Raw genomic sequence first — 57,671 nt, forward strand, 5'->3', positions numbered from 1 at the left:
TCATTAGAAGTGCAATATAGAGACTTAACTTTCTTATTTGTAGCTAGTATTACACCATTTTGATCAAAAATCTTTCCTCTTTCAGCTGAAGAAGTTGCGATAGTAATTGAAATGAAGTTGATTTTTAATAAAATTAGTAAAATCAAACCTACGATAGAAAAAACCGCAAAAAATCTCCATCTTTTTATATGTAACATATAACCCTCCCTTATGTAGCCTATTTCATCTTATATTTAATTATTTTTTTTGTAAATGTGGAACAACTTTATTGTTTAGGTTGTCTATTAAGTATTACAGCATGAAGAAAGGAATAATTAGCATGAAAATTTACTAGCAAGTTTATATGTGAGTTTAATAAGAGTCATTATACAGTTTAGCACTTCTCATGCAAGTGGCAAAAAAATAGAGAGAAAACAGGAAGGGAGAGTTATTAATTCCGTATCTAAACGAAAAGAAATGGTTGCTTACAAGGATTAAGCAAAAAATTGAGGCAATATTTATAACCGATTATCGGTATCTAATATATAAGGAATGCTTTTAGTATTTGTAGCAATTTCTGAAAGGATTAAATGGAGGATTTATGAAAGAACAAAAAGGCAACAAGCAGAAGACAGATATATCTATTCGATTAAATATAATGTTCCTTTGCATATTTGTACTATTCTCAGCTATTATTATGCAGCTAGGAAAGGTACAAATCGTTGAGGGAGAGGCTTATAAGAACCAAGTGGAAAGTAGTCAAAATGCAATAACTAGTATTCCAGTTCCACGTGGACAAATTTTAGATCGAGAAGGGAAAACAGTTGTTAATAATAAATCTCTTCGCACAATTACGTATACAAGGGTGAAGGGAATTACGAGTGAAGATATTTTAAAAACAGCAAAAGACTTGGCGAAAGTACTTGAAATGCCTGAACAAGATATAAATAAATTAACAGATATCGATAAAAAAGATTTTTGGATGCAGTTGAATTCGAAACGTGCGGAGACAAAGATTACTAAGAAAGATATAGAAAAGTTTAAAGAAAAGGGTATAGAGGGAAAAGAGTTAGATAAAAAAATAGAAGACTTAAGACGAGGTCGTGTTACAGAGGTAGAATTAGCAGAATTAACAGCACAAGATTTAAAGGTGTTAGCTATTAAAAGTAAAATGAGTTCAGGTTATCAACTAACACCACAAATCATTAAAAAAGATGTAACAGATGAAGAGTATGCGCGGATAAGCGAAAATCTTGCGAATTTTCCAGGAGTAGATGCAACTGTTGATTGGGAACGTAATTATGTAAACGGTAATTTATTTCGTTCTGTATTAGGAAATATTACGAGTAGTGAAGAAGGATTACCGAAAGAAAATTTAGATTCTTATTTAGTACGTGGATATAACCGTAATGATCGTGTTGGAAAAAGTTATATTGAACAACGATATGAAGATGTATTACACGGCACAAAAGAAGAAGTGAAAAATATTACTGATAAATCAGGAAACATTGTTAGCACAGAAATAATCTCTAAAGGAAAAAGTGGTAATAGTTTAACATTAACGATTGATATGGAATTACAAAAGAAAGTGGAAGAAAGTATAGAGAAAAACTTGAGAGCTTTTAAGAGTTCAGAGCCACTGCTCGATCGAGCTTTTGTTGTCATGACGAATCCAAATAACGGACAAATTTTATCAATGGCAGGCAAAAAGATTGTAGAAAAAGAAGGGAAAATAGAAGTTGAGGATTTGGCATTAGGAAACATGACAACTTCGTATGAGCTAGGGTCAGCTGTAAAAGGTGCTACTTTATTAACTGGATATGAGACAGGCGCAATACATCCAGGAGATCAATTTTATGACGCGCCGATGAAATTTAAAGGTACACAAGCTAAGAAATCGTGGAATGTATCCGGATTTGGTAATATTAATGATTTACGGGCTTTACAAGTATCTTCGAATGTATACATGTTCCAGACAGCTTTAAAAATTGCGGGAGTTAATTACGTACCAAATGGCTCATTGGATATTAAACAAGGAGCATTTGATACGATGCGCTATTATTTCAAGCAATTTGGTTTAGGTGTCCCAACAGGTATTGATTTACCGAATGAAATAATTGGACAAACGAGAAAAGTAGATAGTCAACCTGGGTTTTTACTAGATTTTTCTATCGGTCAGTATGATACGTATACGCCGTTGCAATTAGCGCAATATATTTCAACGATTGCGAATGGTGGTTATAGAATGCAACCTCAAATTGTACAAGAAATACGAGAACAATCAATAAAAGAAGAGGTTGGCAAAGTTATACGTTCCATAGAGCCTGTCGTATTAAATCGAATTGATATGAAGAAAGAACATATTGATCGGATAAAAGAAGGGTTTAGATGGGTATTCCAAGAAGGTGATGGAACTGGCGTGAAATATTTCAAAAACGCGCCATATAAACCAGCAGGAAAGACAGGAACAGCCCAAACTGTATATGGTGGAGATGACCCGATTGGTAGAAATGCAAAAGGAGAACGTATGGAATGTTACAACTTAACGTTAGTTGGATATGCTCCATATGATAATCCAGAAGTAGCATTTTCCGTAGTAGTTCCATGGCTTCATGATGATAAAAATGGAATTAATTCTATAATCGGAAAGGAAGTATTAGATGTATACTTTGATTTGAAACAGCAACGTATACATGGTGAAGCTACTAGTACAGGTAGTTCTAAGCAAAATTAGAGTACTTTTCTCAGGGAAAGAACCTGTTCATATAAAGCCATTTATAAGTAAAAAAATGAAATATGAAATAGGAGATAGAGGCGTCGTAGCTACTATCTCTTATTTTGTTAATAACTCTCATACTAGCTATAATTTTTTTAGTTTATGGAACAAATTTGGTTCGGTGATTGTCTATTATGTGTACGTATAAAAAGGTGCTAAAAATTTGGAAGGAATGATGATTTTGAAGAATAAGAGGATGCTAAAAATAGGAATATGCGTTGGTATATTAGGTTTAAGTATTACAAGCCTAGAAGCTTTTACAGGAGGGGCACTGCAAGTTGAAGCGAAAGAAAAGACTGGACAAGTGAAACATAAAAATCAGGCGACGCATAAAGAGTTCTCTCAACTTGAGAAAAAATTTGATGCTCGAGTAGGTGTATATGCGATTGATACTGGTACAAATCAAACAATTTCTTATCGATCTAACGAAAGATTTGCCTTCGCATCAACCTACAAGGCTTTAGCAGCAGGAGTATTACTACAGCAAAACTCAATTGATACATTAAATGAAGTAATCACATTTACGAAAGAAGACTTAGTGGATTATTCACCTGTTACAGAGAAACATGTAGATACTGGAATGAAACTAGGAGAAATTGCTGAGGCTGCTGTTCGTTCAAGTGATAATACTGCAGGGAACATTTTATTTAATAAAATAGGCGGACCTAAAGGATATGAAAAAGCGCTTAGAAAGATGGGGGATCGGGTTACTATGTCTGATCGCTTTGAAACAGAATTAAACGAAGCTATTCCAGGAGACATTCGTGACACTAGTACAGCGAAAGCAACTGCTACGAATCTTAAAGCTTTTACGGTCGGAAATGCACTTCCAGCTGAAAAACGTAAAATTCTTACAGAGTGGATGAAAGGAAATGCTACAGGGGACAAACTTATTCGTGCAGGCGTACCAACTGACTGGGTAGTTGGAGATAAATCAGGTGCTGGCAGTTACGGAACAAGAAATGATATTGCTATCGTTTGGCCTCCAAATAGAGCACCAATTATCATCGCAATTTTATCTAGTAAAGATGAGAAAGAGGCTAGCTATGATAATCAACTCATTGCAGAGGCAACGGAAGTTATAGTTAAGGCTCTTAAGTAATAATCTTTCAATTCTTTATGTAATATAATTAAAAATAAGAACTTGGAAAGCGATTCTTTTTAATGTGAAAAGAATCGCTTTTTTATAAGCATGTAAACTATTTATACCTATGTATTATAAAGATATAATTAATGTAGAAAAGAGGGTGAATAGTTATGGAGAATGACAATCAAGTCTTTTGGAGAACAGATTGTCTTGTTTTGAGAAGGTTTAGTATGGATGACACTAACTACTTTCATTTTTATCGTTCTAATCCAGAAGTGGCTAGATTTCAGTCATGGGTTAATTATCAATATCATGAGGCTAAAACGTTTGTAAATGAACAAGTTAAAAATAATCCTAATCTACCAGGTACTTGGTTCCAGTTCGCAATTGCTTTGGCTGAAAATAACAAAATAATTGGAGATTGTGCACTTCACACACTTGTAAATGAACCTCGCATCGTAGAAATTGGATTTACTCTTTCTCCAGAATATCAGGGGAAAGGCTATGCAACTGAAGCTGTTTGTGCCTTACTGAATTACATATTTCATTCATTACGGAAACATAAAGTGATTGCATTTTCGGACGTTCGAAATAATAAGTCTATTTCTGTACTAGAACGAGTGGGGTTGAGGAGAGAAGGTCATTTATTACAGAATTACATGCTAAAAGGGCAGTGGATTGATGAATATCAATATTCAATATTGAAGTCTGAATGGAATGACGCTACATAATTTTAAAATTTAGAAACAATGAAGGAACTTATTCATGAAATTGATGAAAATGCCTTTGTCACTGTATATGATGTTGCGGAAGTACAAGGCGGAAACTTTAAAAAGCATGATATTCATTAAGGGTATTAACTAAGTTAAATGTTTTATACATAGTTGATTATTGAAAAAGATAAAAAACTCACCACATATAGAGAGACAACTGGTATGTACTATGATGTACAACGGCAAGATACATAGAACTAAAACTAAGATATTCATACGAACTCAAAAAGCTGAAATTCCTTAACTTGGGAATTTCGGCTTTAATGTTATATGATAGAGTTACGATTAGAACAGAACCGGGCATGTTTACTTCAACAGAGTGATATAAGTTCTTCAGTTCCTAAAATTAGAAACTTGTACTTGATTATCGTAGTTAAATCGATTTCACTTTAAAAGAGAACCGTTAGATAAAAAGAATAATCTATTGAAATGTTTTTGAGAATTGTAGTATTGATGAAGATTTTAGGAGGGAATATGAGCAAGAAGATTAAAAGAAGTATATTACTTATTGCTACATTAGTAGGTTGTAGTATCTTTTTATATTTACAGAACAATTTAATAAGTATAACTGAGGTTAAAATAACCTCTAGTAAAATACCATCCTCTTTTAAAGGGTATAAAATTCTACAAATTTCAGACTTACACAATAAAAAATTTGGCGATAATCAAGATGTGTTAATTCAAAAAATAAAAAGTATAGACCCAGATATTATTGCGATTACGGGTGATTTAATTGACAGTAAATCATGCGATGCAGAAGTTAGTATGCAATTAATACGAGAAATTGTAAAGAAATATCCTGTATATTTTGTGACAGGAAACCATGAACAATGGTCTGGAAAGTATAACAATTTAGAAAAAGAGTTGAAGAAATATGATGTCAATGTTTTAAGGAATGAACATGTAGGCATTCGAAAGGGTGAGCAAGAAATAAACTTGCTCGGTATTGATGATCCAGAGTTTGTTACTGGAAACCGTGATGAAGGAAATATTATAATAGATGAAATTAAAAAAGCGAAAATTGAAATGCAGCCAGATAAATATAATGTATTATTATCCCATCGGCCTGAATTTATAAAGGAATATACGAATGAGAGGTTGGATTTGGTTTTATCGGGACATGCTCATGGAGGGCAAGTTAGATTGCCATTTATCGGAGGATTAGTTGCGCCAAATCAAGGTGTTTTACCTAAATATACAGCGGGTTTATATGTAGAACAAAATACATCAATGGTAGTGAGTAGAGGATTAGGAAATAGTATCATTCCGCAAAGGATTTTGAATAGGCCAGAAATTGTAGTCGTGCAGCTAAATTAAGCTGTACGATTTTTTTTATACAAAAATGAGTAAAGGGGCTTTCTGTATTTTGCAGGAGTAAACATTACAATTTTGTTAAAAATTTTCTACGTTACATAAAGTAACAAAATTTGACCCTCAGTGTTTGTTATAGTGTAAATAATCAAAAAACTTAAAATTTGTCGAGTGAAAATTGTGATAAGTAATTCATATAAAAACTTAAAGGGGTGTACACATGCATAAAGAATATGAAATTGAAGAATACACGGCGATTGAGGAACAAATCCATTATTATTGTAAATGTTTATTAGTAAGTCATCCTGATCAAATAATAAAGTATTTAGAAAAAAGGTTAGAAAAATATGCAGAAACATTACAATATGCACATTTATATCCTGACACAGTTATTTTACCGTTACAGCAATTAGTTATCGAATATTCTTTAGACGTTGCTAGAATTCGGAAGTATATGAATTTAAAAACGTAAAGTGAAATTTATAGTTTAAATGAAACAGAGTCGACTTTAGGAAATGAAATTCTAATGTCGACTCTGTTTCATTTTTTAATATCGGTGATTGAACATACATACTAATCAACGAAGTTTGACATATAATTAAGCAAGAGTAAAATAAAAGTGAGTACTCACTCATTTTTATTGGAAAAGGAGGATGAAACGTGCAACAACCTTCAATTATTTTACGGACTGTATCAAAAAGTTTTGGAAAAAAAGAAGTGTTACACAATCTTTCATTGCAAGTTGAAAAAGCAGAGATTTTTGGTTTTGTTGGACCTTCTGGATCGGGGAAAACAACGCTCATTAAAATGATTGCAGGTATTAATGAGGCAACGAAAGGTGAAGTACTTGTTAATAATACTAATATGCCTAATTTAAATGAAATGAAACGAATTGGTTATATGGCCCAGGCGGATGCATTATATGAAGAATTATCAGCATATGAAAATGCAGATTTTATAGCAACGATGTATGGATTAAAGGGAAAAAGTAAAAAGACAAGAATTGCAGAGGTTTTTGAACTTGTACAATTGTCACAGTATATGAAAAAGCAAGTACAACAATTTTCAGGTGGAATGAAAAAACGCTTATCATTAGCAATAGCACTCCTCCATGAACCAGAAATATTAATTTTAGATGAGCCTACAGTGGGGATAGATCCGCTTCTTAGGAAAACGATTTGGGAAAAATTTTATGATCTTAAAAAGAAAGGCACAACGATTATTGTAACGACGCACATTATGGATGAAGCTGAATTTTGTGAGCGTCTAGGATTAATTAGAGAAGGGAAACTAGTTGCGGTTGGAACAACTGAAGAATTGAAAAAACGCGTGTCATCTGGACGGATTGAAGATGTCTTTTTGTTGGAAGAGGTGGTGTCATCATGAGAGTTACTGGTGTAATCATTCGTATTATTCGCCAATTTTTTCGAGATAAGCGTTCGTTAGCGATGATGTTTGGGGCACCAATGTTATTACTTTGGCTATTATCGCTAGTGTTTACACAAAAAGACTATATACCGCAAATTGCTGTTGTTGATATGCCCGCTCAAATAGTAAAAGTGATGAAAAATCAAGAAGCGTCAATTTATGAATACAGTAAAGAAAACGCGATTTCTGAGTTAGAAAAACAAAAGGTAGATGCAATACTTCGAATAGAGAATGGAAAAATGAAACTTCTGTTGGAAGGTAGTGATTCGTCAAAAAATCGTGCTGTACTTCAAGTATTGCAAAAAAGCACAGAGAAGAATGATGTATCGATTATGAAACCTGAAGTAAATTTTTTACATGGCTCTAAAGACTTTACGATGTTTGATGGGCTTGGTCCTGTATTAATTGGTTTCTTTACATTTTTCTTTGTATTTATATTATCAGGTGTATCCTTCGTAAGAGAACGTTTAAGTGGTACGCTAGAAAGGTTATTATCCACCCCAATAAGAAGATGGGAAATAGTCGCAGGTTATATTATTGGTTTTGGAATCTTTGCCTTTATACAATCCATTATTATCGTAAGTTTTTCCGTTTATATTTTAGATTTATACGTAGCTGGCTCTATATGGCTAACGCTACTTATTACATGTATGCTCTCTTTAACTGCACTAACATTAGGTACGTTTTTATCGGCATACGCAAATAATGAATTTCAAATGATTCAATTTATACCGCTTGTTATTGTGCCACAAATCTTCTTTTCTGGATTGTTTCCAATGGAATCTATGAACAAGTGGCTACAAATGTTAGGGAAAGTATTTCCACTCACATACGGCGCTGACGCAATGAGACAAGTGATGATTCGGAATCAAGGGTTTACAGAGATTGCATTAGATCTTACTGTATTATTACTTTTTTCAATATTATTTGCAGTAGGAAATGTATTTGCTTTAAAGAAACATCGCAAAATATAATAATGACAAAAAGGAGCTTTATAAATGCAGAAGGATTGGCTGGAGGAATTAATAGCTGCAACTAATACGGATAAAAGAAATGAACGTCAAATGCGAATATTAGAGGCGGCTGTTGATATGTTTGGAGAAAAAGGATACGCTTCAACTTCAACAAGTGAAATTGCAAAACGGGCTGGTGTAGCGGAAGGAACAATCTTCCGCTACTATAAGACGAAAAAAGATTTATTACTAGCGGTCGTAATGCCAACTTTAACTAAGTTCGCTGCACCATTTTTCTTACAAACCTTTGCAAAAGAAATATTTAAATCGGAGTATGAATCATATGAAAGACTTTTAAGGGTTGTAATTCATAATAGGTTTAAATTTGCTCAAAAACACTTTCCTATGATAAAAATATTAATTCAAGAGGTGCCATTCCAACCAGAACTGAAAAATGAAATACAGCAATTAGTAGAAACAGAACTGTTTTCACATTTCAAAAAGTTGATTGTGAAATTTCAAGAAGAAGGGGAAATTATTGAGATACCACCATCTTCCGTACTACGTCTTACTTTATCAGCTGTATTAGGTTTATTATTAACACGATTTTTATTATTGCCTGAAGAAAAATGGAATGATGAAGCGGAAATTGAAAATACGATTCAATTTATATTGTATGGATTAACTCCACGATTTTAATCGTTGAAGTGTGAATTACATACATTACTTTTAAGTAAAAATAAATCGCCTTTAAAAAGGCGATTTATTTTCATTATATATTTTTGATAAATAAGTGCTTGTTTACTAAAAACATTCTAAATCAGCGTGTTTCTTTGTCTCTTCTTCTAAGACCTAATAATCCTGCTAGTCCTAATAAACCAAGCCAAGCCCAATTATTATTTTTATCACGATTATCATTTAAATCATTTGTTGTATTTATATTTCGAGTTCTTACATCATTATTAACTCTGTCTAAGTTATTGTCATTTACTCGAGTTGAAATATCAGTGTTATTAACTCTATTCATATTATTTCCATCGTATTCAGCTTGCGTAGATGTACCTAAAAACATAATAGATAGTGTTAAAACACTCAAAATAGATGATAATTTCTTTTTCATAACAATCCCTCCTTTCTTAATCATTAATTTCTCCGAAGCATGTGTGTATTATTCATTTCACAATATCTAAACCCTCATTAATAGGGCGCACATTTATAGAAAATAGAGTTGAATGATTGTTAATGTATCATTGGATTTATATTTCTCATAAAAATAACTGAATCAAACTTTGCTTAAAATGTTAATCTTAGTACAATTTATATTATACGGACTAGTAATAAGGAGGTAATAAGATGCGACAATTTGCAAAACCTACAATCGTCGTAAGTAAATGTTTAGAATTTGATGCTTGTCGTTATAATGGAGAGATGATTCCAGATGTAACAATACGAAATTTGCAGCCATTTGTTACATTTATACCTGTTTGTCCAGAAGTCGAGATTGGATTGGGGACTCCTCGTGAAACGATACGAATTGTAGAAGAAAATGGTGAGAATAGACTTGTGCAACCGTCGACACGAGAAGATGTAACTGAAAAAATGGAACAGTTTTCAAATGACTTTTTACAAACGATATCGGATGTGGATGGTTTTATTTTAAAGAATCGTTCACCAAGTTGTGGTACGCGTGATGTGAAAATTTATTCTGGTTTTGAAAAAGCGCCAGCAAAGGGAAAAGGAGCTGGCTTATTTGGCGGAGCAGTAGTAAAAAATTTTTCGTATCTTCCTATTGAAGAGGAAGGTAGATTGTCGAATTTTATTATTAGAGAGCATTTCTTTACAAGGCTATTTACAATCGCATATTACAAAATGATTAAACACAATAAAAATATGAAAGAACTTGTATCGTTTCAGTCGGATAATAAATATTTATTTATGGCATATAATCAGGTGAAACAAAAGGAATTAGGTCGTATAATTGCAAATCAAAAAAATGAAAAGATTGAAGTGGTATTTGAAAACTATGAGAAGACTTTATATGAATTATTTATGCGTGCACCCCGTTATACATCGAATGTAAATGTATGCGAGCACATTTTTGGATATTTTAAAACAAAGTTAAAAAAACAAGAAAAAGATCATTTTATAGAACTGTTACAAAAGTATGCAGAAAAGAAAATACCACTTAGTAGTTTACTTACAATTTTAAAATCATGGGCTATTCGATTTGATGAAAAGTATTTATTAAGACAAACATATTTCGAACCATATCCTGAAGCATTAGTAGAAATTTCTGATTCCGGAAAAGGTAGAGATTATTAAACAATAAATTACATAATTCGACACAAAACCTCCTATGTTGTTGTAGAACAATGTAGGAATTTTTTTGTGCATTAGTACAGAATCTGTTTTAAAATTAAGTTATGACAGAATTATAGCAATTGTCTAACTAATATTCTTGTCTTTTAAGTTGTTATGTTTGTAGTAGAAACTCGCACGCTGTCGAAACTCAATATTCGATAAGGGGTGTGTAGCGGAATGGAATTTACTCTAACTCGCGAAAAACAAATGATTAAAGAAATGGTACGTGACTTTGCTGAAAAGGAAATCGCACCGAAAGCTGTATATTATGACAAAACTGCAGAGTTTCCATATGAAACATTTCAAAAAATGGGCGAACTAGGATTACTAGGCATCCCATTCCCAGAAGAGTATGGAGGTTCAGGTGGCGATACAGTATCGTATGCTTTAGCAGTTGAAGAAATTGGTCGCGCTTGTGGTGGCACCGGTTTAAGCTATGCTGCAACAATTTCATTAGGTGCTTCTCCAATTTATTATTTCGGTACAGAAGAACAAAAACAAAAGTATTTAGTTCCAATGGCGTCAGGTAAAACATTAGGTGCCTTCGGATTAACGGAGCCGAATGCTGGATCAGATGCAGGTGGTACTCAAACGAAAGCGGTATTAGATGGTGATGAGTATGTAATCAGTGGTGAGAAGTGTTGGATTACAAACGCAGAGTATGCAAATACAATTATTGTAACCGCTGTCAACGGTATTGAAGAGAATGGTAGAAAACGTATTTCTGCATTTATCGTGCCTACTACGAGTGAAGGATTAACGATTTCAAGTCCTTACGATAAGATGGGTGTTCGCGCTTCTAATACTTGTGAAATCGTACTTGATGGTGTTCGTGTACCGAAAGAAAATATTCTTGGTGATGTAAATAAAGGCTTTAAACAATTTTTATATACACTTGATGGAGGGCGTATTTCAATCGCTGCATTGGCAGTTGGTATTGCGCAATCAGCCTTTGAACGTGCATTACAATATGCGAAAGAACGTCAACAATTTGGAAAGTCAATCTCTAATTTCCAAGCGATTCAATTTAAATTAGCTGATATGGCGACTGAAGTAGAGCTAGCACGCAATTTAGTACATAAAGCAGCTTGGTTAAAAGATAACGATAAACCTTTCGGCAAAGAAGCGGCAATGGCAAAACTATTTGCATCGGAAGCAGCAAGCCGTATTGCGAATCAAGCAGTACAGATTCATGGTGGATATGGTTATATGCGTGAATATGAAGTTGAACGACATATTCGTGATGCGAAACTATTAGAAATTGGTGAAGGAACTTCTGAAATTCAACGTCTCGTAATTGCTAGACATTTAGGATGTAGATAAAAGGGAGGAATCACTATGTTTCAAAAAATATTAATTGCGAATCGCGGGGAAATTGCTGTTCGTATTATGAAAACTTGTCAAAAACTTGGCATACGCACTGTTGCTATTTATTCTGAAGCAGATGAAAATGCCCTTCATGTGAAGATGGCAAATGAAGCTTACTTAGTAGGTGGACCGCGTGTTCAAGAAAGTTATTTAAACCTTGAAAAAATTATTGAAATAGCTAAGAAGACAAATGCAGAAGCGATTCATCCGGGTTATGGTTTATTATCAGAGAATCCGTCTTTTCCGGTTCGTTGCAAAGAAGAAGGAATCGTATTTATCGGTCCTTCAGAAGAAATCATTACGAAGATGGGAAGTAAAATCGAATCACGTATCGCAATGCAAGCAGCAGATGTCCCAGTAGTCCCAGGTATTACTACAAATATTGAAACTGCTGAAGAAGCAATTGAAATTGCAAAACAAATTGGTTATCCCTTAATGCTTAAGGCATCCGCAGGCGGCGGAGGCATTGGTATGCAGTTGATGGAAACTGAGCAAACGCTCACCAAAGCGTTTGAAAGTAATAAAACAAGAGCGCAAAACTTCTTTGGTAACGGAGAAATGTATTTAGAGCGATATATAGCAGATGCGCATCATATTGAAATTCAGCTTTTAGCAGATACACATGGTAACACAGTGTATTTATGGGAGCGTGAATGTTCGGTACAGCGCCGAAATCAAAAAGTAATCGAAGAAGCACCTTCACCATTTTTAGATGAAGGTACACGAAAGGCGATGGGAGAAGTTGCTGTACAAGCTGCCAAAGCACTTGGCTATACAAATGCAGGTACAGTTGAGTTTCTTGTAGATGATCAGAAGAACTTCTATTTCTTAGAGATGAATACGAGATTACAAGTAGAGCATCCAGTGACAGAAGAAATTACGGGATTAGACCTTGTAGAACAGCAACTCCTTATCGCAAGTGGAGAGAAACTATCATTTACTCAGGATGATGTAAAACGTAGTGGTCATGCCATTGAAGCTCGTATTTATGCAGAGGATCCGAAAACATTCTTCCCATCACCTGGGAAAATTACAGATTTAACATTACCGTCAAATGTACGGATTGATCACTTCTTAGAAAATCATGTAACGATTACACCTTTCTATGATCCAATGATTGCGAAAGTCATTGCACATGGCGAGACTCGTGAAGAAGCAATTTCGAAATTACATGATGCTCTAGAAGAATTAAAAGTAGAAGGTATTAAAACGAACACGCCAATGCTACTGCAAGTTTTGGAAGACGAAGTGTTCAAAGAGGGTATTTATACAACGGGGTTTGTAACGAAACAACTCGTTAAAAAATAAGATTTAACAATATTAAGGGGGAAAAAATGATGACGAAAGTATACGCATCGATGGCAGGAAACGTTTGGAAGATTGTTGTAGGAGTAGGAGATACAGTAGAGGAAGAGCAGGATGTCGTCATTTTGGAATCTATGAAAATGGAAATTCCAATCATTTCAGAAGAAGCTGGCACAGTTATGAAAATTAATGTGCAAGAAGGCGATTTTGTAAATGAAGGAGATGTATTATTAGAAATTGAATAGGGAGATATAGGGGGGAAGCGAATTGAAACTACCTAATTTTGCTGTCATTAAAGAAGTCGGGCCACGTGATGGCTTACAAAATGAAAAAAAGATTGTTGGCACAAAAGATAAAGTAAAATGGATTCAACTACTTACAGAAGCAGGATTGTCGTATGTTGAAGTTTCCTCATTCGTTCACCCAAAATGGGTCCCTGCATTAGCAGATGCAAATGATGTATTTTCTGAGCTGAAAAGGGATCCAAATGTTACATATGCTGCGCTTGTTCCGAATCAAAATGGTTTGGAACGAGCTTTTTTGCAAAATGTAGATGAGGTGAATGTTTTTTTATCAGCAAGTGAATCTCATAATAAAAGTAATATTAATAAATCGATTAAAGAAGCATTAGTTGTAATTGAAGATATAACAAAACAGGCATTATTCGAAGGGAAAAAGGTAAGAGGCTATGTTTCTACTGTATTTGGATGTCCTTATGAAGGGGATATAAGTGTCACAGCAGTTGACGAATTATGTAATCAACTATTTTCATACGGCATTTATGAAGTTTCTCTTGGGGATACAATCGGTGTAGCGAATCCATTACAAGTAGAACAAGTATTAGAACATCTATTAAAGAAGTATGATGCTTCGCAGTTTGCAATGCATTTTCATAATACGTATGGAATGGCTCTAGCAAATGTAGTTAAATCATTAGAATACGGTATTAAAACGTTTGATAGTTCTTGTGGTGGACTCGGGGGCTGCCCTTATGCACCAGGAGCATCAGGTAATGTTGCTACTGATGACCTAGTACATATGCTCCATAAGTTAGGAGTCCAAACGAATATTGATGAAGAGAAGTTATTGAGAGCAAGTCAATTTATTCAAAGTAAATTAAATATCCAATTACCGAGTCATGTGTATAGAGCGCTTCAACATAAAACGATAAGTAGGTGAGAAGATGCTACAATTACAAAACATTTCAGTTGATTATGTAACACCTCACGTTGTAAAGATTTCGTTATATCGTGAAAGACAAGCAAACTCATTATCTTTAGCATTATTAGATGAATTACAAACTATATTAACTCAAATAAGTGAAGATTCAAACGTGCGTGTAGTTATTTTGACTGGTGCTGGTGAAAAAGCATTTTGTGCTGGTGCAGATTTAAAAGAGCGTGCCGATATGAATGAAGAACAAGTTCGCCATGCTGTTAGTATGATTCGCACTACTATGGAGATGGTTGAACAATTACCACAGCCAGTTATTGCTGCTATAAATGGAATTGCACTTGGTGGTGGTACGGAATTAAGTTTAGCTTGTGATTTTAGAATTGCTGCTGAATCTGCAAGTCTTGGTCTTACTGAAACGACACTTGCAATTATACCAGGAGCAGGTGGTACACAGCGCTTACCGAGATTAATTGGTGTTGGTAGAGCGAAAGAATTAATTTATACAGGTAGACGTATTTCAGCGCAAGAAGCAAAAGAATACGGTTTAGTAGAATTTGTTGTACCAGCTAATTTACTTGAAGAGAAAGCGATTGAAATAGCAGAGAAAATTGCTAGTAATGGACCGATTGCTGTTCGATTAGCAAAAGAGGCAATTTCAAATGGTATTCAAGTTGATTTACATACCGGATTACAAATGGAAAAACAAGCGTATGAAGGTGTAATCCATACGAAAGATCGAATAGAAGGATTACAGGCATTCAAAGAAAAACGCAAACCGATGTATAAGGGGGAGTAAATATGTTAGACCAAAAACAACAATCTAATTCATTTGAAGAACGAGTTGAAACAATTAAACAAGGCGGGGCACCGAAATATCATGAGCAAAATAAAGCAAAAGGAAAATTATTTGTTCGAGATCGTTTAGCGCTTCTATTTGATAATGGCGAATATGTAGAAGATGCATTATTTGCTAACTGTGAACAAACAGGCTTACCTGCGGATGGCGTTGTAACGGCAACGGGTAAAATACATGGTCGTACTGCGTGTGTAATGGCCAATGATTCTACTGTAAAAGCTGGATCATGGGGATCACGCACAGTTGAAAAGATTTTACGTATTCAAGAAACAGCTGAAAAACTACGTGTTCCGTTATTTTATTTAGTCGACTCTGCTGGAGCACGTATTACAGATCAAGTAGAAATGTTCCCAGGGCGCCGCGGTGCAGGAAGAATCTTCTATAATCAAGTGAAGTTATCAGGTAAAGTTCCTCAAGTATGCTTGTTATTTGGACCTTCTGCAGCTGGTGGTGCGTATATTCCAGCCTTTTGTGACGTTGTAATGATGGTAGAAGGAAATGCATCTATGTATTTAGGATCTCCTCGTATGGCTGAGATGGTTATCGGTGAGAAGGTAACTTTAGAAGAGATGGGCGGAGCTCGTATGCATTGCTCTGTATCAGGATGCGGAGATGTTTTATGTAAGACAGAAGAAGATGCGATTACACAAGCAAGACAATACATTTCATATTTTCCAAATAACTACTTAGAAAAGACTCCATTGGTTACACCCCAAGAACCGAAACAATTCGATAAAACGTTAGAACAAATCATTCCAGAAAATCAAAATGCTCCTTTCAATATGAAAGATCTCATTAATAGAGTTATTGATGAAGGTTCATTCTATGAAGTAAAAAAATTATTTGCTCAAGAGCTAATTACAGGCTTAGCACGTATTGATGGTAAGCCAGTTGGTATTATTGCAAATCAGCCGCGTATGAAGGGCGGCGTATTATTCCATGATTCAGCTGATAAAGCTGCTAAGTTTATTAATTTATGCGACGCATATCATATTCCATTATTATTCCTTGCGGATGTACCAGGATTTATGATCGGTACAAAAGTAGAGCGTGCTGGTATTATTCGCCACGGTGCAAAAATGATTTCTGCAATGAGTGAAGCGACTGTACCGAAGATTTCTATCGTTGTTCGTAAAGCATATGGCGCTGGTTTATATGCGATGGCAGGTCCAGCATTTGAACCAGATTGCTGCCTGGCATTACCGACAGCCTCTATTGCGGTAATGGGTCCAGAAGCTGCGGTTAATGCTGTATATGCAAATAAAATTGCAGCTTTACCAGAAGAAGAGCGTGCTAGCTTCATTGCTGAAAAACGTGAAGAGTATAAGAAAGATATTGATATTTATCATTTAGCATCAGAGATGGTGATTGATGGTATTGTTCATCCAAACAATTTACGTGAAGAGTTAAAAGGACGTTTCGAAATGTATATGAGTAAATATCAAGTATTCACGGATCGTAAACATCCTGTATATCCAGTTTAAAAGCCCTATTTAGGGCTTTCTTGCTCAAAAAGTTAAGGAGGGGAAAACATTGAAACAAGCAGTTTGGTTTCCAACAGAAGAGTACAAGGAAAAAACACGTTTATATAGTTGGATGAAATCATTGGGATATGAAGACTATGAAACTTTTTATAATAAATCTATTGAGGAAACAGCTTGGCTTTGGGGAGAGGCAGAAAAAGCAGTTGGCTATCAATGGATGAAACCTTATACAGAAGTGTTAGATTTAGAAAATGGTACACCGTTTGCACAGTGGTATAATGGCGGAACATGTAACGTTGTAGAATCAGCTTTATCCCGCTGGCTTGCGGATGAAGAGACAAGAATACAGCCAGCACTTCAGTACGAAGGAGAAAATGGAACTTCAAAATCATTTACATATGAAGAGCTTGATAACTGGGTAAGCCGTGTTGCCAATGGTTTGAAACACGCGGGTATTGAAAAAGGTGACCGTGTAACAATTTATATGCCGATGATTCCAGAAACAGTTGTTGCGATGCTAGCTGTAATGAAAATTGGAGCAATTATTTCACCAATATTCTCAGGTTTTGCGTCTGATGCAGTTATGACACGTGTGCAAGCGGCAGGTTCAAAAATGATTATTACCGCAGATGGATTTTCACGCCGCGGTAAAATTGTTTCTTTAAAAGATGAAGTAGATAAAGCTTGTGAACATTGCCCAACTGTTGAAAAAGTTGTTATCGTTCGTCATGCAGGAAATGATTTTACACCACATAACTATGACTTTTCGTGGAGTACGCTAGAAAAAGAAAAACCATTCATACATGCCGAGGAAATGCAAAGTGATGCTCCATTAATGCTCATTTATACATCAGGAACGACTGGTAAGCCGAAAGGAACAGTACACACGCATGCAGGATTTCCTTTGAAAGCAGCTTTTGATGCAGGATTTGGAATGAATATTAAACAAGGTGATCGTGTATTATGGGTAACTGATATGGGCTGGATGATGGGGCCGTTTCTATTATTCGGTTCACTCATTAATGGAGCAACGATGGTTATGTACGAAGGTGTTCCAGACTTCCCAGAAGCAGACCGGTTATGGGAGACAGTTGATAAATATGAAATTACTCATCTAGGTATTTCGCCAACGTTAATCCGAGCATTAATGGCAAAAGGTGATGAGTATGTCAATAAACATTCTTTAAAGAGTTTGGAAGTATTCGCATCAACAGGAGAACCTTGGAATCCTGATCCATGGATGTGGCTGTTTGAAACAGTTGGAAAAGGAAATGTTCCAATCTGTAACTACTCAGGTGGAACTGAAATCTCAGGTGGGATTTTCGGTAATGTTCTTATTAAGCCAATCGCACCGATTAGTTTTAACGCATCTTTACCAGGAATGGCAGCTGTCGTACTGGATGATCAAGGTAAACCAATTCGAGATGAAGTCGGAGAATTATGCTTAGAAAAACCTTGGGTAGGTATGACGAAAAGCTTCTGGGAAGATGATGAACGTTACGTGAACACATATTGGTCGCGTTTTGAAAATAAATGGGTCCACGGTGACTGGGTCATTTACGATGGTGAACAATATATCATCACAGGGCGTTCAGACGATACGTTAAATATTGCAGGTAAACGTATTGGACCTGCTGAATATGAATCTATTCTTGTGAAACATAACGATGTAATCGAAGCTGCTGCAATTGGTGTACCTGACGAAGTGAAAGGTGAAGTTTGTCATTGCTTTGCTGTATTACGAGAAGGGGTAATATTTACAGAAGATTTAAAGAAAGAATTAATGAGTTTAGTAAACTCACATATTGGAAAAGCGTTGTGTCCTAAAGACATCCACGTTGTAGAAGATTTACCGAAAACACGTAATTCTAAAGTAATGCGCCGTGTTATTAAAGCAGCTTATTTAGGAAAAGAATTAGGTGATTTGTCGTCACTTGTAAATCCTGAAGTAGTACCGTTTATTCAAGGGTTACAGTCTAGTAAATTATAAAATTAGAAAGGAGCTCTATATAAACAGAGCTCCTTTTTTATGTTAATAAAAAGAAAAGAAGTGAATTTGATGAAGAAGAAAAATTCTACTATTGGTGTTAAGTATGTTTTTTGTTTTAATCAAAATACGATATTATGGAATGTCTATTCAATGGAGAAATACTAATTTACAACAACAAGGTGATGACAAAGCGCGAATGCTTATATGCCGGTTTAAACCTTTACGTATTAATATATAAAAAGCTGACTATACTCAGTCAGCTTTTTATATATTACATCCTAGTATTTATCTCGCTATTTGCCGGGCAGTAATGCCCCCACCTAAAAATTCAGCGAAAGCAAGGAAGTAGGTGAGGGATCAACTTTCCGGAAAAGCCTGATTGATTCCAAAAGACATATTTTTTTCTTTACGTTGACATTAAAAATATTACCAATTTTTTCTTTTACAATGGCAACAAATAAAGAAACATTTACAACGACACTTATTTCGTTTAGAACTCCAATCATCATCACGATGACACTTTTCTTTAGATTTCCACCAATCATCATTACAATGTTTTTCCTTAGAACTCCAATCATCATCACAATGATGCTTTTCTTTAGATTTCCACCAATCATCACAACAATGCTTTTTCTGAGAACTCCAGCAATCATTTTTCCAGGACATTTATTTCTACCTCCTTTCAAAAGTGTTCATATTATTCTATGTTTTAATAAAAAAATGGCTTGTTTATTAACCTACTATTTTATCTTTATATGATAGAGTGTCTTCTACTCGATATAGAATTCATACAAACTATGCTAATTTTTAAGAGAAAGTGGAGAGAACTACTACTAGTTATGGTATTTTTCAATAAACATTTATTGAAGAAAATGTTCTGATTACAAATAATATCTTATTTTCGAGTACGCTTTTTAAATGTATATTTCACAATGAAAAATGGGAAATCCACAAATAAAGTCTATGTATATGTGAGTTAATGGGAAAATCTAGTGTGTTTTTAAGGGGCGTCTTATTAAAAGAAAAAGATTTGTTTTAGAAAGTGGTGTCTAAACATTAAATGGAGTAGGACTAAATTCACGGCCGCTCATTAAACAAGATTTTAATTAGGAGAAGTCTGTTTTTATAATGAATAATGAAAAGAAGGTTTGGTACAATTGTTTGTTTTTTTCTTTTTATGTGTTTGCCTCGTACCCTTTTAAGCTAGTGGACATAATTTACTAATAGAAAGGATTAGGGGGTGAGGTATTGGGTTCTCGATTTAATAATTGTAAAAAGAAGTGTACATGTAAACAAGATGATTGTTGGGAAGTATTCGAAGAGTGTAAAAAAGAACAGCATGAGAAATGTGATAATTCTTGTGTACAAGGAATTAGAGATGAACTTAAGAAATTAATTAATCGAACAGTTCAAATTAATACAGAGGGACGTACTTATGTAGGTACTGTTTCGTCTGTAAGTTGTGATGTAGTTAGGCTTGCGGCTATTCCTGGATCGGTTGGAGTAATTATTTCCATTTGTAAAATTGAAGCAATTTTCCCACCTGTTACAACGGTTACTGCTGACTTTGATTTTAATGGTATTGATGTAGCAAACAAGGCATAATTATGCTGCTTTTTTGTAAAGCCATTCACATGAATGGCTTTATTTTAATTTCATATAAAAGGAGAATATATTCTTTATATAGAAATAAGTTTGAGGTTATAAAGTATGATGTACGAAAGGAGCATGGAAGTGATTAAACTAAAAACCTTTAAAAAATCTGATTTTAAACAATTAATAAATTGGATTAATTCCGAAGAATTTCTAATACAATGGTCAGGAAATGCATTCACATTCCCTTTAGACGAACAGCAATTAGAGAAGTATATAGAAAGTGCAAATACACTCGCTTTCAAAGTGGTAGATGAAGAGACTTCAGACGTTATTGGTCATATTTCGCTTGGGCAAATAGATAATATTAATAAGTCCGCTAGAATTGGAAAAGTATTAGTTGGTAATACGAAGATGAGGGGACGTTCTATAGGAAAACATATGATGAAAGCAGTACTTCATATTGCTTTTGACGAATTAAAACTACATAGAGTAACTCTTGGTGTGTATGATTTTAATATATCGGCCATTTCATGTTACGAAAAAATAGGGTTTGTAAAAGAAGGCTTATTAAGAGAGTCAAAAAGAGTAGGAGAAACGTATTGGAATTTATGGGAAATGAGTATGTTAGAATATGAATGGAAGAAGTAGCAACGATAGTAATTTATAATTATATTATGTTAACAAAAGGGGCTTGGTGGGTATAGTGAATAATAAAACAAAAATAATTTCAATTGCAGCTGTTTCGGGGGGAGGTAAAACTACAATTACAGAAAGATTAAAGCATAAGTTTAAAAACTCAAAAGCTCTATATTTTGATAGTTATACATTTGATAACTCTCCTGCTGATATTTGTAAATGGATTGATGATGGGGCGAATTACGATGAGTGGGTATTAACACCATTAATTCATGATATTGAGCAACTTATACAAAATAATACCTTAGACTATATTATTGTAGATTATCCTTTTGCATACTTAAATAGTGAGATGCGAAAATTCATTGATGTAACTATATTTATTGATACGCCTTTAGATATTGCGATGGCTAGAAGGATTTTGCGAGATTTTAAGGAAGGTACAATAGATGAAATACATAATGATTTGGAACATTACATGACATATGCGAGAAAAGCTTATTTAGAGGCAATTCATACTGTTAAGCCGAATTCAGATATCATATTGGATGGTTCTTTATCTGTAAGTGAAATAATTAATCACGCTGTCGAGGAACTTGGCCGAAGAGAAGTGATTGTCAATGGTTAAATGTATAGAGGAATATATACAAATTGCTGATTTTAAAATGTATACGAAAATATTCCAAGGAAAGAAGCAGCAGCCTGTTATTATATTGGAATCAGGCTATGGTGATTATTCGAAGGCATGGCATCAAACTGCTGAAGAACTGACGGAATATGGTACGATACTTACATACGATCGGGCTGGATTAGGCAAAAGCGGGAAGAGTTCCAAGAAACGTATTAGTTCTGAAATGGTAAAAGATTTGAGAACATGCTTAAATCTATTACAACTGAAGCCACCTTATATTTTTGTAGGACATTCTTTTGGTGGTATAAATGCACGTTTATTTACTGATTTTTATCCTGAAGATATGTTGGGAATAGTTTTGGTTGATTCGACACCAGAAAATTATAAAGAAGCATTTTTGCCAATCATGTCTCCAGAATTTCAAGAAGCTTACTATAAACAATTTGTACATGAAAGTTCTTATGAAGAGTTTATGTTTAGTCTGGGTGAAGCAGATAAATATTGTCAGTCGACGAGAGATATTCCACTCGTCGTGTTAGCTGCTGGTAAAAAAGCTTTTTATTCGCAAGATGCACAAATAAAATGGTTACAATTGCAAGAAGAATTATTACGATTATCAAACAAAAATAAACTAATAATTGCAGAACAAAGTGGTCATTATATTCAAAATGATGAACCACATTATATAACAGATGCTGTTAGGTGGATAATTGAAGTAAGGGAGAGATAAATGTGTACACTTTATTTCAATATAATTGGCAAGTAAGAGATGATTGGTTTAAGTGGTGTGAACAACTTTCAGAGGAAGATTTACTTTGCAAACTGGGGGTATGTTAAAAACATGATTTCATATTGTAGATGTAGAGTATAGTTGGATTAGTGCTCTTCAAGGATAAGAAGATAGAGAACCGTAATTTAAAGATTATCAATCGATTCAAAAAGTGAAAGCGTGATCTGATTTATATAAACGAGAACTTGAAGTTTTTTTGCAGTCATGATCATCTAGCCTAGAATGCTAGCACACTTAAAATAAGCCGTATAAAAAGTTAATCATTGGTGCTTTGATTATATAACGTCGGCGAAATAAATAGTGTGAAGGACAGATATTCTAACAAGTATTTTATGTAACGTTCGTATATTTAAATTTTCTTGTAATTAACCGAATTCTAATTTTTTAGAAACGGATAATGAGGTATGGGTGTTGATCTTTTTTATTGAATAAAATGGATTGATTTTTCGGATTTTCATTACAAAATAAAAATTTAAATTTTGTTAGTTGTTAAAAAAAGATGAGAAGAAAATAGAAAAAGAGGGCTAATGCCCGCTTTTTCTTTTAATTTGGTAATTAATCACAGATTGGTATCCCAAGCACTCTTAGAGCTAATGCTACTTGAAGGGAAATCTCTAATCTAGCAATTTCAATACCAGCTACTGAAAGAACTAAAAAAGGTTGTCCGTTTACAAATACAACGCAACTATCCATAGTTAAACCTCCTTTCTAGTAATCTACTATAGTATATGAATAGAACTTTAAAGTGTAATAGTTCAATTGTTGGATTTAATAGAATTAATAGATTAACCCATTTAAACTAAACAAACGAATACAACGAAAGGAAACAGAGATGGATGTATGCCTCAAAAAACATAGGTTTTAAGACATGTAATCGTACATGAAATCCATCATATTGGTCAGCTATCTATATGGGCGAGGGAGTTAAACTTGCAACCAGTTTCAGCAAATTTGATTGGACGAGGATGATAGAATTAAAAACCGACTTGCATCTCAAGCGCAAGTCGGTTTTTATATATAAGAAGACTTCTTAATTGAAATCCTCGGATTTTTTCTGACGTATATGTAAAAACATTAAGGTGGTAATGATTAAGAAAATCATTATAGTTTGTATAATTAAGTTTTTAAACTGAAGCAATATTGTCCAAGATGTAAGGGTGTCTTTAAAAGCTTGGAGTGCAGAGTACGAGGAAGGATCAAAACCATACTGTAGCAACTTTTTTGTTTCAATAAATGAGATGTTTTCTTCATCTGCATCTAATATTACTGAAATTAGTCTAGTATCTCCTAGTTTTGCTGTACTGACAAAACTATAATTACCGTTAGTTGAAAAACTAGTTTGTAAGCCATCAACACCTTGAAGTTTAATGTTTTCATTAAGGGAATATATCATTTTATTCGTATTGAAAACCTGGGAATCTTTGAAGGTAAATTGGTAAGAGGTTAGTTTCGTAATATTCAATACATCTGGAAAATCTTTTACTAATCGTGCAGCTAGTTTAGCTGCGTCTATTGCTGTTGTAGTTGATTGTTTATTTGTATCATGATTAATTCCAGTAGAGTTTAGAAATGGAGATGGTTGTAATAACTGTAGTTCTTTTGCTTTTTTATTCATTAATATTGTAAAGTTATCTTCATTTCCAGCAATGTGTTCTGCTAGAGCGAGTGCAGAACGATTATTCCCTGCCAGTAGCAATGCATGAAGTAAATCACGAACCGTTGTTTTATCATTCGATGTTACTTGTATAGGGCTTGTTTCTACTCGGAAAACTTCGTTACTTATTTGTACGAAGTCATCTAACTGTATTTTTCTATCATTTAGTTGTTCCAATACGATATATTCCGTCATTAATTTAGATAAAGTAGCTGATTGTACTGGGGTTTCTTCATTTTTTTTATAAACAATTTCACCTGAATTAGCATTTATTAAAATAGCTGATTTAGCTTGAATAATCGGACCATTTACATAAAGATAAAAATATAAAACGATAAGTGCAGTAATGAAAAAAGATAATAATAAAATAGCGAATTTTTTTAAGAATTGCATAAGTGATCCTCCTATTATGACATCAATAATAGTATTGTAAAAAGGAATGCTTAATTAGGAAGAAAGAAAAGGTAAAGAATTTCTTAAGAATTATAAAGGATTATTAAATTTAGGGAAATAATAGAAAAAGTTCAATTTCTTATATGATAAGAAATTGAACTTTTTCTTTGTAATATTAACATTTGTATGGAAGTAGTTTTACAGTGAATGTTGTTTTTTCTTCATCACTATATACTTCAATTGTTCCTTTATGCAACTCGACTATACTTTTTGCAATTGCTAATCCAAGTCCAGATCCACCAGTGTTTGTAGAGCGAGATTTCTCAACGCGGTAAAAACGTTCAAAAATATGAGGTAAATCCGTACTAGGAATAGGTTGTCCGTAATTTGTTATATCAATTGTAATCATATTATTGCTTTCATAAGCAGTAAGGTCAATATAGCGACCTTCGCTTCCATAAGCGATAGCGTTTATAATAAGATTTTCAAACACACGCACTAATTTGTCACCATCAGCTAATACCATAAGCTTTTGAGACGGGAAAGAAGGCCGACATTCTATATCAGCTTCTTGAACCTGTATGCGGAATTGAACAGTTAATTGTCCAAGTAACTCTACAATATCAATAGGAACAGAATACAAGCTTAATTCTTTATTTTGAACACGTGTATATTCGAACAAGTCATTCATTAATGCATTAAGACGAGTTACTTTATCGTAAATGACTTGAATATAGTATCGCAATTCCACTTCATCTCTATAATTATCATGATGGATTAAATTTACGTATCCAACTATAGAAGTAAGAGGGGTGCGTAAGTCATGTGATACATTTGTAATAAGTTCACTTTTTGCTTGTTCCGCTTGTCTTTCTTCATCAATTGAGACTTTTAATTGTTCAACAATTTCATTGACCCCGATTGCTAATTCTTCTAGATAATTATGATTTACAATAGAAACTTTATGATTGAAGTTTCCATTTGCAATATAACGAATTTCTTCTATCATTTTTTTTATACAAGTTTCATAATAAAGTTTTTTCTCGTGACGATAAAAAATGTAAAGATAGGATGAAAAAATAGAAAATAAAAACAAATAAGATACAATCATCATCCATAAAGACTCTTTAATCCCTTTATACTTTTCATAACCAAAAATTCGAATGAATTCTTTACCGAGTTCAGTTAGAGTAAGTGAACTCTCAATTACACTCGTAACGAGGCGATAAATAATTAGTTCAGTAATAGGAGTGAGTGTGATAGCTAATAAAAGCCAAAAAATAAGTTTCCATTTAGGAATATCTTTTAATATATCAAATGCTTCATTTCTCAATTTTATAGCCAACTCCCCAAACAGTATGAATCAATTTTTCTCCATTCATTACTGTTTCAAGTTTATCTCGTAAGTTGCTAATATGGACCATTACCGTCTTATTTGAACCATAACCATCTTCATTCCAAACGCGTTCGAAAATTTCTTCTGAACTAAATACTCTTCCTGTATTACTCGCAAGTAAATATAAAATATCGAATTCAATAGAGGTTAGTTTAATATACTCTCCATTTACTTTAACTGTATGATTATGTTTGTGTATTTCAACAGAGCGAATACGAATAATACCATCTTCATTCTTTTGCGAAGTAGCATTTTGGAAAGAGGATCTTCGTAATAAAGCTTTCACTCTAGCTACTAATTCTAATGGATTGAATGGTTTGATCATATAATCATCGGCACCTGTCATAAGGCCTAATATTTTATCCATATCTTCTGCTTTTGCACTAAGCATTAGAATTGGTACAGTATTATTTTCACGTACTTCCTGACAAACTTCTAATCCGTTTCGTTTTGGCATCATAATATCCAAAATCATAAGGTCAACTTCATATGTAGAAACCTTTTGCAATGCTTCATCGCCATCATAAGCTTTATAAATGTTATAGCCTTCATTTCGCAAATAAACAGCAAGTAATTCAACAATTTCTTTATCATCATCAATAATTAATATGTTTTTATTCATTGTGTAGTTCCTTTCCTTACAAATCATCAACATTACTATAATATCAAACATTTATGTACTTGTAGCGATGATTTTGTATAAAATTTCATGTAACGTATTAAAAAGGAGTAAAAAGATTAATATCGAATATAAAATAAAAAGGATATTTAGATTCTACATTATAATGTAAGTTAGTTATAAGGGGGATTTTCTATGTTATATAGTGATATATATTCATTTACTCCAACTGGAAAAATAGAAAATGATATTAAAGCCTTTCTACTAAAATATAATAAAGAGTTTACATATAAACATTCAATTCGTGTGGCAAATGAGGCAAAAAAGATTGCAGAAAAGTTTCACGTAGATAAAGAAAAAGCAGCAATTGCAGGATATTTACATGATATTAGTGGCATTTTTCCGAACGAGGAGAGGATTGCAGTTGCTGAAGAGTTTGGGGTAGAGATAGTGGAAGCAGAAAAAAGTTTCCTATGATTATTCATCAAAAATTATCGAGAGTAATCGCAAAAGAAATATTTAAAGTAGAAAATGAAGAAATTTTAAATGCAATTTGTTGCCATACAACGTTGCGTAAACATGCAACGAAGATGGATTTAGTATTATTTGTTGCAGATAAAATAGAATGGGATCAAAACGGGACACCACCATATTTAATAGAAATAAAAAAAGGATTGGAAAAATCTTTGGAAAAAGCAGCTTTTGTATATATTTCATATTTGTGGGAAAGGAAAGATACATTGAAAGTTATACATCCGTGGCTAGAAGAAGCATACTGGGATTTAAAAGGAATTTTACAGTAGAAAGGACAAGGAAATGCAATTAAAAGAATATATGAATCAAACATTTCCAGGAGTTACATTAGGACCCTACTTATATTCTCAGTGGGGAAATCATTTATATTTTGATTTCGGAAAAGATAAATATCAAATTGTAGAAGGAACCGACGATTTAAATATGGAATACTTTTCTCAACTATATACATATAATAAATTCTTATTTGAAGACATATTTTCAAAAGAAGATGTAGTGTTTGTAGTGACAAATGTTTATAGATTTAAAAAGGAAAACATAAAAACTCCACAGAAAATAAATGTATACAATAAATATATTAAGAAAAGAGATTTAAGATTTCATATAAGACAAGAAACGTTACCGTTTCTATTTGAAGATGAAGAAGCAGATTTATATTGTACATATCATTTTTCTTTAAAATGTCTTGCGGAAGATATTAAGTATGAATTGCTTATACAAGCTGCTAATCACGAGGATTTCTCTGCTCTGTATCCTCGATTTGGACGAAAAAAAGAAATTTCTTATCCAGATGTATTTCTCATAAATGCAACGAAAGATATTGTCATGTTTATGTGTGATGATAGAGGATGTAAAGTAATTGCGAAGAATAAAGAAATAATACGAGATTTATATAAGAAATACAAAGAATGGATTCCAGATTATGAACGAGAAAGTATAGATAACTTATTTAAATGACAATAGGGGAAGTGAAGCGTGTAATGAAACGTATTGCAATAGTATCTGCATGGGAACCAGAACTGACGTATTTGCATCAACATTATCCGAGTGAACGTGTTGAAAAAAGAGCAGCTTGGGAATTTCATTTTCATACTATTAATGAGCTGGAAATTATATCAGTTGTTACTGGTGTTGGTAAAGTAAGCTGCGCTAGTTGTGTACAATTGTTAATTAGTGAGTTTCAGCCAGATGAGTTGTTTATGACAGGAATATGCGGAAGTTTATCAAACAAGGTGAAAAACGGTCATATTGTAGTGGCACTAAACGCAATACAACACGATGTTACTGCAGCTGGCTCAGGGGAAGATGTTTTTAATTTATATAACGGTAGAACAGCACCTATTGAAACAACAAAATCACTTGTAAGAAGAATAAAAAAAATACGATCATATGATCCAATACATTTCGGTACATTTTTATCCGGAGATCAACGTATTCGCAGTTCAGAAATGAGATATTTACTCCATACCGTATATGGAGCATTGGCAGTTGATCAAGAAGTAGCAGCTTTCGCCTATGTATGCCAAATAAATAAAAAACCATTTCTATGTTTAAAAGCTGCTTCAGATCAAGCAAATGATAAAACGAAAGAAGAACAAAAAATCTTTAAAATGCTAGCATGCGAAAGAGCATGTGAGCATTTAATTGCTTTTTTGCGTGTTTATGAGATTAATGTAGTAAATAATAGATAGTTTGTTATAAAACAAATTAATAGTGGGTTATATGTAGGGAAATGTCCGTTCATTTCAAATTAAGAGCTGAAATTTATAATAGATGGAATATATTATATGGGTACATGTTGCGGTTAATACAAGCAATTGGAGGGCAATTTTATATGATTCAATATAAAAGATGTAGTGAAGTAAATATTGATTTAGTATATGAAGCTTTTAAAGATGGATTTTCCGATTATATTATTAAGATGGAAGTTTCAAAAGGTGATTTTATACACCGTTTTTTGGGACCAGAAGGTAATTTGCTAGAACATTCTTTTCTTGCTTTAGACGGTGACAAATCAGTTGGCGTAATATTAGGTGGTATAAAGGATTATGAAAGTATAAAGACTATGCGCTGTGGAACATTAGCGGTTCATCCTAATTACCGAGGTATTGGTGTGAGTCAAAAATTATTTGAACTGCATAAAGAAGAGGCGATTCAACATGGATGTAAGCAACTTTTTCTCGAAGTCATTGTAGGAAACGACCGAGCGATTCATTTTTATAATAAGTTGGGCTATGAAAAAGTGTACGATCTTTCTTATTATAATTTAAATGATTTGACTAAAATAATGAATAAAGATTGTAAGGATATTGAAGTAAAACAATTAGAATTTCCAACTTTTAAAGATGAAATTCAGAAATGGTTAAACTTCCATATAAATTGGCAAAATGATGTTAATTATATCGAAAAAACAAATAATGTATTTTATGGTGCATATGTCACTAATGACTTAAAAGGCTCTCTATGTGTAAATGAAGAAGGTAAAATTAGTTTTATTTTCGTAGATAAAGATTATAGAAATATTGGTGTTGGGATGAAATTATTAGAAGTAGCAAGAGAAGAATTACATTTATCAAGTTTATCAATTGGGTTTCCTAACAATAATTTACTGGAGGGTTTTTTAAAGAAATGTAGATTTGAAAAGAATTCTTTAGCACAATATGAAATGTATTTATTACTCTAAGAGCGGAAAGATTTATTCTTTTCGCTTTTTATTTTGCTGTTATGTTGGTAAATGCTCCGTAACTATAATTTATAATGCGAGGGATTTTGTTTATCCTTAAGTTATTTTTTAAATTGTCAATTTCATACTAATAATTTTCTTTGTATAATATTCTAATTTTATGTAGAATAGATACGATGGGAGGGGATGAAATGAATAATGGATTAAAGTTTAAGATTTTTGAATTGCATTGTCTCGTTCAAAAGACTTATTCTGATATTAAAATGGCATGTGATATTGCTATTTATCAAGAAAACACTTCTAAATATTTAATTTCATTAGGATTTTTAAATAAATCATATATGACTTATATAGAAGCAAAAAGATTCTATCGCGAAAATGAAGAGCTTGTAAGTGTAGAATTTGATAATTTCTTTGATATGTATGATAAATTAGAAAACGAATTAAAACAAGTTATTTCAACTGAAGATAAAAATCCTTCATCGCTACATAGCAGACTTGATCAGTTTCAGCAGAAAGTTGAAAATATAAATGACCTAATAAAAGTATTGCAAAATGCTCGTTAATGAATGCTTTTTTCTTTTTGTATAGAAATTATGTATTAAAAACATTTTAGGGATATTACATATTGAAGAGGTGGCTTTTGTAGATTACAAAAGTCATCTTTTTATGTTAGGAATAGATTGTATACATTTTAGCAGTTTCATATAAATAATAGAAACTTATACGAGGTAAATATCATGGGAAATAAAAAAGAAATAGCTATAGTAGCATTAACAACAGGATTCGTTTTAACAAGTGTAACACCATATGGAGTAGGTCATGCAGAGGAACCTGGTCAAATGCAAGTTGAAATTCAAGAGGATTCGTTCCGTACAGGTGATCTGACACAACCATCAAAAAAGGAACCAGAGAATGTAGTGAAAGATGCACTTAAGGAAAATACGGAGCATGCTTTGTCTCCAAAACAAGTTAGTGCAGAAACAGGAGTAGATTACAAGGTTCTTCAAAAACGTGGTTCTTATGATGGAACTACACTTGTGCGCATGCAACAAATATATGAAGGAAAAGAAGTATATGGCCACCAGTTGACTGCTCACGTAGATAAAAAAGGTATTATTAAAAGCATTTCAGGAGCTAGTGCACAAAATTTAACACAAGAAGATTTAAAGAAACCTATTAATTTATCAAAAGAAGAAGCAAAACAATATATTTATAAAAAGTACGGAAACGATACTAAATTTATTTCTGAGCCAGAAGTTAAGGCAGTTATTTTTGTTGATGAAAATCATGGGCAGGCTAGCAATGCATATCAAGTTACATTTGCTGCTACAACACCAAATTATGTATCTGGAACTTATTTAGTGAATGCTCATAATGGTGAAATGTTAAAAGATATGGTACAAGAATCAAGTTTGAAAATAAGTGAAGAGTATGTTGAATCCGTTAAGGAAAATAAAACTAGCAATTTTACATCATTAACTGGAACAGGAAAAGATGATTTAGGCGTAACTCGTACATTTGGTATTTCTAAACAGACCAGTGGGAATTATGCGCTTGCTGATTACACAAGAGGACAAGGAATTGAGACATATGATGTAAATTATAGAGATATTACAAATGAAGAAAGTTATTATCCCGGTATACTAGCAACTAGTGTTTCAACAACATTTAATGATCCAAAGGCGGTAAGCGCTCATTTCTTAGCAACAAAGGTATACGATTTTTATAAAGAAAAATATAAGCGTAATAGTTTTGATAATAAAGGAAAAAAAGTAGTTTCAGTTGTACATGCATGGGATTCTGGAGGAACAAATGATCCTGAAAATTGGGAGAATGCATTTAGTACTAATATTAATAACATTAGTATGCTTTTATATGGAGATCCTATGGTAAAAGCATTCGATATAGCGGGTCATGAATTTACACATGCAGTTACATCAAGCGAATCTAACCTTGAATTTTCAGGAGAATCTGGGGCAATTAACGAGGCATTATCTGATATTATGGGAACGGCTATAGAGAAATACATAAATAATGGGGAATTTAACTGGACAATAGGAGAACAAACTGGATCGACTTTTCGTAATATGAAAAATCCAACTGCAATTAATTTTTCAGAAGGACTACCGTATCCTGATGATTATAGTAAATATAATGATTTAAATGGAGAGGATTATGGAGGCGTTCATTTTAACTCAAGTATTATTAATAAAGTTGCGTATTTAATTGCACAAGGTGGTACTCATAACGGTGTAAATGTAAATGGTATTGGTGAAGATAAAATGTTTGATATTTTCTATTATGCAAATACTGATGAATTAAACATGACTTCTGATTTCTCTGAATTGAGATTGGCATGCCTTACAGTTGCAACTAATAAATATGGAACGAACTCAATTGAAGTTCAAGCAATCCAAAATGCTTTTGATGCGGCAAAAATTACAGGAACAGTGAAAGAAAACGAAAAAACAGTAGAAAACCAAGCTCCAGAGTTAACTGTACCGATTACCATTACACTACGTGTAGGAGATACGTTTGATCCAATGAGAAATGTAAAAGCTGTTGATAAGGAAGATGGTGATTTAACAAATAAAGTAAAGCATAAAGGCGATGTAGATACTTCAAAATCAGGTACATACATTATGGAATACATGGTTGTTGATTCTCAAGGGCGGAATGCAACGGCAACACAGACTGTAATTGTAGAGAAAAATGGAGAAACATCAGATTTAGAACCTAAATTAACAGTGCCTGTTGGAGCGACAATTCATGTAGGAGATTCATTTGTTTCAATGGCAGAAGTATTAGCTATCGATAAAGAAGACGGTGATCTCACTTCTAAAATCAAAGTTGATGGTGAAGTAGATACATCTAAAGCCGGTACTTACATATTAACGTACACGGTTACAGATTCTAAAGGTCATGAAGTAACGGCGAAGCAAACTGTAACGGTCAAAGTTAGAGAAGAAGTTAAAAATGATAAACCAATACTAAAAGTACCTGCTACAACTTCAATTACTGAGGGTGATCAATTTGATCCGTTGGTAGGAGTATCAGCTACTGACAAAGAAGACGGTGACCTTACTTCTAAAGTAGCGTATGAAGGAACTATAGATACAACTAAAGCTGGTACTTATGAAATAATATATAGTGTAAGAGATTCCGTGGGTAATGAGGTAAATACAATACAAAAAGTATTAGTGAAAGATAAAGAAACTAGCAAACCTAATGGTCTTGCTAATAAGACAAATAACAATAATATCTCAAATAACAGTAATACCGATAAAAAAGAATATACATATAAGGAGCTGCCAAAGACGGGTGTAAGTACAACTAACAGTGCAGCAATCGGCATATTGATGATTATTGCAGGTACAGTACTCACTTTGATTCGCAAATTTAGAAAGATACAAAAATAATAGTAGGGATTATTCGTTTGAAGAAAAGAGTTGAGTATTCAAAAGAAATAAAGTAGAAAGTAAATAAAACGAAATATGGATTTTTTACTTATTAAGATTTTAATAGTTAAGCGGTACATTTGGCTTTTATAAAAATTTGCAGTTGGATACTATTCTGTCTACAGAACTATATTACATATAAAACACGTTACTATTCTCATTAAAATAAAAGAATAGTAACGTGTTTTTTGATTTGAAAATAGCATAAATCCTATAGCTTATGAATATAGGAGTACTTCTAATTTGCCATTGATAAGTTACTGAAAACACTTTGTTTTAATGGAAGTGTCACTCTAAATGACAACATGAGATTTTCGGTATTTACCAGGTGTTTCATTGGTGAATTTTTTAAAAATTTTAGTGAAATAACTTTGATCGCTAAAATTAAGCGAAGCGCATATGTCTGATAAGGGATAGGTGGTGAAAGTTAATAATTTCTTTGCTTCTTCGATTCGTTCACGTTGAATGTACTCAATTAATGAAATACCGACTTCTTTTTTAAATAATATAGATAAATAATCTGAATTCACATTTGCAAATTTAGCAAGTTGTTTAACAGATATTGGATTGTAAATGTTTTTAAAAATGTAGTTTTTGCAAATAGCGATAGTCTGTGAATGTTGCTGTGTTTTTTGTGCCTTTACACGGTCTGCAAAGGTACAAAAAGCATTTTTTAACAAATCCCAAACAGATTCTTTGTCTTTTAAATCTTCTGTTCTTTGAATATGTAAATCATAAATTTTGTAAGCAATCCCAGATGGAAGTCCCCCTTTTATCGCATACCTAGTAGCGAGCGTGATGGATGAAATACAAATGTTTTTATGACGTCTTAATTGATGGAATGAAGATAAAGATGAAAGAGTCTCTTGTTGGAATTCGTAATAATATTTGAGTACGGTTTCTTTATCCCCGTTTTCTATAGAACCAAGTAATTGCTGCTCTATATATAAATTATGATAAATGGATTCGTCTTTTTGCATTGAAATATATACATCTTCGTTTAAGATTCTGCTATGACTTATATGAAGTGAGTCACTGTTATTTGAAAAGGTGCTTACATCTGAATTTTTTTTATGGAAAATGTTATAGAACAATATTGCTATATTTACAAAGAAATTTTGATCTTTGACTGACAATGAAAAATAATGGTCTCTTGTTCTTTTATAATTTGGAATGAAATTAAGGTTACTATCCGTTTTACTTGTAGAAAAATTCACATGTGCCAAGGGCCCAATAATAACAGTACCGTTCACCATATAATCGCTCTTTATGTGAATTAAAATGAAGTGCCCTAGATGTTCGTGAGTTCTGAAGATGGGGAAATTATATGTATCATTTCTCTGAAAAAGCACATGTAAATGCTCTATTTTTGATGTATACAACGAATGTGAATCACTTTTTGATGTGAATTCTAAAAGAATATTTTTGTTACAATCTAAAAAACAAACTGGAATTTCAAAAGATTGGAAAAACATATTGCAAATGTACTCTATCTCAACTAGATTGAGCTTTTTAGTCATATTCTTCCTCCTTACAGTTATGCGTAATAGTTAAATAAACATATATTCCTTTTTTCATAAGTAGAAACGGAAAACCTTTATTAATAAAAAATATAAATAAAAGTTATAAACTTCTAAGAATAATACCATAATTTAACATGAATAGCACATATTATTTGAATATACAGGTAATAGTTTTGGACAGTAGCGTAAAATATGAATCGTCACACTTATTTGTTGGTTATTACTTATATGTATTAAAAAATGATTAAGATTGGATTTTAAATAGGGATAGGAAGTGAGAAATTAATAGATTGACAGTAAGTGACTAGTCGAAATTAGTAGTGAAAGCTATTATGTAACAAATGTAATGATTCTTGAAATAGGGATATAAGTGTAATTTAGGGGAGAAAATTACATATATCATGTGGAGAGACAACGTAATAATAGAAGATAAGAAAAGTGAATAAGTGATTGTAAACAATGGATTGTTGGACGACTATGTTTTATGTTATTCGTTTAAATCTGATACTTGGCACACTATTGCTTTTAAGAAGGTAATAGTAATAAAGAGATTTTTAAAATGATAGAAGTAGTAAAGGGGATAAGAGAAATGAAAAGAATATTTAGTGTGCTTTTAGTGTTTTTCTTAACATTTTCTACATGGTCTAGTGTATTAGTAAAGGCGGATTCACCATCTAAAGGTACTTTAACGATTCATAAGTATGAACAAGAAAAAGATGGAGCGCAGGGACTAGAAGGTGACGGTTCTGCAAATCAAGAGGTGCCAAAAGATGCGAAACCATTAAAAGGTGTAACGTTTGAAGTAAAAAGGGTTGCTTCTTTTGAAAAAATTTCAAACGATGGGAAAATCGTAAAAGAAGACGTGAAACCTGTAATGGGAGCCACTCCAAATCAAGTAGTAACAGATGATAACGGACAAGCTGTATTAAAAGATCTTCCGCTAGGACGTTATGAGGTGAAAGAAGTGGCAGGACCTCCACATGTGAATCTAAATCCCAATACGTATACAGTGGATATTCCATTAACGAATAAAGAGGGTAAGGTGCTAAACTATGATGTTCACATGTATCCAAAAAATGAGATTAAACGTGGTGCAGTGGATTTAATAAAAACTGGTGTAAATGAAAAAGCATTAGCAGGTGCAGTATTCTCTTTATTTAAAAAAGACGGTACAGAAGTGAAAAAAGAGTTAGTAACAGATGCTAATGGTCATATTCGCGTGCAAGGATTGGTGTATGGAGAATACTATTTCCAAGAAACAAAAGCTCCGAAAGGCTATGTAATAGATCCAACTAAACGTGAGTTTTTTGTTAAGAACTCCGGAACAATTAATGAAGATGGAACTATTACTTCTGGTACAGTAGTTAAATTAGAATTGAAAAACTATGAAGAACCAACAATTGATAAAAAGATTAACGGAAAATCGGAAGCGTTACCAATCAATCCGTTAACTAATTATAATTATGATATTAAAACATTAATTCCAGAAGACATTAAGGAATACAAAAAATATGTGGTAACAGATACTTTGGATAATCGTTTAGTGATTCAAGGAAAGCCAATCGTGAAAATTGATGGAGCAGAAGTAAATGCAAGCATTGTAGAGGTAGCTATAGAAGGTCAAAAGGTAACAGCTACAGTAAAAGATTTCACAAAATTAGATGGTAAAAAAGAATTTCATTTGCAAATTAAATCTCAAGTAAAAGAAGGAGTACCATCTGGTTCGGAAATTTTAAATACAGCAAAAATACATTTTACAAATAAAAATGATGTAATTGGAGAAAAGGAATCTAAACCTGTAGTTGTTGTTCCAACAACTGGAATAATTGAGTTAACAAAAATTGATGGTGCTAATAAGAATAAATTAAAAGGTGCAGAGTTTGTACTTAAAGATAAAAATGGAAAAATAGTTGTTGTAGCAGGAAAAGAAGTAACAGGTGTATCAGATGAAAATGGTGTTATTAAATGGTCTAACATTCCATATGGAGACTATCAAATTTTCGAAACGAAAGCTCCAACATATACAAAAGAAGATGGTACAAAAGCTTCTTATCAATTATTAAAAGATCCCATTGATGTAAAGATTAGCGAAAATAATCAAACGGTTAAATTAACGATTGAAAATAATAAAAGTGGATGGGTTCTTCCGGTAACGGGTGGCATAGGAACGACTCTTTTTACTGTAATAGGTCTTACGTTAATGGTTACAGCGGCATTTGTTTTCTTTAGAAAAAAGTCTGCTAATAATTAAGATTTTAGGAACATGTAACTATGGGAAAAGGGGAGAAGCAAAATGCTTCCCTCTTTTCGATATTTAAGCATATACAGAGGTGGAAATATGAAACGAAATCTTGTTTTGGGAGGTATTTTTTTATTTGGATTAGGTGTTTTTTTATATCCTACTATTAGTAATTGGTTGGCGACTCGTGCACATTATTCTGAGATTAGCTCTTACGATAAGAATATCAAAGCATTACAAAAGAAAGAAGTCGAACGTAGGGAAAAAGAAGCAGCCGAATATAATAAACAAGTTCACACTTCCACGAAAACATTTACTGATCCATTTTCTGAAAAAAAAAGTAATCATCAAGCATATGCTGATGCGTTAAATTTAGGAGATGTAATGGGGTATATTGAAATATCGAAAATTAATATAAAACTGCCAATCTATCAAGGGACATCTGAGGAAGTATTGAGCCGCGGGATAGGTCATTTAGATTTTTCTTCGCTCCCGATAGGTGGAGAAAATACGCACACTATTTTAACAGGGCATCGTGGTTTACCATCAGCAAAATTATTTACAGATTTAGATAAGTTGAGCAAAGGAGATCTTTTTTATATTCATTCTTTAGACAAAGTTCTTGCTTATAAAGTAGATCAAATTAAAGTAGTGTTACCACACGAAACGGACGATCTACAAATTGTAGAAAATAAAGATTATACAACTTTAATTACGTGTACGCCTTATGGAGTAAACACCAATAGATTGCTAGTTCGAGGTGAGCGCGTGGAGTTAAACGAGAAAGAAAAACAAAAAGTGAGTACAGAGATATTTATATTTAATAAGTGGACTGTAATAGTTCCAATCCTATTGTTATGTGTGTTTCTAGTCGTAATTTATAAGAAAAGGTTAACTAGATAGAATGTATTTATTTATTTATTTATTTATCCTGCATTAATGGACAGTGGGACCGGAAATTCAGAGATAAGTAAAGAAGGTATGTAGGGAATGAAGTAAATCCTCATTGATAAATATGTCATTTTATTCGACTATAGAAAAAATACGGTAAAGGTGGGAACAAAGGAATTGAGGCTACGATTCAAGCTGGTAAGTATTCATTTTATTGTTTTGTTAATGTTAAGTGTAAGTTTTGTCGTATATGTACCAAAAGAAGTATATGGATCCACGACTACCTTAGAAGGTCTAGGTGATATATCGCGTTATAATGCAGTTGTCTTTGGTAACCATAAAGCAATAGGTGGCGACATTGAAGGAGCAATTGCAGTTCAAGGTGATATGGATGCATCGGGGTATACGATTGTAGGTGCTGCAGCGGGAACATCTAATATAGTAGGTGAAAAATGGGGTGATGAGGGATATCCGTCCTTGTTATTGTCTGGAAAATTTAAGAAATCAAGAGAAGAATCTTTTATCATTCAAAACGGAATAGTCGTAATGACAAAAGAGAGTGATCCAGATCGCATCATACAATCCTCTTATGATCGTATCGTTTATAAAGAAAAACTAGAAATTGACGCGAAATTTAATGAATTTCGCAATATAGTGAACCAAGTCAGTAAAAATGCAGGTCAATATAAAACGAATACCCCAATTCCAAATATGAGTCATGGAATCGGAAAAGATATAAACAATCCTAATATTTATGTTTCATCAGAATTGACAGGGAAAATTAATTTAGATATAAGAGATGTATTTTTGCCCAATGCTAAGGACAAAGATTTTATTGTAATGTATTCAGATGCAATAGAGGTTACATTTAAAAATGGGTCTATTCTATATGACACGAACAATATTGGAAAGGCTACAGATATAGTTCCTACATCACAACCATATTCGCCTAATTCCCCGTTTACTGAGCTATATGGGAAAATGATTTGGGTTTTTCCAAATGCGAAAAAAATTACAACAGAGGGATATGGTGTAGTTGGGAGTGTGTTTGCTCCCAATGCTGTATTAGAAACAAAAGGCGGTTCGATTAATGGACAAGCATTTGTTGGTGCGGTACAACAAACTGGTGGATTTGAGTTTCACAATTTCAAATTTAACTGGAAACATTGGAACAAGCCTAGTACAGGAAAAGTAAAAATAAAAAAGGTTGATAGTAATAATGATAATAAAAAATTGGTGGGAGCAAAGTTTAAAATTGAAGATTTAAATGGGAAAATAGTTGGAGAACTAGTAACAAATGAAGAAGGAGAAGCGATATCAAAAGACTTACCAATAGGAAACTATACTTTAGTGGAAAAAGAAGCACCTAAAGGTTACGAATTATCAAAAGATAAAATAGCTGTAAAAGTAGAGAAAGATGCAGAAGTAGAAATTAAAATAGGAAATAAGAAATTGCCAGATCCAATGGGAAAAATGAAGCTTGTGAAAGTAGACATAAGTGATAAAAATAAAAAGCTAGCAGGAGCAAAGTTTAAAATTGAAGATTTAAATGGGAAAATAGTTGGAGAACTAGTAACAAATGAAGAAGGAGAAGTAATATCAAAAGACTTACCAATAGGAAACTATACCTTAGTGGAAGTAGAAGCACCTAAAGGTTACGAATTATTAAAAGATAAAATAACTGTAAAAATAGAAAAAGATGCAGAAGTAGAAATTAAAATAGGAAATAAGAAATTGCCAGATCCAATGGGAAAAATGAAGCTTGTGAAAGTAGACATAAGTGATAAAAATAAAAAACTAGCAGGGGCAAAGTTTCATATAGAAGATGCAAAAGGAAAAGTAGTTGGAGAGTTAATAACAGATGAAAAAGGAGAAATGATATCAAAGGACTTACCAATAGGAAACTATACCCTAGTGGAAATAGAGGCACCTAAAGGTTATGAATTATTAAAAGATAAAATAGCTGTAAAAATAGAAAAAGATACAGTAGTAGAAATTAAAATAGAAAATAAGAAATTGCCAGATCCGACTGGGCAATTTGAAATTGAAAAAGTTGATGATAAGGATAGTGAATTAAAGCTAAAAGGCGCTGTATTTCAAGTGTTAGATAAAGAAGGGAAAGAACTTAGTAGATTAATAACGGATGAAAAAGGAAAGGTAATTTCCAACCAATTAGCAATTGGAAAGTATACGATTAAAGAAATAAAAGCACCGAACGGATACATGTTACTTAGAGATCCAATAGAAATAGAAATTACAGAAGCAGTAAAGACACAAAAAATAACAGTGAAAAATGCGAAGAATAATTGGGTAATTCCTAATACTGGTGGGAGCGGAACAACAATTTTTTACGTAATTGGTATTATGCTAATGTTTGCTGTGCTATATTTCTGTAAGAAAAATCGTATATTATGAACTAATTTTATAGAGTTAGACAGATTGTTGCGTTAGAGAGTTTTTAGGGCATGAGTTCGGTATTGTACTGGACTCATGTTACTACATTTGTTGAAGGAGGAAGGATAATAGTAAACATAGAATATATTAATGAATTAAAATGTTTAAGAGGTGAACATGGTGGCAATAAAACAAGACGAAATTAAAGTAGTTGTCGGAGCTGGAGTGTTTAATAATAATCCAGGCTGGATTCAAACGCAAGAAGATGAACTTAACTTACTAGATAAAGCTACGTGGGAAGAAAGATTTGAATACAACTCTATTTCAGCTATTTTAGCTGAGCATGTATGGGAACACCTTACTTTTGAAGAAGGTGTAAGAGCAGCTGAAATCTGTTATGAATTTTTAAAACCATCTGGTCATATTCGGTGCGGAGTCCCTGATGCATTCTTTCAGGATGAGGTATATCAAAATATAGTTCAAATAGGGGGACCCGGTCCGAAAGATCATCCAGCAGCAAGTCATAAAATCGTTCATAATTATATAACATTAACGAAAATGTTTGAAACTGCTGGATTCGAGGTAGTTTTACTTGAATATTGTGATGAAAATGGTCGGTTTTATTACAACGAATGGGATGCAAACGACGGTGTTATTTTCCGTTCGAAAAGGTATGATTCTAGAAATAAAGGCGATAAACTTGGTTTTCCATCGCTAATTGTCGATGCGATTAAGCGTTAATCATTCAACAAAACAGGAGTTAATCCTATGATTTCATAAGTCGCAAATGCGGCTTTTTTATTTGTACGCAAATCTATATTTAATTTTCAATATTATATAACTCGATTTAGAAAATATTTAAGTTTTTCTCAGCACCATTCACTTTAAATTAACACTTCGCTGACATAAATATTTATTTTATATTTATATTCGTGTAAAATGAGATGAGAACATATATTCTATATAAGGAGGCAATTAAAATGATAGCTGAAATTGGGAAACTAACTGGTGGATATATTGTAAAATTTGAACGCGAATTTCCATATACGGTAGAGGAAGTTTGGTCTGTATTAACAGAAAACAGTAAGCTGAAAAAATGGATGTCCAATTTACAGATTGAAAGCCTTAAAACTGGTGGAATAATAAAGTTCGACATGATGGACGGTTCATTCATAAACATTGATATTTTAGAGTGTCAACTAAACTCAGTACTTGAATTTACTTGGGATAAAGACCGTGTCCGATTTGAAATACATAAAGAGGAAAATGGTACTCTTTTATTCCTAAAAGAGTACATTCATGAATTAACAGATCATACACCGAGAGATATAGCTGGTTGGCATATTTGTTTAAATCTTTTTTCTTACGTTTTAGAAGGAGAAGAGAAAGAATTTTCTAAAGATGAATGGCAACAGTGGTTTGAAATATACAAGGATAAGATTAATGAAGTGAGAGGATAATTGCATAATAGGTAATATTCATTATGTAATTATTATATTGTAAAAATGCTTTTGTGAATAAATAAGAATAGAGGTTAATATGAAAGTAAATCAATTAATTGCTAATAACATAAATAAATTAGATGCAACTATACCGTTTAATAAATCGTTTGGAATTGCTGGTTTATCTGGATCGGGTAAAACAACTTTTTGCCAAACAATTGGTGAAGAATCAAAAAAACGATTAGTTTCTTTATTGCCAAAGGCTGAATATCAATATTTATTTCCTAACATTATGGAAACAAATTTTAGTGCCATTAAGATGGAAGAAATACCTTTAGTACTTTTTCTAGGAAAATCATCGATTTCGTCTAATCCGCGTTCAACGATTGGTACTCATACTGGTGTTTTTACAGAGGTTCGGGAAAAACTTGCTGAGGTATTTAATCTTTCTCCAGAGGTCTTTTCATTTAATAATCAATTAGGCTGGTGTACTGGTTGTAAAGGCCGTGGTACTACAAAAAATGTTGAGTGTAAAAAATGTAAGGGAAAACGTTATAGTGAAGAAATTGAACAACATGAAATTGATTTGTTGGACAAGCCACATTCAATCTCAAATATTAATGATTTAAGTATTGAATCTATTCTTTCACTAGCAAAAGAGTTAAATATTAGTGAAGAAAAACAGCATATACTGCAAAATATTATTAATATGAACATTGGTTATTTAACATTAAATCGAATTATGGGTACGTTATCAGGTGGAGAGTTAACACGACTTTATTTGGCCGAATTCATGGCAGTAAGTGAAAATGCTGTAATTATTATTGATGAGATTTCAGTTGGACTTGATCATGAAACTTTATTACAAATTTTAGAAGAGATTAAACGATTAGGGTGTAAAAATCAAATTTGGCTTATTGATCATTCAGATACAGTACTAGATACAACTGATGAGCAATTGTTCTTTGGACCTGGTAGCGGAAAATATGGCGGGAAAATTGTGGAAGAATCACCAAGACCAAAGTCAATACTGTGGGATCGAAATAAAGAAATACCAACAGAATATTATACATTGTATGATTTATATTGCCGTAATATCCAAATGGCTGAGTTTCAAATTCCTAAAAACAGGCTTGTAACAGTTACAGGAGAATCAGGATGTGGGAAATCTACACTTGTCAACGAATGTCTAGCTACAGATTTTTTGAAACGATATCCAAAAGATAAATTAGTTATGGTAGGACAAGACCGAAATCAATCAATTACAAGTCGATCAACTGTAGCAACTTTCCTAGATATTAAAAAGAAACTGACAAAGTATAGTGAAGACATTGATGATATTTTTGAGCGCTCGATTGAGGATATTATTGATGAACTTCCAAATGAAGATATCGCTTATAAACGTTTGAGCCTACTAATTAAATTAGGGCTTGGCTATTTAACATTAGAGAGAAAAACACAAACATTATCGACAGGTGAGTTTCAATGTGTTCATTTAGTTTCGGAATTATTTGCAAACACTAGAAATCCACATACATTATTTATTTTTGATGAGCCTTCAAAAGGTTTATCACAAAATATTTTAAATCAATTTATCGATAGTATTAGAGGTATTCTGCAAGATGAATCAGTTTCGATCATTATGATTGAGCATAATCGTTACATGTTAGAAAGCTCTGATTATATAGTTGATTTTGGAAAAAGGCAGAATGAATCTATAGAGCATTTGGATGTTGTCAATCATGAGGATTACTATCGTCAAAAAAGTAATGTGAATAGCACAGAGAAAATACACATCTCTTCAATGCTTAAGCAGAAAAAAGGGGTTCACTATTTAGAAGAAAATCATATTAACTATTTTAAAAATGCCGAAAATATTTATAAGGGCGGTATTTTAAAAAGTTTATCATCAATGGCTAGGTTAATTTATGGTGAATATGAATCTAATACAATCGCACCTGTTATTGCTATTGATCTTGAAAGACATTTATATAGTCAATATAGTTTCTTATATGAGATTGGTGGATTAATTAATCATATTGTAGCTGCTCATCCAATTAATAAAGATACGAGAAGTTTTGATTTCTATTCACAGGACAATCATTGTCCATCTTGTTCTGGACGTCTTCAAATTGAAGTTTTTGATAAAGATATTGCCATTCAAGATAAAAGTGTTCCATTTTGGGATGGGCTATTCGATCCAGAAATCATGAAGGTATTAAAATTTTATCAGCATGAAAAAATAGAATTTCTATTCGAAGAAATAAAAAATGAGCTTGGTCACGATTTGTCAAAGAGCTATAATGATATGTCAGAAGAAGAAAAGCATACGTTTTGGTACGGGTATTTTGAAAAATCATTTTATGATAAAAAAGGAAAGACACGCAGAACATGGGTAGGATTTAATACAATTATTGGTGGATATATTGTTATTTCAAAAGCACCTATTAAAGAAGAAATTAAAAGTTCAAAAAAAATGATGAAATGTCCAATTTGCGAGGGGACGGTTTTAAATCATCATAAACCACTTAAATTTGGTAACGTAGATATTCGTGAAATAATCAATCAGCCTATTAATGAAGTATTGAAAACAGTTGGTGATTTACCGACACTTGTTAAATTGAAATCTATTGTTGGTGGCGATATGGTATTGACAGAAGATGTTTCTTTATTGCCAAGAAAAGCACAAGTTGCATTGAAAATGTTTGAATTAGAACAAGCAAGCTTTTCAAACTATGAAATGGTGTTACAAAATGTTTTACCATTCTGGGGTGAAATAAAAGGAAATATCGAATCCATTAGTGTTAATAATCAAGTAACTGTTTGTGATTTCCCTAATGTTTATGAAACGAGAGAAAACATTATAAATAAGTATTTCACAAATGGTAAATATAAAAAACTTACGTATGTATACGAAGCGTTTGGATACAAAAAAATATTTACCCAAATTAATAAAATTAAAAAAAGTAATCCATGTCCATTTTGTAAAGGTAAGAAAGTGATAACCGAAGATAATCTACATGATGGTGTCTTTAAACTAACAATTCCATGTGTAACTTGTAATGCAAGTGGTATTAATGACGAAGGGTTAAAAGAAGTTGTCGAGGGCGTGGATGTACAAACGTGGTTAACTGGAAAAGTAAGTGATGTTGTGAATGAAAGCGTATTAACAGAAGCTGTTGGGCAAATACCAATTTTTAATCGTATTCGTGAGTTGGATAAACGAGATATGATGGCGGTTTATGAATGTCTTGAGAAAAATAACTAGTGATGGATTGTCAATTGCAGTAGTCATAAAAACAGGAATATAGGTTTTTAATTATATAAATATAACATGTTAAATTGTTATTTAAATCGTTAAAAATAGTTGACCCTCACATAATGTCATTGTTTATGATGAAGTTGAGCTTCAAAGTAGATGTAACTTATAGGAGGAAATCATGTTTAAAATAGGGGATTTTTCGAAACTATCTTCCATTAGTATACGTATGTTGAGACACTACGATAAAGTGGAATTATTACAACCAGTAAAAGTCGATGAGCAGAGTGGATATCGATTTTATTCAGCTGACCAATTAAAAAAGGTAAATCAAATTCAAACATTAAAAGCTATGGGGTTTAATATTGCTACCATCAAAGAAATAATAGAATGCGATAATGTAGATAGCATAAAAGAGCAATTTTTAAATCGTAGTGCTCAAATTAAAGAAGACATGAATAACCTCCAAAAACAATTACGTCTCCTCGAAGACTCAATGAAAACGATGAGAGAGGATGTTGTTGAGATGAATTATCATGTTTCAATAAAAGAAATTCCAGAAAGAACTGTAGCTAGTGTTAGAAAGATTATTCCATCGTATAATTGCGAAGGTGATTTATGGAGTGTATTAATGCAAGAAATTCAAATGAAAAATATTAGTATTGCCCATCCGAGTTATAGTATTGCGGTTTTCCATGATCGTGAATACAAAGAAAATGATGTAGATATAGAAATACAGCTAAGTATTCTAGGTAAGCACGAAAATACAAAAGACGTTACATTTAAAAATATGAAATCAACCAATGTAGCTTCTATAACAGTTAATGGAAGTTATGAACAGATGACAGCTGTAAATGAGGCTGCGGCAAAATGGATTGAGACAGAAGGTTACAAATTAGCAGGCCCGATGTTTAATATTTATCATGTGAGCCCAGCGATGGAATCGGATCCTAATAAGTGGGTTACAGAAGTTTGTTATCCAGTTAAATAATGATAAAGAAAAAAGGCATTAATTATATGCCTTTTTTCTTTGGAAACTTATCCATAAATATCAAGACAAATTACTTCGAGATTCGATTCGTCAACTACTAGCACAATTTTATTTGCAAATGTACAAAATGAGCGGATTGTAATGAATCATCTAAAAACCAACCAGTTGGTACTAAAGTAATGTAATCATCTATTTGGAAATTTCAGCAATGTTTAAATGAGCAACAAAAGCCGCCGTAATAAGGGGCTTTTGTCTTAAATAATTTAATGATATGTGTACCCTCCATCAGGAAACAATACATTACCCGTAGTAAAACTATTTTGCATTAAATATAGAACAGTATGTGCAATTTCATTATTATGGCCAGGCCTTTTTACAAGAGAAAGAGATTTATAAGATTCATAAGCAGCTAGTCTATTTTCGTTTTGTTCATTCTCTCTTTGTATTGTTCCAGGAGAAACAACATTAACTCTAATAGGAGCTAATTCTACAGCTAAAGCTTTCCCTAAACTTTCAATAGCACCATTGCAAGCTCCATAAGCAGGTGCCCCTTTAAGTGGTCTTTGACTAAATGCACCAGACATTAACACAATCGATCCAGAGTTTGAAAGAAAAGGAATTGCATATTTTACGGCATAATATTGAGGCCAAAACTTTCCGATGAAGCTACTTTCAGCAATTTCCTCTGTAGAGGTAATCGGTCCAAGTGTGTAAGAGGCTCCCGGTGTGAATAAATGATCAAAGTTCCCAACTATCTTGAAAAAATTTTGTAATTGCTCTTTATTTTGATTATCCAATATATAAGTTTGAAGATGATTGTTATTTATTACTTCTCGAGCAACTTTTAATTTTTCTTCCGAGCGTCCGGCAATAATAACATGTGCACCTTGTTTAATTGCTTGTGTTGCTGTTGCTAATCCAATACCAGAACTCCCGCCAATAATAACGATACGACTATCTTTTAATGTAGTAATAGACATATTTTAGCCACTCCTTTAATAAAAAAATTAGAATATAACTGCTATGCTTTTATTATTCGCTAAAAGGTAGCAAGTGAAAAGTACGCACTTTGTATGTACATAGTCGCAAATTTCGTACTAATCGCTATACATGCGGATAAGTAATAGGAAAAATTTCTAAATATGGTTTATCCCGCATTAACGGGCAGTAAAACTCCCACCTCAAAGTTAGGAAAATGTAAGGAAGTTAGGTAAGAGATCAATTGCCCGTAAAAGCCCGATTGGTTCAACTAATAATCAGTGTGGGATGAACAAAACCCCCACTGATTAAAGTTTCACTTTATGATATCTGAGGAGAGGTGAGAAAAATGGATTTACAAGAACCGAAGTTAAAAGGAGTAATAGCAACATTACAAATAATCGGTGGGAAATGGAAGCCACTCATTTTATTTATTTTGCTAACAGATGGAACGAAACGTTTTGGTGAATTAAAGAAATTAATACCAGATATATCTCAAGGGACGTTAGCAAAGCAATTACGTGAATTAGAGCAAGATCAACTAATAAAACGCGAAATTTATCAAGAAATACCACCTAAAGTAGAATATAGCTTAACTGAACATGGAAAAACAGTCAGTACTGTTTTGGATAGTATGTGTAGTTGGGGAAGAGGGCATTTAGAATATATAGATAAAGATAAACCATAAAAATGTTATGTAAACTTATTGTAGTGTGAAGGGAAATATTGTTTTAATAATTTGTATTTTATAATATATAATTAAGGAGTGTCGTAGGTTATTATACATATTTAATTTATTTTTACAAAGGGGAAGTAATAAGATGAACGAATTAGAGTATAAAAGCTTCTATGATAAAGTAGGAAGATTAAATGGATGGGATTTTAGCAAAATAAAATGTGAAACTGTAGGAGATACATGGGACTTTTATAGTGAGGTAAAAGAAAGGTGTAAACCATCACATATTTTACTTGATGTTGGTACAGGCGGAGGAGAAAATGTACTTAACATAGCATCATCAGCTAAATTGTTGATTGGAATTGATAATTCTAACGGCATGATTGAGACGGCACATTCTAACTTGAAAAAATCAGGTGTACAAAATGTTGAGTTTCTTCAAATGGGTTCTGAAGCTTTAACATTTCCACATGCACATTTTGATATTACTTCAAGTTGTCATGCCCCGTTTCTGGCATCTGAGTTAGCAAAAGTAATGAAAAGGGTGCCTTTTTCTTAACACAACAAGTAAGTGAGAATGATAAATTAAACCTGAAAGAAGCATTTGGTAGAGGACAATGCTTAGGTGAACGGGATGGTACTTTAAAAGAAAAGTATATGAATGAACTTATTAGTGCAGGATTTGATCTCGTGCAAGTACGTGAATATGATGTTACTAATTATTACAGTAGGTCTGAAGATCTCATTTTCTTATTAAAACATACTCCTATTATTCCTAGATTTGGAGAACAGGAAGAGGATTTTACTATTTTACAAAAGTTCATTGATACGTATAGTTCTGAAAAAGGGATTCGTACTAATTCAAAAAGATTTATGATTATTGCTGTAAAACCTTAATGTATTTTATCGTAAAAGTTGCTTTTCATTTAAGGAAAGGCAGCTTTTTTATATGGAAACAATGCAGGGGAAATTTGAAAAAATAGAAATAAGTAAAGTGTTAATTAAAAACCGAAATATGGAGGATATTTGTTTTGAAACGTTAGTGTACTAGCAATAAAAGAAGCTAACATATTCATACTAAAGTTGTAGTTTCTATATGAAAAATCCATCCTTCCGTTTGATTTTATCTATTTATAAGTGTAATACAATACGAATAGATAATAAGAAATGAGGGGGAATGTAAAGTGATTACACATATATCAGATATAAAACTACAAACGGTTTCCATAGAAGGGGTAAAACAAGTTTATAAGGACATATTATCTTTTCCAATAAAAAAAGAAACAGCATCCTTCATTCAATTTGAAGTAACACCTTATACAACAATTAGTTTTCAAGAAGTGTATGAACCAATCGCACCTGCACATTTTGCTTTTGAAATCCCATATTCAAAATTCCATGAAACAGCAAAATGGTTAAAGGACTCTGGATTACTCATTGTAAAATGGCAAAATGGAAATGTAATTGGTGAAGAGAATGGTCTATTCAATTTATACTTTAAAGACGGAGATGGAAATCTACTCGAAATTATCGCACATAGTTATGTTAAAGAGGATGTATTAGTACCACACTCACCTTTAAACATTTTATACGTAAGGGAAATTGGTCTTCCTGTTAAAAGTGTACCTGTTTTTACGGAATGGTTAAAATCAAATCTAAATATGAAAACGATGGAAGATGGGGATATTTTTAACTTTGTTATAGGTGGCACTGCATATATCGTCGCGACTTGGTGGCAGCGACCTTGGATTCCAATTGCAATGAAAGCTCTATCACCGAAAGTACACGTTTCTTTCGGAACACCAGACGTCGCATTTTTACAGCGAATCCAAAATAACTTTAAGAAAAATAGTGTACCATTTGAATGTAAACGTAATGAAGTATCATTTATTGAGCAAGGATATACATTTTCAATTGTGCATACATCAGAGTTTCATTCGGATATTCCTAAACAATTAAACTTACCGCTTTCTATTTAAGGATGGAAAGCGGTAAGTTTTTTGTATATTCGTGAAGAAGGTTTTAGCTAGGATTATAGTGAATTTAAAGAGAAGTATAAGGTGTTATTCTAATTTATGTTAAGGGGGGAAATAAAGTGGTTTTAGGTAATCCAATTGCAAAAGGGAATACAGCAGAAATTTATTTAACTGATGATAAGGTTGTAAAATTATTGAAAGATTACCTCCCAGATACAGAGTCTATGAATGAAGCAAAAAAACAAAAATATGCGTATTCATGTGGGTTGCCAGTTCCAAACGTATTTGAAGTGAAAAAGATACAAAATAGACAGGCAATTATTATGGAACATGTAAAAGGGGACAACATTGGTGATCTTCTGCTTAATAATTTAAATGAGGCAGAGCGTTATATCAGCCTTTGTGTTAATGAGCAAAAAAAGATCCATGCTATACATGTGAATACAGATGAAATGGAGTTAATGAGGGGAAGGTTAGAGCGTCAAATTAAATCTGTACATAAATTGGATGAACGCAAAAAGAAGGATATATTACAAAAATTAGATTTTATTACATTTGATTTTAGGCTATGTCATGGAGATTTTCATCCATTTAATTTGATTTTGAGTAAGGAAGAGAAAGTGAAAGTTATAGATTGGGTAGATGCTAGTTCAGGTGATATTCGCGCAGATGTATTTCGAACATACTTGTTGTACTCAAAATCTTCGGTAGAATTAGCTGAGATGTATTTACATATATATTGCAGTCGTACCGGCATATCAAGAGATGAAGTTTTTCAATGGGCTCCTATTATTATTGCAGCTAGATTTTCTGAAAAAGTATCACCGCAAAATGAAGTGTATTTGAGAAGATTATTGAATCAGTATTTATAAGTCATAAAAAAGGTTGTCAGCTAATTAATAAATGCTGTTGTTTAACCAAAGTTTCCTTGCAGTTAAACAACAGCATTCTTAAATATTGATATAGGTATTCTTATTTTCGATCTTCATCCTATAAAGGTTCATAATCCGTACTTGTTCCTCCGTTAATTCTTCTTTATCCCAATACATATGCATTAAGCTATATTCAAAAATCTCCTTTAATTTAATAAATAACGGAAACTTGTCTTTCATCTCTTTTGGTAGCTCATTTTCCTCTTGGTAGCCTTCAAATAGTGCTTTTGTAATAGAATACTCATAGTCAACGATATTCCCATTTCCAGCAAATGAATATTCTATCGCACTATAAATAGGAACGGCTAAATCGAATATGTAAAAATGTTTTTCGCAGTCTTGAAAATCTATCATTGTTAAGTTTGAATTATTTTCGACTAAAATGTTTTCTAACCATAAATCTCCGTGTATTAAGCCGTAATTTGAAGGGGATTTTGGTAGCTCTTTTATGGAAGTTAAAACGTCAGATGCAATTTCTCTTATTGTATTTTCTTCTTTAGGGATATATTTAAGAAAATTATATTCTTCATTTTCATACCAATCGTTTATATGTTTTACTGGTTTAATCTTTTCAAAGCTTTTAGATATACGATGTAATTTTCCAATTTGTTTACCAAGTTTTTTAAATATATTAGAATTCCATTCAGACCTTGGTAAATGTATACCAGGAGCAGCTTTATATAATACAGCAAAAATCTCCTTGTCTAATGTGAATTTTTCTACAAAATTCCCTTGTAATGAAGGGATTATTGGTGGAACACCTAAACCATTTTGATATAAAAAATTTGTATATAAAACTTCCTCTATCTGTTCTTCATATGTTTTGTAGTTTGTAATTCTACTGAAGTATGTACCTTGTTCTGTAAGACATTCATACATCTCATTTGTTATTGGCTTAATGTTAATAAAATTCAACGGATACTGTTCATTTATGAATTGAAGTATTTCTTTTTCTAGCTTGTTCATTGAAACGTCCTTTCCAAACCTTAATTTTTTAACTTGGGAATTAAAAGAATTTTATTTTATAAAATTCGTGTTTAATTTTTGAAATCCTTTAAAATGAAATATGATGTAAATTGACCTTTGATAATTAGTAAGGTGTTGCCAACATACTCATTAACGCTAAATTGAAAAATGAATAGAAGGTATGACAAAATAAGATAGATGAAAAAATATAAAATTAATACTTATATATAGATTATAAAGACTTTAGAGAAAGGCTCATGTTATAAAACACAAGAAATATCAAAAGAAAGAAACGCACTTCTCCTATACTTTTAAATAAGGAGTGAAGGAAATGAATGAACATATACAGCAGATGATTAATTGGATTGAGAGCAATTTAAAAAAGAGATTTTCATTAGATGAATTATCTCGTTACATGGGGTATTCTCCTTATTATTGCTCTTTTAAATTTCATCAAGTAACGGGTTTCAGTATTAGACGTTATATTCTTCTTAGAAGGTTGTATTTATCTACGGAAGATTTAAAGAAAGGTAGGAAGATAATTGAGGTAGCGTTGGATTACGATTACTCTTCCCAAGAGGCTTATAGTAGAGCTTTCAAAAATGTTTTTGGAATGAATCCAAGAGAATACCAACTTAACAAAATGCCTATTCAATCATTTGTTAAACTAAATTTAAATAAAGAAGGGGGGTTTAAAATGAATATTTCTAGAAAAATAGAGGTTGAACAGTTACCAAATAGGAAGAGTGAGCTATTTGATAAAGAGGTACTTAACATATTAAATGGTCAAGTTATGTATGAAGAATTTAAAAACGAAAAGCTAATGGGTGATTCTGATTATGCACCATTTAATGAGGCAATGTGTGTGAACTCGGCTACTACTCAAGTTTTTAATGAAGAGTTTATTAAAACAAGAGCGAAAGGACATAACAGTTCAGTAGAAAGTTATATAAAAAAGGTTATAGATCCGTTAGAAAACCTTTTTACGAAAAAGTATAAATGTATTATTCTATGGTTTGGTGAAGATATGTTTTGCCAAATGAACCTACTTACCATACTTTCTCACCTTGAACAGTCTGCTTATGAAGGGAAGGTATACTTAAATAGCTTTAGAGAGGATGAATTTAAAGTAAATCAAATTGAACTTGAATTGGGGAATTATTCTTCTATATACAATGAAGTATTAGTAAACCATAAAAAGACCTCTCATAAGGTACCACCTGTAATGTATCAGGCTATAGACTTATTTTTAGAAATGTTAACAGAAGATAATGCAGTAATGAAATTCATCTCTAAAAATAAAGATTTATCAACTCGTGAATTATTAATAAAGTTGTTTTATCTTTTTCCAACAATCGGATATGGGGATACTCAGTACATAGAGCTGATTAATAAAATAAAGAAGAAAGCTACACCAAAAATATAGGTGCAGCTTTCTTCTTATAATTGCTCAAGTAATTCTAATTCTTTTTCTACAAATAGCATTAGTTCTTTAATTGTTTCACCAGAAAAATCAAAACGAATACCGGCTGCATCATACACTTCTTTTATAGATTGCGAGCTTCCTAGTGATAATGCCTTTTTATAATTTTCTAGTGCTTGCTTAGGTTCCTCTTTATATTGTTTATACATTTGTAATGCACCAAGTTGGGCGATCGCATATTCAATATAATAAAATGGTACTTCAAAAATATGGAGTACAGGTAGCCAACTCGTTGCTATCCAGTTTTCGTAGCCATCAATATGTATGACGCTAGACTGATAATGTTTTTGAAGTTGTAAGTATTTTTCATTTCTTTCTTCAGAAGTATGACTTGGATTTTCATACAGCCAGTGTTGAAATTGATCGACAATAAGCATAATAGGTAAATATGAAATAACATCTTTAAAGAAGTTAATTTTTGCTTGTTTTAAATCTTTTTTGTCTGTATAGAAGGTATCCCAATAATTAAGCGAGAATAACTCCATTGTCATACTGGCTAGCTCAGCTGTTTCAGCTGGAATTTCTATATACTGTCGTAATTTTAATGGTTTTATGAGTTCGTTATGAATACTATGACCCATTTCATGTATAAAAGTGACAATATCATCTTGTGTATAATTTAAGTTCATAAAAATATAAGATAATTGTGAAGCTGGTAAGTACTCACAAAAGCCACCAGCTGCTTTTCCTTTGCGGCTTGTTAAATCAAGACAATTGTGTTTATACATTCGGTTTAAAAGTGCTGAAAATTCAACATCTAGTTTATTAAAGATATGAGTGCTCTTTTCAATTAAATCATTTTCATTTGCAATAGGTTTAAGTACTTTTTGATCTGGAGTTACAGCTGATACATCCCACGGGCGAAGCGTATCAACTTGCAGTTTATCTTTTTTCTCTAGCAATATTTTATCTTTAAGAGGCACAACATACTTACGTATGGATTCAGCTAGTTCATAGCAATCTTTCGCTGAATAATCAAAACGCTCGTATTTTTTGAACATATAATCGCGATAATTCTCTAGTTGAATATTTTTTGCTTTTTGATGGCGAATTTCAATTAATTGATTTAATATGTTTTGGAGTTCTTTTTCAACAGATAAAAATTTTTCAGAAATAATGGTTTTTGCCTTTTTACGGGTGTCACGATTCGAATCTTGTAAATAGGATTGTAATTCTGTTATCGTTTTTTCTTCTCCGTCCCAAATTCCACTTAATCCTCCAGTGATTTCAAAGTACTCTGTGATTAATTTGTCTTCCTTTATTTCTAATTCAATATTTTCCTCACAAAATAACTTTTGAGCGTTTTTTATTTTTGTATCTAATAAACCATATACGTTAGAATCTAATTCCATTCGAAAAGGTGACTCTAAATATTTATTATCCAATAAATTTTGGTACCGCTTTAAAAGTGGCTTTACAAATTGTTGATCATGTTCAAAAGTATCCTTTATTTCTTCATCATCCGTATTACATTGAAAGGCGATGTAATGTGATCTTAATTGTTCTTCGATGTCCCAAATTACTTTTGACTGCTCTTTTAACCAATTTTCAAGGTCTAGTTTTGAAGAAATCATTTTATTTAATAAAGTCGAAAGAGTTTTGTCCAATTGTAGTACATTACTAATATCAATCGTATTTACACGTTGCATTATATATCCCTCACTTTTTATTTATTCATAGAGATATTCTATTTATTAATTGTAATTTCCTTGTTAAGTGGGGAAAATGTGAAATAATGTTAAATTTAATAATTAAAGAAGGTATTTATATGTCAAAGTAAAAAGTTTATCGTAAATGAAAATGTTTGGAGGGGTGCTACATGAGAAAGGGAAAGAAGTTACTTGTACTTTTATTTCCATTTGCTTTATTATGTGCCTGTGAGAATGACATTGAAGATGCTAAAAGTGAAGATTCTATAGTGATGGATATTGCCACAGCAGCGGTAAAGGAGGAATCTTTTTTTAGTGCTGCTATAAGAGATGAAAAAGAAAGGATAGTAGATTTAGAGATTGCTGATAGCGAAGATAGTAACGAAATAAAAAATGATATTAATAAAAGATTGGTGATACAAGGTGTAACGTCTTATAAAATCAATATAACTCAAAGAAATAGAGAAGTTGTAAAGGCAGAGAGTAGATGGAATCAAGTTTTTGGACATATATTTGATGATGTATTCAGAAAAAATGGATATGAAGGGTTTGGTATTCAGCAAATAAATTATAAAAAGAATCAACCTGTTACCATTGATATAAAAACTAAGATTAGCGATGATGAAGTAGGGGCGAGAGAACTTGGACAGAAAATAGAAAAAGAAGTTGAAGTTGTACTTAAAACAGAAGCAGTAAAGAAATGGATTGAAAATGATTCATATGCTATTGGGATTTACGATATAGATGATCGGAAAATTAACTAATTGAGGAATGAATGCTATATGAATAGAAAACCGATGGAATCAAATATAGAATTGCTGAAGGAGGTGTAATATGTATAAGTATTTACATATTTTAAATGACATTGAAAATATGATTCAAAATGGAGATATAAAAGAAGGAAAGAAATTACCGTCTATACGGTCACTCGTTACGCAATATGAATGTAATAAGGCAACAGTTATACGTGCGCTTCATGAATTAGAAAAGCGTCACATTATATATTCTGTCCCTCAAAGTGGATACTACGTTGTTAAGAAATCTGGGAGTACCATAGAAAATAACGAGATAATTGATTTCGCTTCTTCAGCACCAGATCCAGATGTTTTCCCATATTTAGATTTTCAGCATTGCATTAATAAGGCTATTGATACTTATAAAAATGATTTGTTCGTATACGGAACACCGAAAGGGTTACCATCTTTAATTCCAGTCATTCAAAAACAGTTGGCAAATTATCAAGTGTTCACGAAAGAAGACAATATTTTTATAACATCAGGTGTGCAGCAGGCGCTTGCTATATTAACTTCTATACCATTTCCGAATGGAAATGAAACTGTATTAATTGAACAGCCAACATATCATCTATATATTGATTATCTAGAAATAAATAAAGTTCCTGTAATCGGTATTAAACGTACGAATGAAGGTATCGATTTGAATGAATTGGAGCAAATATTTCAAACTGGAAAAATAAAATTCTTTTATACGATACCGAGATATCATCATCCGCTTGGAACTTCTTATTCTAAAGATGAGAAAGAAAAAATCGCACTATTGGCTAAGAAATACAATGTATTTATAGTGGAAGATGATTATTTAGCAGATTTAGAAACTGATTCAAAAGCAGATCCGTTATATAGCTTGGATAATTGTAGTCATGTCATATATTTGAAAAGTTATTCGAAGATTATTTTTCCTGGTTTACGGGTTGGAGTTGCAGTCATCCCACCATCCATTGCAAATGCGTTCTATACATACAAAAAGATACTAGATATTGATAGTCCAATGATTTCTCAAGCGGCTTTAGAAATTTATATAAAGAGCGGTATGTTTGAACGTCATAAAAGTAAAATTAATTCTTCCTACTACAATAGATCAATAAAACTAGCAGAAACATTAGAAAAAGTGCAAAATGAAAATCCATCATTATTTACATATAATAGACAAAACACATTTGGAATACACACTTGTTTAGAAATGCAGAAAAACACAGTTACAGAAACACTTATACAAAAATTAGGTGACATTCAAATAAGTGTCGATACTATTGATAAGAATTATATGAGGAATTTTCCTAAAGAAAAACTGTTAAAGTTAAATGTTTCGAATGTAAAAGAAGATAAGATTGAAGAAGGTATTCGTAAAGTAATTGAGGAAATCAAGCAATTAAGACAGTTTAATTTTCAGTTTAGAAAAGAATAATTTGAATTAGGAGGTTCGTTGTGAGGCGCAAAATCATTCTCTTGTTTGTATGTAGCGCTATAGTGGCAGGTGCAATTGTTGTGATTACATATTATAAAAAAGAGGATCAATGCATAGCAGTTGCTAAGTATTCAAGAGGTATTATCGTAGATCAAAATAACGAACCTATATTTAATGTGAAAATATATGAAGATTCAATTGAAAGTAAGGAACGCAGTATTTCAAATGCACAAGGTGAATTTGAAATACTAGATGGGGTTTATGGTGAGATTGTTTTACAATTAGTTACTCCTGATAGAGAAATCTATACGAGAAAATATGATAGGAAGTATATACCAGAAGTAATAAAGCTGAATTATAAAAATAAAAGTGAATAAGATGAAACCATTACAGAGAAAAGTAGCAGTTGTGGCCGGAGCAATTATATATGTAATTGGATAATTATATATTTTTTAAGAGCACTCTTAGCAAAGAGTGCTCTTTTTCATCAATGTAAATATTTACTTATCATCTTTTTAAAGTGATTTTTATCATAATTTACATATTGCATAGCTGTATTTCGTATTGGATCTCCAGCATAAAATCTTTCATACAATTCGTGTCTAGATCCTAAGGGGCTTCCGATGGTATCCCAGGCTAACTTAAATAATTTTGTGCGTTGTTCGGCATCTATATTAGTTCCTTTAAAGTACTTTTTCAATAAATCAGCTATAGGACTCTGGAAGTCATTTGAGCTCGAAGGAAGTTGAATGAACCCACCTGCTCCAATTAATTGTAAAATTTCTATTGCACGGGGATAATATTTGGAACCAAGATTCCTTGCAGTT

50 protein-coding genes and 6 pseudogenes (1 of these 56 only partly in view) are annotated in these 57,671 nt (G+C 32.4%); 44 read left to right on the top strand and 12 right to left on the bottom strand.

The window, feature by feature from the left end:
* A pseudogene (locus BUA87_RS03925) lies at positions 1 to 197 on the bottom strand (penicillin-binding protein 2); the annotation flags it as partial.
* A 383-nt stretch (positions 198 to 580) separates the two neighbouring features.
* Here BUA87_RS03925 and BUA87_RS03930 point away from each other — a divergent pair.
* The 9 genes and pseudogenes from BUA87_RS03930 to BUA87_RS03970 all read left to right on the top strand — a co-directional run bounded on the left by BUA87_RS03930 (position 581) and on the right by BUA87_RS03970 (position 9,006).
* The gene (locus tag BUA87_RS03930) at positions 581 to 2,713 is read left to right on the top strand and encodes a peptidoglycan D,D-transpeptidase FtsI family protein (RefSeq protein ID WP_072938480.1); all 2,133 of its coding nucleotides are present in this window, start codon (positions 581 to 583) and stop codon (positions 2,711 to 2,713) included.
* Positions 2,714 to 2,930: 217 nt separating this feature from the next.
* Positions 2,931 to 3,857: a class A beta-lactamase Bla1 gene (gene bla / locus BUA87_RS03935; RefSeq protein ID WP_002094022.1), complete on the top strand. Its 927-nt coding sequence runs from the start codon at positions 2,931 to 2,933 to the stop codon at positions 3,855 to 3,857.
* A 155-nt stretch (positions 3,858 to 4,012) separates the two neighbouring features.
* Positions 4,013 to 4,573 (top strand): GNAT family N-acetyltransferase, encoded by a 561-nt coding sequence (locus tag BUA87_RS03940; protein ID WP_025118371.1) that lies wholly within the window; start codon positions 4,013 to 4,015, stop codon positions 4,571 to 4,573.
* A gap of 18 nt (positions 4,574 to 4,591) precedes the next feature.
* A pseudogene (locus tag BUA87_RS03945) lies at positions 4,592 to 4,693 on the top strand (DUF2179 domain-containing protein); the annotation flags it as partial.
* A 396-nt stretch (positions 4,694 to 5,089) separates the two neighbouring features.
* The gene (locus BUA87_RS03950; RefSeq protein ID WP_000037685.1) at positions 5,090 to 5,932 is read left to right on the top strand and encodes a metallophosphoesterase; all 843 of its coding nucleotides are present in this window, start codon (positions 5,090 to 5,092) and stop codon (positions 5,930 to 5,932) included.
* Between the two features lie 214 nt (positions 5,933 to 6,146).
* Positions 6,147 to 6,398 carry a hypothetical protein gene (locus tag BUA87_RS03955; RefSeq protein WP_000548621.1) on the top strand — a complete coding sequence of 84 codons (252 nt, stop codon included), beginning with the start codon at positions 6,147 to 6,149 and terminating at the stop codon, positions 6,396 to 6,398.
* A 188-nt stretch (positions 6,399 to 6,586) separates the two neighbouring features.
* Positions 6,587 to 7,312: an ABC transporter ATP-binding protein gene (locus BUA87_RS03960; RefSeq protein WP_001187075.1), complete on the top strand. Its 726-nt coding sequence runs from the start codon at positions 6,587 to 6,589 to the stop codon at positions 7,310 to 7,312.
* On the top strand, positions 7,309 to 8,328 hold the full coding sequence (locus tag BUA87_RS03965) for an ABC transporter permease (protein WP_053564454.1): 1,020 nt from the start codon (positions 7,309 to 7,311) through the stop codon (positions 8,326 to 8,328). The genes BUA87_RS03960 and BUA87_RS03965 overlap by 4 nt, the downstream gene beginning before the upstream one ends.
* Before the next feature lie 24 nt (positions 8,329 to 8,352).
* Positions 8,353 to 9,006: a TetR/AcrR family transcriptional regulator gene (locus BUA87_RS03970; RefSeq protein ID WP_072938483.1), complete on the top strand. Its 654-nt coding sequence runs from the start codon at positions 8,353 to 8,355 to the stop codon at positions 9,004 to 9,006.
* A 121-nt stretch (positions 9,007 to 9,127) separates the two neighbouring features.
* Here BUA87_RS03970 and BUA87_RS03975 read toward each other — a convergent pair whose 3' ends face one another.
* The gene (locus BUA87_RS03975) at positions 9,128 to 9,427 is read right to left on the bottom strand and encodes a WGxxGxxG family protein (protein WP_061660872.1); all 300 of its coding nucleotides are present in this window, start codon (positions 9,425 to 9,427) and stop codon (positions 9,128 to 9,130) included.
* Positions 9,428 to 9,660: 233 nt separating this feature from the next.
* On the opposite strand from BUA87_RS03975, the gene BUA87_RS03980 reads away from it, so the two are divergent.
* The 8 genes from BUA87_RS03980 to BUA87_RS04015 all read left to right on the top strand — a co-directional run bounded on the left by BUA87_RS03980 (position 9,661) and on the right by BUA87_RS04015 (position 18,847).
* Entirely contained in the window at positions 9,661 to 10,629 is a 969-nt protein-coding gene (locus BUA87_RS03980) for a YbgA family protein (RefSeq protein ID WP_001248644.1), read from the top strand.
* A gap of 216 nt (positions 10,630 to 10,845) precedes the next feature.
* Entirely contained in the window at positions 10,846 to 11,991 is a 1,146-nt protein-coding gene (locus tag BUA87_RS03985; RefSeq protein WP_000397279.1) for an acyl-CoA dehydrogenase, read from the top strand.
* Between the two features lie 15 nt (positions 11,992 to 12,006).
* On the top strand, positions 12,007 to 13,344 hold the full coding sequence (locus BUA87_RS03990; RefSeq protein ID WP_000486742.1) for an acetyl-CoA carboxylase biotin carboxylase subunit: 1,338 nt from the start codon (positions 12,007 to 12,009) through the stop codon (positions 13,342 to 13,344).
* A gap of 26 nt (positions 13,345 to 13,370) precedes the next feature.
* Positions 13,371 to 13,586: an acetyl-CoA carboxylase biotin carboxyl carrier protein subunit gene (locus tag BUA87_RS03995; protein ID WP_001987345.1), complete on the top strand. Its 216-nt coding sequence runs from the start codon at positions 13,371 to 13,373 to the stop codon at positions 13,584 to 13,586.
* Positions 13,587 to 13,608: 22 nt separating this feature from the next.
* The gene (gene mvaB / locus BUA87_RS04000; protein ID WP_000775435.1) at positions 13,609 to 14,520 is read left to right on the top strand and encodes a hydroxymethylglutaryl-CoA lyase; all 912 of its coding nucleotides are present in this window, start codon (positions 13,609 to 13,611) and stop codon (positions 14,518 to 14,520) included.
* 4 nt (positions 14,521 to 14,524) lie between these two features.
* On the top strand, positions 14,525 to 15,313 hold the full coding sequence (locus BUA87_RS04005; RefSeq protein WP_000939814.1) for an enoyl-CoA hydratase: 789 nt from the start codon (positions 14,525 to 14,527) through the stop codon (positions 15,311 to 15,313).
* A 2-nt stretch (positions 15,314 to 15,315) separates the two neighbouring features.
* A complete protein-coding gene (locus tag BUA87_RS04010; protein WP_000886744.1) occupies positions 15,316 to 16,857 on the top strand; it encodes an acyl-CoA carboxylase subunit beta in 1,542 nt (513 codons plus the stop codon).
* Positions 16,858 to 16,906: 49 nt separating this feature from the next.
* Positions 16,907 to 18,847, top strand: a complete 1,941-nt coding sequence (locus BUA87_RS04015; RefSeq protein ID WP_072938486.1) for an AMP-binding protein — start codon at positions 16,907 to 16,909, stop codon at positions 18,845 to 18,847.
* Positions 18,848 to 19,167: 320 nt separating this feature from the next.
* Here BUA87_RS04015 and BUA87_RS04020 read toward each other — a convergent pair whose 3' ends face one another.
* Positions 19,168 to 19,533 carry a hypothetical protein gene (locus tag BUA87_RS04020; RefSeq protein ID WP_079997160.1) on the bottom strand — a complete coding sequence of 122 codons (366 nt, stop codon included), beginning with the start codon at positions 19,531 to 19,533 and terminating at the stop codon, positions 19,168 to 19,170.
* A gap of 562 nt (positions 19,534 to 20,095) precedes the next feature.
* Between BUA87_RS04020 and BUA87_RS04025 the strand changes: the two genes are divergently transcribed.
* The 5 genes and pseudogenes from BUA87_RS04025 to BUA87_RS31175 form a co-directional block, all read left to right on the top strand.
* A complete protein-coding gene (locus BUA87_RS04025; RefSeq protein ID WP_000535577.1) occupies positions 20,096 to 20,452 on the top strand; it encodes a hypothetical protein in 357 nt (118 codons plus the stop codon).
* A gap of 105 nt (positions 20,453 to 20,557) precedes the next feature.
* Positions 20,558 to 21,091 carry a GNAT family N-acetyltransferase gene (locus BUA87_RS04030; protein WP_000990089.1) on the top strand — a complete coding sequence of 178 codons (534 nt, stop codon included), beginning with the start codon at positions 20,558 to 20,560 and terminating at the stop codon, positions 21,089 to 21,091.
* Positions 21,092 to 21,146: 55 nt separating this feature from the next.
* On the top strand, positions 21,147 to 21,707 hold the full coding sequence (locus tag BUA87_RS04035) for a nucleoside/nucleotide kinase family protein (RefSeq protein WP_072939479.1): 561 nt from the start codon (positions 21,147 to 21,149) through the stop codon (positions 21,705 to 21,707).
* On the top strand, positions 21,700 to 22,440 hold the full coding sequence (locus BUA87_RS04040; RefSeq protein WP_072938487.1) for an alpha/beta fold hydrolase: 741 nt from the start codon (positions 21,700 to 21,702) through the stop codon (positions 22,438 to 22,440). Before BUA87_RS04035 ends, BUA87_RS04040 begins: the two co-directional genes overlap by 8 nt.
* A gap of 2 nt (positions 22,441 to 22,442) precedes the next feature.
* Positions 22,443 to 22,705, top strand: a pseudogene (locus BUA87_RS31175) (DinB family protein); the annotation flags it as partial.
* A 350-nt stretch (positions 22,706 to 23,055) separates the two neighbouring features.
* Here the strand turns inward: BUA87_RS31175 and BUA87_RS04050 are convergent.
* The gene (locus tag BUA87_RS04050) at positions 23,056 to 23,193 is read right to left on the bottom strand and encodes a DUF3956 domain-containing protein (RefSeq protein WP_000376554.1); all 138 of its coding nucleotides are present in this window, start codon (positions 23,191 to 23,193) and stop codon (positions 23,056 to 23,058) included.
* Between the two features lie 165 nt (positions 23,194 to 23,358).
* On the opposite strand from BUA87_RS04050, the pseudogene BUA87_RS04055 reads away from it, so the two are divergent.
* Positions 23,359 to 23,469, top strand: a pseudogene (locus tag BUA87_RS04055) (DinB family protein); the annotation flags it as partial.
* Between the two features lie 61 nt (positions 23,470 to 23,530).
* Here BUA87_RS04055 and BUA87_RS04060 read toward each other — a convergent pair.
* The 3 genes from BUA87_RS04060 to BUA87_RS04070 all read right to left on the bottom strand — a co-directional run bounded on the left by BUA87_RS04060 (position 23,531) and on the right by BUA87_RS04070 (position 26,565).
* The gene (locus tag BUA87_RS04060) at positions 23,531 to 24,547 is read right to left on the bottom strand and encodes a D-alanyl-D-alanine carboxypeptidase family protein (protein WP_001160060.1); all 1,017 of its coding nucleotides are present in this window, start codon (positions 24,545 to 24,547) and stop codon (positions 23,531 to 23,533) included.
* Between the two features lie 175 nt (positions 24,548 to 24,722).
* Positions 24,723 to 25,880, bottom strand: coding sequence for a sensor histidine kinase (locus BUA87_RS04065; protein WP_072938490.1), 1,158 nt, complete (start codon positions 25,878 to 25,880; stop codon positions 24,723 to 24,725).
* Positions 25,870 to 26,565: a response regulator transcription factor gene (locus BUA87_RS04070; protein ID WP_001038809.1), complete on the bottom strand. Its 696-nt coding sequence runs from the start codon at positions 26,563 to 26,565 to the stop codon at positions 25,870 to 25,872. Before BUA87_RS04070 ends, BUA87_RS04065 begins: the two co-directional genes overlap by 11 nt.
* A 192-nt stretch (positions 26,566 to 26,757) precedes the next feature.
* On the opposite strand from BUA87_RS04070, the pseudogene yqeK reads away from it, so the two are divergent.
* From yqeK to BUA87_RS04100, 6 genes and pseudogenes are all read left to right on the top strand, one after another.
* Positions 26,758 to 27,365, top strand: a pseudogene (yqeK, locus tag BUA87_RS04075) (bis(5'-nucleosyl)-tetraphosphatase (symmetrical) YqeK).
* A gap of 13 nt (positions 27,366 to 27,378) precedes the next feature.
* Entirely contained in the window at positions 27,379 to 28,053 is a 675-nt protein-coding gene (locus tag BUA87_RS04080) for a DUF3885 domain-containing protein (protein WP_071714863.1), read from the top strand.
* A complete protein-coding gene (mtnN, locus tag BUA87_RS04085) occupies positions 28,050 to 28,787 on the top strand; it encodes a 5'-methylthioadenosine/S-adenosylhomocysteine nucleosidase (RefSeq protein WP_000151939.1) in 738 nt (245 codons plus the stop codon). Before BUA87_RS04080 ends, mtnN begins: the two co-directional genes overlap by 4 nt.
* Before the next feature lie 143 nt (positions 28,788 to 28,930).
* Positions 28,931 to 29,779: a GNAT family N-acetyltransferase gene (locus tag BUA87_RS04090; protein WP_072938492.1), complete on the top strand. Its 849-nt coding sequence runs from the start codon at positions 28,931 to 28,933 to the stop codon at positions 29,777 to 29,779.
* A 191-nt stretch (positions 29,780 to 29,970) separates the two neighbouring features.
* Positions 29,971 to 30,345, top strand: coding sequence for a hypothetical protein (locus BUA87_RS04095; RefSeq protein WP_001059026.1), 375 nt, complete (start codon positions 29,971 to 29,973; stop codon positions 30,343 to 30,345).
* A gap of 174 nt (positions 30,346 to 30,519) precedes the next feature.
* Positions 30,520 to 33,201 (top strand): M4 family metallopeptidase, encoded by a 2,682-nt coding sequence (locus BUA87_RS04100; protein ID WP_071714865.1) that lies wholly within the window; start codon positions 30,520 to 30,522, stop codon positions 33,199 to 33,201.
* A 332-nt stretch (positions 33,202 to 33,533) separates the two neighbouring features.
* On the opposite strand, the gene BUA87_RS04105 is transcribed toward BUA87_RS04100, so the two are convergent.
* Entirely contained in the window at positions 33,534 to 34,760 is a 1,227-nt protein-coding gene (locus BUA87_RS04105; RefSeq protein ID WP_072938495.1) for a helix-turn-helix domain-containing protein, read from the bottom strand.
* A 592-nt stretch (positions 34,761 to 35,352) separates the two neighbouring features.
* Between BUA87_RS04105 and BUA87_RS04110 the strand changes: the two genes are divergently transcribed.
* The 7 genes from BUA87_RS04110 (at position 35,353) to BUA87_RS04140 (ending at position 45,979) form a co-directional block, all read left to right on the top strand.
* A complete protein-coding gene (locus tag BUA87_RS04110) occupies positions 35,353 to 37,014 on the top strand; it encodes an LPXTG cell wall anchor domain-containing protein (protein WP_083530635.1) in 1,662 nt (553 codons plus the stop codon).
* An 87-nt stretch (positions 37,015 to 37,101) separates the two neighbouring features.
* Positions 37,102 to 37,905: a class C sortase gene (locus BUA87_RS04115; protein WP_083530634.1), complete on the top strand. Its 804-nt coding sequence runs from the start codon at positions 37,102 to 37,104 to the stop codon at positions 37,903 to 37,905.
* Between the two features lie 165 nt (positions 37,906 to 38,070).
* Positions 38,071 to 40,308, top strand: a complete 2,238-nt coding sequence (locus tag BUA87_RS04120) for a SpaA isopeptide-forming pilin-related protein (protein ID WP_072938504.1) — start codon at positions 38,071 to 38,073, stop codon at positions 40,306 to 40,308.
* Between the two features lie 159 nt (positions 40,309 to 40,467).
* Positions 40,468 to 41,028, top strand: coding sequence for a class I SAM-dependent methyltransferase (locus tag BUA87_RS04125; RefSeq protein ID WP_025118314.1), 561 nt, complete (start codon positions 40,468 to 40,470; stop codon positions 41,026 to 41,028).
* 239 nt (positions 41,029 to 41,267) lie between these two features.
* Complete coding sequence (locus BUA87_RS04130; protein ID WP_071714869.1) at positions 41,268 to 41,747, top strand: SRPBCC family protein; 480 nt, start codon at positions 41,268 to 41,270, stop codon at positions 41,745 to 41,747.
* A 79-nt stretch (positions 41,748 to 41,826) separates the two neighbouring features.
* Positions 41,827 to 44,997, top strand: coding sequence for an ATP-binding cassette domain-containing protein (locus BUA87_RS04135; protein ID WP_000867736.1), 3,171 nt, complete (start codon positions 41,827 to 41,829; stop codon positions 44,995 to 44,997).
* Positions 44,998 to 45,169: 172 nt separating this feature from the next.
* Positions 45,170 to 45,979 carry a MerR family transcriptional regulator gene (locus BUA87_RS04140; RefSeq protein ID WP_000472642.1) on the top strand — a complete coding sequence of 270 codons (810 nt, stop codon included), beginning with the start codon at positions 45,170 to 45,172 and terminating at the stop codon, positions 45,977 to 45,979.
* A gap of 263 nt (positions 45,980 to 46,242) precedes the next feature.
* Here the strand turns inward: BUA87_RS04140 and BUA87_RS04145 are convergent, their stop codons facing one another.
* On the bottom strand, positions 46,243 to 46,959 hold the full coding sequence (locus BUA87_RS04145; RefSeq protein WP_016512798.1) for an SDR family oxidoreductase: 717 nt from the start codon (positions 46,957 to 46,959) through the stop codon (positions 46,243 to 46,245).
* Between the two features lie 347 nt (positions 46,960 to 47,306).
* Here BUA87_RS04145 and BUA87_RS04150 point away from each other — a divergent pair, with 347 nt between their 5' ends.
* The 4 genes and pseudogenes from BUA87_RS04150 (at position 47,307) to BUA87_RS04165 (ending at position 50,481) form a co-directional block, all read left to right on the top strand.
* Positions 47,307 to 47,645, top strand: a complete 339-nt coding sequence (locus tag BUA87_RS04150; RefSeq protein ID WP_000365523.1) for a winged helix-turn-helix transcriptional regulator — start codon at positions 47,307 to 47,309, stop codon at positions 47,643 to 47,645.
* Between the two features lie 133 nt (positions 47,646 to 47,778).
* A pseudogene (locus BUA87_RS04155) lies at positions 47,779 to 48,530 on the top strand (class I SAM-dependent methyltransferase).
* A 287-nt stretch (positions 48,531 to 48,817) separates the two neighbouring features.
* Entirely contained in the window at positions 48,818 to 49,612 is a 795-nt protein-coding gene (locus tag BUA87_RS04160) for a VOC family protein (RefSeq protein ID WP_000627922.1), read from the top strand.
* 116 nt (positions 49,613 to 49,728) lie between these two features.
* The gene (locus tag BUA87_RS04165; RefSeq protein WP_000242844.1) at positions 49,729 to 50,481 is read left to right on the top strand and encodes an aminoglycoside phosphotransferase family protein; all 753 of its coding nucleotides are present in this window, start codon (positions 49,729 to 49,731) and stop codon (positions 50,479 to 50,481) included.
* 78 nt (positions 50,482 to 50,559) lie between these two features.
* Here BUA87_RS04165 and BUA87_RS04170 read toward each other — a convergent pair whose 3' ends face one another.
* On the bottom strand, positions 50,560 to 51,507 hold the full coding sequence (locus BUA87_RS04170; protein ID WP_001037123.1) for a phosphotransferase enzyme family protein: 948 nt from the start codon (positions 51,505 to 51,507) through the stop codon (positions 50,560 to 50,562).
* 331 nt (positions 51,508 to 51,838) lie between these two features.
* Here BUA87_RS04170 and BUA87_RS04175 point away from each other — a divergent pair, with 331 nt between their 5' ends.
* Positions 51,839 to 52,933 carry a helix-turn-helix domain-containing protein gene (locus BUA87_RS04175; RefSeq protein WP_072938507.1) on the top strand — a complete coding sequence of 365 codons (1,095 nt, stop codon included), beginning with the start codon at positions 51,839 to 51,841 and terminating at the stop codon, positions 52,931 to 52,933.
* A gap of 14 nt (positions 52,934 to 52,947) precedes the next feature.
* Here BUA87_RS04175 and BUA87_RS04180 read toward each other — a convergent pair whose 3' ends face one another.
* Positions 52,948 to 54,639: a M3 family oligoendopeptidase gene (locus BUA87_RS04180; protein WP_001190012.1), complete on the bottom strand. Its 1,692-nt coding sequence runs from the start codon at positions 54,637 to 54,639 to the stop codon at positions 52,948 to 52,950.
* Between the two features lie 170 nt (positions 54,640 to 54,809).
* Between BUA87_RS04180 and BUA87_RS04185 the strand changes: the two genes are divergently transcribed.
* The 3 genes from BUA87_RS04185 (at position 54,810) to BUA87_RS04195 (ending at position 57,221) form a co-directional block, all read left to right on the top strand.
* Positions 54,810 to 55,403, top strand: a complete 594-nt coding sequence (locus BUA87_RS04185; RefSeq protein ID WP_001225391.1) for a DUF4030 domain-containing protein — start codon at positions 54,810 to 54,812, stop codon at positions 55,401 to 55,403.
* Between the two features lie 70 nt (positions 55,404 to 55,473).
* Positions 55,474 to 56,844 carry an aminotransferase-like domain-containing protein gene (locus BUA87_RS04190; protein WP_000280111.1) on the top strand — a complete coding sequence of 457 codons (1,371 nt, stop codon included), beginning with the start codon at positions 55,474 to 55,476 and terminating at the stop codon, positions 56,842 to 56,844.
* A gap of 20 nt (positions 56,845 to 56,864) precedes the next feature.
* On the top strand, positions 56,865 to 57,221 hold the full coding sequence (locus BUA87_RS04195) for a hypothetical protein (protein ID WP_001253117.1): 357 nt from the start codon (positions 56,865 to 56,867) through the stop codon (positions 57,219 to 57,221).
* A 110-nt stretch (positions 57,222 to 57,331) separates the two neighbouring features.
* On the opposite strand, the gene BUA87_RS04200 is transcribed toward BUA87_RS04195, so the two are convergent.
* Positions 57,332 to 57,671, bottom strand: the final stretch of a protein-coding gene (locus BUA87_RS04200; protein WP_001180378.1) for a 4-hydroxyphenylacetate 3-hydroxylase family protein. The gene runs 1,094 nt beyond the window's last position; only the last 340 of its 1,434 coding nucleotides appear in the window; the start codon falls outside the window, past its right edge — the gene reads right to left on this strand; its stop codon occupies positions 57,332 to 57,334.

The sequence above is a fragment of the Bacillus sp. bc15 genome, assembly GCF_900142585.1.
GTDB lineage: Bacteria > Bacillota > Bacilli > Bacillales > Bacillaceae_G > Bacillus_A > Bacillus_A cereus.

Coding starts and splice junctions, on each gene's coding strand:
- BUA87_RS03930 (WP_072938480.1), top strand. CDS start 581: ATGAAAGAACAAAAAGGCAACAAGCAGAAGACAGATATATCTATTCGA.
- bla (WP_002094022.1), top strand. CDS start 2,931: ATGATTTTGAAGAATAAGAGGATGCTAAAAATAGGAATATGCGTTGGT.
- BUA87_RS03940 (WP_025118371.1), top strand. CDS start 4,013: ATGGAGAATGACAATCAAGTCTTTTGGAGAACAGATTGTCTTGTTTTG.
- BUA87_RS03950 (WP_000037685.1), top strand. CDS start 5,090: ATGAGCAAGAAGATTAAAAGAAGTATATTACTTATTGCTACATTAGTA.
- BUA87_RS03955 (WP_000548621.1), top strand. CDS start 6,147: ATGCATAAAGAATATGAAATTGAAGAATACACGGCGATTGAGGAACAA.
- BUA87_RS03965 (WP_053564454.1), top strand. CDS start 7,309: ATGAGAGTTACTGGTGTAATCATTCGTATTATTCGCCAATTTTTTCGA.
- BUA87_RS03970 (WP_072938483.1), top strand. CDS start 8,353: ATGCAGAAGGATTGGCTGGAGGAATTAATAGCTGCAACTAATACGGAT.
- BUA87_RS03975 (WP_061660872.1), bottom strand. CDS start 9,427: ATGAAAAAGAAATTATCATCTATTTTGAGTGTTTTAACACTATCTATT.
- BUA87_RS03980 (WP_001248644.1), top strand. CDS start 9,661: ATGCGACAATTTGCAAAACCTACAATCGTCGTAAGTAAATGTTTAGAA.
- BUA87_RS03985 (WP_000397279.1), top strand. CDS start 10,846: ATGGAATTTACTCTAACTCGCGAAAAACAAATGATTAAAGAAATGGTA.
- BUA87_RS03990 (WP_000486742.1), top strand. CDS start 12,007: ATGTTTCAAAAAATATTAATTGCGAATCGCGGGGAAATTGCTGTTCGT.
- BUA87_RS03995 (WP_001987345.1), top strand. CDS start 13,371: ATGATGACGAAAGTATACGCATCGATGGCAGGAAACGTTTGGAAGATT.
- BUA87_RS04005 (WP_000939814.1), top strand. CDS start 14,525: ATGCTACAATTACAAAACATTTCAGTTGATTATGTAACACCTCACGTT.
- BUA87_RS04010 (WP_000886744.1), top strand. CDS start 15,316: ATGTTAGACCAAAAACAACAATCTAATTCATTTGAAGAACGAGTTGAA.
- BUA87_RS04030 (WP_000990089.1), top strand. CDS start 20,558: ATGATGTACGAAAGGAGCATGGAAGTGATTAAACTAAAAACCTTTAAA.
- BUA87_RS04040 (WP_072938487.1), top strand. CDS start 21,700: ATGGTTAAATGTATAGAGGAATATATACAAATTGCTGATTTTAAAATG.
- BUA87_RS04050 (WP_000376554.1), bottom strand. CDS start 23,193: ATGGATAGTTGCGTTGTATTTGTAAACGGACAACCTTTTTTAGTTCTT.
- BUA87_RS04060 (WP_001160060.1), bottom strand. CDS start 24,547: ATGCAATTCTTAAAAAAATTCGCTATTTTATTATTATCTTTTTTCATT.
- BUA87_RS04070 (WP_001038809.1), bottom strand. CDS start 26,565: ATGAATAAAAACATATTAATTATTGATGATGATAAAGAAATTGTTGAA.
- BUA87_RS04080 (WP_071714863.1), top strand. CDS start 27,379: ATGCAATTAAAAGAATATATGAATCAAACATTTCCAGGAGTTACATTA.
- mtnN (WP_000151939.1), top strand. CDS start 28,050: ATGACAATAGGGGAAGTGAAGCGTGTAATGAAACGTATTGCAATAGTA.
- BUA87_RS04090 (WP_072938492.1), top strand. CDS start 28,931: ATGATTCAATATAAAAGATGTAGTGAAGTAAATATTGATTTAGTATAT.
- BUA87_RS04095 (WP_001059026.1), top strand. CDS start 29,971: ATGAATAATGGATTAAAGTTTAAGATTTTTGAATTGCATTGTCTCGTT.
- BUA87_RS04100 (WP_071714865.1), top strand. CDS start 30,520: ATGGGAAATAAAAAAGAAATAGCTATAGTAGCATTAACAACAGGATTC.
- BUA87_RS04105 (WP_072938495.1), bottom strand. CDS start 34,760: ATGACTAAAAAGCTCAATCTAGTTGAGATAGAGTACATTTGCAATATG.
- BUA87_RS04110 (WP_083530635.1), top strand. CDS start 35,353: ATGAAAAGAATATTTAGTGTGCTTTTAGTGTTTTTCTTAACATTTTCT.
- BUA87_RS04115 (WP_083530634.1), top strand. CDS start 37,102: ATGAAACGAAATCTTGTTTTGGGAGGTATTTTTTTATTTGGATTAGGT.
- BUA87_RS04130 (WP_071714869.1), top strand. CDS start 41,268: ATGATAGCTGAAATTGGGAAACTAACTGGTGGATATATTGTAAAATTT.
- BUA87_RS04135 (WP_000867736.1), top strand. CDS start 41,827: ATGAAAGTAAATCAATTAATTGCTAATAACATAAATAAATTAGATGCA.
- BUA87_RS04140 (WP_000472642.1), top strand. CDS start 45,170: ATGTTTAAAATAGGGGATTTTTCGAAACTATCTTCCATTAGTATACGT.
- BUA87_RS04145 (WP_016512798.1), bottom strand. CDS start 46,959: ATGTCTATTACTACATTAAAAGATAGTCGTATCGTTATTATTGGCGGG.
- BUA87_RS04150 (WP_000365523.1), top strand. CDS start 47,307: ATGGATTTACAAGAACCGAAGTTAAAAGGAGTAATAGCAACATTACAA.
- BUA87_RS04170 (WP_001037123.1), bottom strand. CDS start 51,507: ATGAACAAGCTAGAAAAAGAAATACTTCAATTCATAAATGAACAGTAT.
- BUA87_RS04175 (WP_072938507.1), top strand. CDS start 51,839: ATGAATGAACATATACAGCAGATGATTAATTGGATTGAGAGCAATTTA.
- BUA87_RS04180 (WP_001190012.1), bottom strand. CDS start 54,639: ATGCAACGTGTAAATACGATTGATATTAGTAATGTACTACAATTGGAC.
- BUA87_RS04185 (WP_001225391.1), top strand. CDS start 54,810: ATGAGAAAGGGAAAGAAGTTACTTGTACTTTTATTTCCATTTGCTTTA.
- BUA87_RS04190 (WP_000280111.1), top strand. CDS start 55,474: ATGTATAAGTATTTACATATTTTAAATGACATTGAAAATATGATTCAA.